Here is a 55741-nt window from a genome sequence, read left to right as displayed (position 1 = left end):
GAGACGACACCGACTCCGGCGATGGACATAGAATCGAGTCGGTGGGCCATGCCGCCGGGAAGCACGTCCGGTTTCACATCGCTCCTCGCGGATCTCATCGAGGGTCACCACAATAGTCCTGTGCACCGTCGCCAGAGGCCGAGATCGGGGGTATCGCAGTGGAAGAGGCACCGTCGGACGCCGCGAGCGCCGAGCAGCTCGCGCAGCGGTACCGCTCGCTGGTCGAACACACGCCCGACGCGCTGTGCGTGCACGAATCGGGCACCATCGTCTACGTCAATCCGGCCATGGTGCGCCTGCTCGGCGCCCGCTCGGCCGAGGATCTGCTCGGCCTGTCCATCACCGATTTCGTCCACCGGGACTCCATCCCGGCCATGCTGGACCGCATCGAGCAGCTGACCGCCGAGGGCTCGGCCTCCCCGCCGACCGAGATGGACCTGGTCCGCGTCGACGGCCGCACGGTCCCGGTGCAGACGGTGTCGGTGCTCACGGTGTGGCAGGACGAGCTGGCCTATCAGGTGGTCGTGCACGATCTGACCGCGCAGCGGGCGGCGGAGGCCTCGGCCCGGCGCGCCGAGGCGCACTTCACCACGGTGGTGTCCCAGCTCGAGGAGGGCGTGCTCGTCGTCGACCGGCGGGGCAGGCTCGAATCGATCAATCCGGCGGGCAAGCGGATCCTGGGCATCGACGACGCGGCCCCGGTGCTCGGCAGGCACATCGACGAACTGCCGGTGACCATGGTCGACCGCAACGGCAATCCGCTGCCCACCGCGCGGCATCCGATGGCGCACACCCTCGCGACCGGCGAGGCGGTCACCCAGTACATCTTCGGTGTCCAACACGCCGACGGCAGCCAGGTGTGGCTGTCGTGCAACTGCAGGCTGCTCAATCCCGACAGCCCGGATTCCTCCGGGGTGTCCTCCTTCGCCGACATCACCGAGTTCCGGGCCAGCAGGCGCCAGCTCGAATACCAGGCCACCCACGACGCGCTGACCGGGCTGGCCAACCGCTCGCTGATCCTGTCCCAGCTCGCCTCGGCGCTGGCCGACGAGGGCGGCAGCCTGGTCACCACGGTGCTGTTCATCGACCTCGACGGGTTCAAGGCGATCAACGACACCCTCGGCCACGCCATCGGCGACATCGTGCTGCAGATCGTCGCCCAGCGGTTGCAGCGCGCGCTGCGGTCCACCGATCTGGTCGGGCGCCTCGGTGGCGACGAGTTCCTGGTGCTGCTGGCCGGGCATCCGCAGCGCGCCGATCTGCCCGCGCTGATCGAGCGCCTGCGCACCACCATGGCCGAGCCGATCATCGCCCGCGGGCACCGGCTCGAGGTCACCGCCTCGATCGGCATCACCGAGCTCGGCCCGCACGAGCACCGCACGCCCGAGGCCGTCCTGCACGACGCCGACCTGGCCATGTACCGCGACAAGCCCTCGGCCCATCGTGATGTCGGTCTCGGCCCGAACCGGCGGTCCAACAGCACCCACGCGTCCTGATCGCCGCTCCGAAGCGCGATACCCGCGTCGGAGGCGCGCTCGGCGGTGTTCACCGATCCGCTCGACGCGGACCCCGACCCCGCGCGGGCAAGTAGACTCGACAACTCTGTTCTCAACGCGGTGACAAAGGAGTCCTGTTTTGCCCGACCGCCTCGCCGAGGAACGCACCGCGGAACCGGCTCACCGCCGCGAGCTAGACCAGGAGCAGCAGTACCTCTCGGTGCTCTACACCAAGCTCGACGGCATGCGCGCGTACGCCCAGAACCGCCTCAAGACCGTGCTGCTCGAGACCGGCGGCACCCCGCAGGCACGCAGCGAACGGGAGTCGTTCACCCAGCTCTACCACGAGGACCTGGCCAAATACGACGCCGCCGAGCACGGCCTGTGCTTCGGCCGGATCGACCTGGACGGCGAGTCCGCCGAGCCGCCGCGCTACATCGGCCGCCTGGGCATCCTCGACGAGGACAACGACTACGAGCCGCTGCTGCTGGACTGGCGCGCTCCCCTGGCCCGCCCGTTCTACCTGGCCACCACCGCCAACCCCGAAGACGTCATCCGCCGCCGTCACATCCGTTCGCGCAACCGCGCGGTCACCACCATCACCGACGAATACCTGGACCTGGGCGCCGCCGAACGCGACGGCGCGATCGGCACCGACGACGGCGTTGGCGGCGAGAGCGCGCTGCTCTCGGCGCTCAACGCGGCCCGCACCGGGCACATGAACGACATCGTCGAGACCATCCAGAGCGAGCAGGACGCGATCATCCGCTCCGAGCACAAGAGCGTGCTCGTGGTGCAGGGTGGCCCCGGCACCGGCAAGACCGCGGTGGCACTGCACCGCGCGGCCTACCTGCTCTACACCTACCGTCAGCAGCTGGCCAAGAGCGGCGTGCTGATCATCGGCCCCAACGCCACCTTCCTCGACTACATCGGCCAGGTGCTGCCCTCGCTCGGTGAGACCGGCGTGCTGCTCTCGACCATCGGCGACCTGTATCCCGGGGTGAAGGCGGTGCGCGAGGACTCGCTGCGCGCGGGCGAGATCAAAGGCTCGACGGCCATGATCGAGGTGCTCAAGCAGGCGGTGCGCGACCGGCAGGAGGTGCCCGCCGACCCGGTGCGGCTGTCCTTCGACGGCTATCCGGTGATCCTGGACCGCAAGATCGCCACCAAGGCGCGCGGCCGGGCCCGTTCCTCGCGCCGCCCGCACAACCTGGCCCGCCCGATCTTCGCGTCCTCGGTGATCGACGCGCTCACCGACCAGCTCGCCGCCACCATGGGCGCCGACCTGTCCGGCGGCGCGAGCCTGCTCAGCTCCGCCGACCTCAGCGAGATCGGCGACGAGATGCGCGCCGACCCGCAGGTGCAGGCCGCCATCACCGCGCTGTGGCCGATCCTGTCGCCCCAGGAGGTCCTGGCCGATCTGCTCGCCGACCCGGCCCGCATCGATCGCGCGGCCAAGACGCTGAGCCCGGACGACCGCGCCGAGCTGGTGCGTGCCGACGACGGCACCTTCGCCGCCGCCGACGCCCCGCTGCTCGACGAACTGGCCGAACTGCTCGGCGTCGACGACACCGAGGAGCGCGAACGCTCGCGGCGGCGCTGGCGGGCCCAGCTCGCCGAGGCCCAGGACGCGCTCGACATCCTCACCGGTTCGGCGCCGCAGGACATCGAGGACGAACTCGACCCCGAGATCCTGATGGCCTACGACCTGATCGACGCCTCCCAGCTGGCCCAGCGCCAGGAGTTCGGCAACCGGCAGACCACCGCCGAGCGCGCCGCGGGCGACCGCACCTGGACCTACGGCCACGTGATCGTCGACGAGGCGCAGGAACTCTCGGAGATGGCCTGGCGGATGGTCATGCGGCGCATCCCCAACCGCTGGATCACGGTCGTCGGCGATGTCGCCCAGACCGGCGATCCGGCAGGTGCGTCGTCGTGGCAGCGCGTGCTGGAACCGTATGTGGCCCAGCGCTGGAAGCTCACCGAGCTGTCGGTGAACTACCGCACCCCCGCCGAGATCATGGCGGTCGCCGGTGACGTGCTGGCCGCGATCGATCCCGACGGCCGGGTGCCGCGCTCGGTGCGCGAGACGGGCCACCCGCCGCGCGCGCACCGGGTGCGTCCCGAACAGGTCCGCGACGAGGTGGCCCGGCTGCTCGAACTCGGGCACGGGCCGGGCACCAGCGCGGTGCTCGCGCCCGCGGCGCTGATCGCCGAACTGTCCCCCCTCGCCGGGGAATCGGTGCAGGTGCTGACCGTGCACGACGCGAAGGGCCTGGAGTTCGACCGGGTGTATCTGGTGGAACCGCACCAGATCCTGACCGAGTCGCCGCGCGGGCTCAACGACCTGTACGTGGCGCTCACCCGCGCCACCCAGCGGCTGTCCGTGGTGCACACCGAGGACCTGCCCGAGGTCCTCTCGGCGCTCGAACCCGCCTGACACACACGAAAGCCCCGGACCGCGGACGGTCCGGGGCTTTCGTCCGTCCGGCTAGCGGACGGTGTGCACGATCAGGACGTCCGAGCGCGACTTGCGCGCCACGTCCGAGGGCACCGAGCCCAGCAGGCGGCCGGTGAGGGTGTTCAGACCCCGGTTACCGACGACGAGCAGGTCGGCCTTGGTCTCGCGGACCAGGTCGAGCAGCGAGTCGACCGGCTCGCCGACGATGGCGCGCTCGACGATGTTCTTGGCACCCGCGGCAGTCGCCTTCTCCCTGGCGACGTGCAGGATCTCGTTGGTCGGCGCGGAACCGCGGACCTGGTAGGCCTCGTCCTTGAGCACATCGGCCGCGGCGGCGACGTCGCGATCGTCGGTCGGGAAGTACGCGCAGGCGAGCACGAGAGTGGCCTCCGCAGCGCCGGCGAGTGCGGCGGCCTTCTCCACTGCGACGTACGACGAGTCCGAGCCATCAGTACCGACGACAATGGTCCGGTAGGCGGTCATCTCTCCTCCAACTTGGTCGGCGCCGGCACCGAACCACCCGGGAATCGAGCGTCGGCGCGGCAATTGGGTCGACCCTAACGCCAAAACAGGGCGATTTATCAGAAATCGCAACAGATCACACCGGGAGTGTCGATCGGTGTCCGCCCTGGTGCGGTGGCCTGCGCGACATCACTGAACAGCCACCTGCGGCTATTACAGACCGGACACGCGAAATTGTGGCCTATCACAAGGGAATCAATGCCGCTGCGCGGCTGGGACTTTCCTCACATCACCCGGAATTACCGGGCAGCCCACCGGCGGCACGGTCAGCGTGCCGCGGGCTGCCCCGACGCGGCCGCGCGCGCGTATTCCGACGGCGCCATCCCGATCTGCGCGGTGAACTCGCGCGTGAAATGCGCCTGGTCGAAATAGCCGAGATCGGCGGCCAGGTCGGCCAGGTCCAGCCCCTCGCCCCGGGCCAGCCGATCGGCGGCGTCCTGCAACCGGAAACGGCACAGCACCCATTTCGGCCCGGCCCCCACATAACGCCGGAACAATCGCTGCACGGTGCGGACCGGGACCCCGAACCGGTCGGTGACCTGATCGACCCTGGTGAGTTCCGGATCGTCGGCCATCGCCGCGACGACGCGCGCGACCAAGGCGAAATGCGGGTCGTCCGCGCGGCCACGGCCCGCGAAGAATTCCTCGATCACCACCCGCCTGCGCTCGTCGGACGGCTCGGCCAGCACCCGCTCGGCCAGCCCCGCCGCGGCCGGGAGCACCTCGGCCAGCGGAGCCGAATCATCGCGCAGCGCACCGACATCCATGCCGGTGAAGGCACCGAAACCGCCCGGGACGAAACGGATTCCGAACGTCTCGCCCTCCCCGCTGAGCTCGCGCACGTACTTGGTGGTGCACACCCCGTTGACGAAACCACCCGTGCGCAAATCGCTGCGTTCGAAGGTGACGTTCACGCACGGAAACGACAGCACCTCGGCCCGATAGGCCGGGCGCCCACGCAGATCCCAGCGCACCACCCAGTACCGGTCGGCGAATCCGGACAGCGCGGGCCCGACGGGCATCCGGTCCAGGCTGCGATGCCGGGCCTGCTCCCCCGGATGCAGGATGCCGCGCTGATCACCGGATTCCGGCCGTTCACCGGACACGACGAACCCCCGGTCCGGACTGTCGCGTTCTTACAAGACCCCCGCGCGCCGGCCGACCAAGATCGATGGCATGACCGAAACCGTTGCGCCCGTTCCCGAGGGCTACCACTCCATCACCTGTTTCCTTGCCGTGCCCGACGGCAACGCGGCCATCGACTTCTACACCACGGTGTTCGGCGCGAAGGTGCTCAGCCGCGCCGACCGCCCCGACGGGCAGCCCGCCCACGCCGAACTGCTCATCGGCGACTCCACCCTCCAGCTCGGCATGCCGATCCCGGAGAACGATGTCCTCGCGCCGCAGGACTGGGTGCACACCTCGATCGTGCACTACTGCCCCGACGTCGACACCGTCGTCGCCCGGGCGATCGACCACGGCGCCCGCAGCGCCGAAGAGCCGCAGACCTTCGTCAACGGCGAACGCTTCGGCGTGGTGATCGACCCCTTCGGCCACCGCTGGGCGGTGATCACCCGCGTCGAAGAGGTCTCCCGCGAGGAAGCCGACCGGCGCATCGCGGCTTGGATGGCACAGCAGTGACCTGACCGGCCGGCGCTGCGGGGTGGAGGCCGCGGGCATCTAGTTGATCCCCGCGGCGTCCATGCCGCGCAGCTCCTTTTTGAGGTCGGCGATCTCGTCGCGTAAGCGGCCGGCCAGCTCGAACTGGAGTTCGCGGGCCGCGTTCATCATCTGCGCGGTGAGCTCGGTGACCAGGTCGGCCAGTTCGGCGCGCGGCATCGATTTCACGTCGCGGTCGGCGTAGACCCCGGCGCTGACCGCGCGGCCGGGCTCGCCCTGGGCACGACGGCCCCGGCTGGCGTTGCGGCCCGAGCCGCCGACAGCGACCTCATCCTCGGCCTCCTGATACACCTGGTCGAGGATGTCGGCGATCTTCTTGCGCAGCGGCTGCGGGTCGATGCCGTTGGCCTCGTTGTAGGCGATCTGCTTGGCGCGGCGGCGGTCGGTCTCGTCGATGGCGTGCCGCATCGAGTCGGTGATCTTGTCGGCGTACATGTGCACTTCACCGGAGACGTTGCGCGCCGCGCGGCCGATGGTCTGGATGAGGCTGGTGCTCGACCGCAGGAAGCCTTCCTTGTCGGCGTCCAGGATCGCCACCAGCGACACCTCGGGCAGGTCGAGACCCTCGCGCAGCAGGTTGATGCCCACCAGCACGTCGTATTCGCCCAGCCGCAGCTGACGCAGCAGCTCCACGCGGCGCAGGGTGTCGATCTCGGAGTGCAGATAGCGCACCCGCACACCCAGTCCGAGGAGATAGTCGGTGAGGTCCTCGGCCATCTTCTTGGTCAGGGTGGTGACCAGCACCCGCTCGTTGCGCTCGGTGCGGCCGCGGATCTCGTGCACCAGGTCGTCGATCTGGCCCTTGGTCGGCTTCACCACCACCTGCGGGTCGACCAGGCCGGTCGGGCGGATCACCTGCTCGACCACCTCGCCACCGACCTGCCCCAGCTCGTAGGGGCCGGGAGTCGCCGAGAGGTAGACCGCCTGACCGATCCGGTCGGCGAACTCCTCCCAGGTCAACGGCCGGTTGTCGACCGCCGACGGCAGCCGGAAACCGAATTCGACGAGGTTGCGCTTGCGCGACATGTCACCTTCGAACATGCCGCCGATCTGCGGCACGGTGACATGCGATTCGTCGATCACCAGCAGGAAGTCGTCGGGGAAATAGTCCAGCAGGGTGGCCGGAGCCGAGCCCGCCGGACGCCCGTCGATGTGGCGCGAGTAGTTCTCGATACCGGAGCAGAAACCCACCTGGCGGATCATCTCCAGGTCGTACTCGGTGCGCATGCGCAGGCGCTGGGCCTCGAGCAGTTTGCCCTGCTTCTCCAGCTCGGCCAGCCGTTCGGCCAGCTCGGCCTCGATATCGGTGACCGCGCGGTTCATCCGCTCCGGACCGGCCACGTAGTGGGTTGCCGGGAAGATCCGCAGCGAGTCGACCTGGCGCACCACGTCGCCGGTGAGCGGGTGCAGGTAGTACAGCGCCTCGATCTCGTCACCGAAGAACTCGATGCGGACCGCGAGCTCCTCGTAGGAGGGGATGATCTCGACGGTGTCGCCGCGCACCCGGAAGGTGCCGCGGGTGAAGGCCATGTCGTTGCGGGTGTACTGCACGTCGACCAGCAGCCGCAGCAGCGCGTCGCGGTCGACCTCGCCGCCCACCTCCAGCTGCACCGACCGGTCCAGATACGACTGCGGCGTGCCCAGGCCGTAGATGCACGACACCGAGGCCACCACCACCACGTCGCGGCGCGAGAGCAGGCTCGAGGTGGCCGAGTGGCGCAGCCGCTCGACGTCGTCGTTGATCGAGCTGTCCTTCTCGATATAGGTATCGGTCTGCGCGATGTAGGCCTCGGGCTGGTAGTAGTCGTAGTACGAGACGAAGTACTCCACCGCGTTGTGCGGCAGCATCTCGCGCAACTCGTTGGCCAGCTGGGCCGCGAGGGTCTTGTTCGGCGCCATCACCAGGGTGGGCCGCTGGAGCTTCTCGATCAGCCACGCGGTGGTCGCCGACTTGCCGGTGCCGGTGGCGCCGAGCAGCACCACGTCCTTCTCGCCCGCGGTGACGCGCCGTTCCAGTTCGGCGATGGCCGCGGGCTGGTCACCAGCGGGTTTGTGCTCGCTGACCACCTCGAAGCGCCCCCCGGCGCGTTCGATCGTGCCGACGGGCCGGTGCTCGGAATGCGCGAGCGGGTGCCCCCGTTCCTCGTACCCTTCCGCCGGAATCTCGGTTGCGAATGCCATGCCCACCAGGTTAGGCCCGACCACCGACAAGTTTCACCGGCGGCGACCCGCACCACACACCGCACCGGGGACCGGCAAACTACCGGCAATCCATCGCCTGCCCGAAAAGTCCGATGTACCAACGTCATTCGGTCGCGCGGTCCGGCGACACGCCCGGCACGAGGCCCGATCCGGGCGTACCCTGAGCTGATCATCGGCACGTGGTGAAGGACAAGGCCATGAGCGCTCTGCTTCCCCTGCTCGTCGCGGCTCCGGCCGTCACCGGATTCGCGGGATACTTCGCGCGCGAGATCCGGGGTCCGCAACCCCCACCACCGACGACGGCGGGTTCACCACCCGCACGCCCGCGGGTCGAGTTCTTCGACCTGGCCGAGCTCACCGCCACCGACACCAGGGGCTACATCCGCCCGGTGGACCGGTACGAGACGCAGCCCTGGGGCATCTACCTGGCCCGCACCCTCGACCGGCCGCACGGCCGCTACGAGGAGTCCTGGCTGCTGCCGGGCCTGTCGATCCGCCTCACCATCGAGCACGACCGCCCCGGTCACCACCGCAGTCACGACTACGTCCTCGACATCGCCGAGATCGCCCAGGTCGCGCCGAAACGCTGGAAGGCCACCGACTACTTCCTGGACGTGGCCGTGCGGCGCGGGCGGTCGTCGAGCCTGCGCGGAGCGAGTGCTCTACTCGCCGCACATGCCGCAGGACACGTCACCACCGAGGACGCCGATCGCGCCTTCGAGCACGCGGCCGTGGTCCTCGACGGCCTCGCCGCGCAGGACCACGACGTCGAGCAGTGGTTGCGCACCCGGGGGATCACGCTGACCTGGATGTGAGTCCGCGCGCGGGCGCCCACACCAGGTCGGCGGTAGATTCTGCGATCATGACGCAGGCATCCACCGTGCACGTGCACCCACCCAAGGTCGAGTACTTCGACATCGCGGCGCAGACGAACACCGATCCCAAGGGGTTCGTCCGGCCGGTGGAGGTCTACCGGGAGGAGCCGTGGGGGCTCTACATGGCCCGCACGTCCGATCACCCGAATTTCCACTATCTCGAGTCCTGGATCGTGCCCGAGCTCGCGCTGCGCGCCACCGTGTTCGGCTACAACCCCGGCGTCGAGCAGTGGCAGGACATCTATGTCGACATCGGCGAGTTCACCCGGGAATCGCCGACCCTGTGGCGCTCGATCGACCACTACCTCGACGTCCTCGTCCGCACCGGCCGCGATGTGCGCCTGGTCGACATCGACGAGTTGCTCGCCGCCAACACGGGCGGTCAGCTCTCCCCAGCCGCGTGCCAGGCCGCCATCGAGCACGCCACCGCCGCCATCGACGGGATCGCCGCGCACGGCTACAGCCTGGAGAACTGGCTGGCCGAGCGCGGGATGACCATCACCTGGCGCTGAAACGACAGCACCGCCGGCGACCCTCGGTAGCGGGGTCGCCGGCGGTGCCGGGAAAACAGTGGTGGATCAGCCCGCCGACAGGCTGGGCAGCAGATCCGCCAGGCCGCCGCCGCAGCCCGCGCTGCCGGTCGCGGCCGCCTCGCTCACGGTGACCGTGATCGAGTCGCTGATCAGCAGCTGACGCGCCTCGAGCTTGTGCTGACCGGCCGTGGTCGGCTTCCAGGTGATGCTCACCGTGCCCGAGAGCACCGAGGGCGAGACCGGGCTGCCGGGGATGTCCACGCCGTTGTCGGTGAACTTCACCGAGGTCAGCCGATCGACCTCGACCGCGGCGGTCAGCTTGTAACTGCAGCCGACCTTGTGGTTCTCGCCCGCCACATTGAGGTTGCCGACCCAGGCCGAGGCCTGCGGGGCGGCCAGCACAACGCTGGCCGCGACGGCGCCGAGTGCGGTGATACCGAAGCCCGCCCGGCCGAACTGACGATGCTGTGTTGTCATACGCGCTACAACTTCCCTGTGAATCGAGTCACCCTGTAGTGACCCGGCACAATTTACACAGCACACGGCACGGCACGGCCAGTTTCCGAAACATTGGTGTTTAACAGATTGGCATCGGGGTCACGCGCGAGCGTGGGCCCACTCGGTGACCACCGGATAGACCTGGTCGAACCACGGTTCCTTCACCGCGTAGTAGGCCTGGCCCGCCGCCTCGCCCGCCTTGTCGACGGCGGCCTGCTCGGCCTCCCGCTTGACCGCCAGATAGTCCTCCCGCGCGTCCGGCTCGGCACGCAGCCAGTCGCGCAGATCTAGCGCGAAGCGCTGACCGGGCGAATCCTGCACGCGCAGATGGATGTTCGCCGGGCGAGCCGGGTCGGCATTGCCGTGCAGCCGTTTGCCCCACCGGTCCAGATCGGTGCCCGAGGGATCGCCCGGGGTCGGCTTCGGGTTGTCGTGGGTCACCGACGCAGCCAACGGGAATCCGGCCGCGGCCAGCGCGCCCGCCAGCGAGTCGGCCGTGGCCAGATCGGCCACCGTGACCTGGATGTCGATGACGTCCTTGGCGGGCAAGCCGGGCACCGCGGTGGACCCGACATGGTCGATCCGCACCGCCGAGGCCCCGCACAGCAGGTGCAGGCGGGCGATGATCCGCCGGGCCTGGGCCGCCCATTCGGGATCGGCGGGCAGCAGCCGGTACTCGGCCCGCGCGCGGACCCCGTCGCGCTGATTGCGTTCGAACGGCACCAGCCGCCGCTCCCACAGCGCGCGCACCTGCTCGGCGACCATCTCGGGGGCGCCGTTGTTGTCCAGCCACACATCGGCGACCGCGTGGCGCTGCTCGTCGGTGGCCTGCGCGGCGATGCGGGTCCGCGCGTCGGCCTCGGCCACGCCGCGATGCTCCACCAGGCGGCGCAGCCGGGTCTCGATATCGGCCCCGACCACCAGCACCAGCTGCATGAGCGGGGCGAGCCCGTTCTCCACCAGCAGCGGAATGTCCTGCACGACAATGGCGTCCGCGGGTGCGGCGCCGATCAGCTCGGCGGTGCGCGCGCCGACGAGCGGGTGGGTGATGGCGTTGAGCGTGGTCCGTGACTCGTCGTCGGCGAAGGCGACCGCGGCCAGCGCGGGCCGGTCCAGGCTGCCGTCGGCCGCCAGGATCTGCTCGCCGAACGCCTCGACCAGCGCCGCCAGCCCCGGCGTGCCGGGCGCGACGACCTCGCGGGCGATCGCGTCGGAGTCGACGAGTACCGCCCCCAGCTCGACCAGCGTGCGCGCCACTGTGGACTTTCCTGCTCCCATGCCTCCGGTGAGGCCGATCCGCAACATGGGCCCAGTCTCGCATCCGACACGCCCGAGCGCCACGACGCAAAATCCGCGGCCGGGCGCGTCGCGTCGACTACTGTTCGCGCAGGCGGAAGGCCGAATCAGCGAGACGAAGGATGATCATGAGCAGCAAAGACCAGCGGGGGGCTCGCCACCGTCTGGGTATGCCGGGGGGCGTGCACTGCGTCGAATTCCCCGCCGTCGCCGCGAGTCTGGCCGAATACCGGCGCTCGTGGTTCACCGCGCTGCTCTCCCCCGCCAGACACAGTTTCGCCGCGATGCGCCGACGGCCCAGTATGGCCGCCGCCTACTGGGTGCCCGCCGCCGCGAGCTGAGCTCACACCGTCACCGGACCACTCGGCGCGCGCCGCGTCCCCGGCTGCTGACCGGGCATGGCATTGGGCGGCACCGGATACGGCACTCCCTGACCGAGGGTGCCCGCCGCGATGTTCGGGCCGCACTGCGCGATCGCCGCGTCGGCCTTGGGCCGGGGGTCCGGCAGGATCGGGCGGGCGGCGTCGGGCGCGGTGGCGAAATCGAAGGTGGAGGTCATGTCCCCGGTGACGCCGCGCCGCCAGGCCGTGAGATTCGGGACGTCCACCCCGAAACGGGTCTCCAGCAGCCGCAGCTGCGAGGTGTGGTCGAAGGTCTCCGAGGCGACCAGGCCGCCCCGGCTGTAGGGCGAGATCACCAGGCACGGCACGCGATAGCCGAGCCCGATCGGTCCGGCGATCCCGCCCGCGGCGGGCACCCGCTCCAGCGGCACGGTCAGGAACTCCCCGGGTGTGCCCGGTGGCGGGGTGGGCGGGACGACGTGATCGAAGAATCCACCGTTCTCGTCGTAGCTGATGATCAGCGCGGTCTTCTCCCACACCGCCGGATTCGAGGTGAGGATGTCGAGCAGTCCCACGATGCCCAGGGCGCCGAACGCGGCGGGCAGCGCGGGGTGCTCGCAGTGCAGGACCGAGGGCACCACCCAGGACACGGCGGGCAGCGTCCCGGCGGCGACATCGGCCTGGAAGTCGTTGGGGTACACCGGCGCGATGCCGCGCCGGGCCAGTTCCGAGGCCGGATCGGCGGCCTGGGTGAAGCAGCCCATCATCCCGTCCAGGATCATCGACGACGCGGGCCCGACATCGCGATTGCTGTAGATCTTCCAGCTCACCCCGGCCTCGGACAGGTTCTCCGGATAGGTGCGCCAGCTGTAGACGTTCTTCGGGATCAGCAGCGGGGTCTCGACGAGCGGTCCGCCCGCCAGCCCGTCGGGGTCGAGGGTCGCGCTGATCCAGTAGAGCCGGTTGGGGTCGGTCGGGCCGAGCACCGAGCAGTGGTAGTTGTCGCAGAGCGTGAACGCCTGGGCGAGCTCGGTGTGGATCGGAATGTCCTCGGGCAGGTAGTAACCCATGGCGGCGGGGGCGTTGGCCGGGCCGACCGAGGCCACCGACATCGGCATCCAGCCGTCGTTGCGGCCGTCGGCGAAGGCCTGGTGCATCCCGGGCCAGGAGTGGTCGGGGTCGTTGATGCACTCGCCGTCGAGGGTGGCGCCCGCGGTGGTGTCGAGGCGGAACGGTTCCACGAAACCGTCGGCGGTGGGGCCGATTCCGGGTGACCAGCCGTACTGGCGCCAGGCGGTGGAGGCCTCGTCGAATCCGCGCACCCCGGCCAGCGTGCCGAAATAGTGGTCGAAGGAACGGTTCTCCTGCATGAGCAGCACGACATGCTCGATGTCACCGAGGCCGCCCATGCCCGCCGGGTCGGCGGCGAAGGCCCGGTCGATGATCGGATTCGCCCACGTGGCAAGGGTTCCCACCGCTCCGGCGGCCATCGCCTTGGCGAGGAACTGACGCCGGTTCAGACCGGCGAAGGGACCAGAACTCATCATCGACGCCAACGCCTTCGTCCGCAGGGATGTTGCGATCGGCGCGAACGATACTCCTGCCGGAAAAAGGCCGAAGGCCCCGGTCCGGATGGACCAGGGCCTTCGGTGTGGAGCTCTACCCGAATCAGGCGTTGCCGGAGAGCTTCTCCCGCAGAGCCGCGAGCTGGGCGTCGCTGGCCAGCGAACCGCCCGAGGACTCGGCCGGGCCGGAGGAGGCCTGCGAGCCGCTCTCGGAGGAGTAGTTGCCCGAGGTGGCACCGCCGTTGGCGGCCTCGGCGGCGGCGTCGGCCGCCATCTTCTCCATCTGAGCGGTGTGCATCTTGTGGCGACGCTCGGCCTCGGCGTAGCGGCCTTCCCACTCTTCGCGCTGCTTGTCGAAGCCCTCGAGCCACTCGTTGGTGTCGGGGTCGAAGCCTTCGGGGAAGATGTAGTTGCCCGCGTCGTCGTAGCTGTCGGCCATGCCGTACTTCGACGGGTCGAACTCGGCGTGGTAGTCCTCGTTCGCCTGCTTCAGCGACAGCGAGATCCGGCGACGCTCGAGGTCGATGTCGATGACCTTGACCATCGCGTCGTCGCCGACGGCCACGACCTGGTCCGGGACCTCCACGTGGCGCTCGGCCAGCTCGGAGATGTGCACCAGGCCCTCGATGCCCTCTTCGACGCGCACGAACGCACCGAACGGAACCAGCTTGGTGACCTTGCCCGGCACGATCTGACCGATCGCGTGGGTGCGGGCGAACTGACGCCACGGGTCTTCCTGGGTCGCCTTGAGCGACAGGGAGACGCGCTCGCGGTCCAGATCGACGTCGAGAACCTCGACGGTGACCTCGTTGCCGACCTCGACGACCTCGGACGGGTGGTCGATGTGCTTCCAGGACAGCTCGGAGACGTGCACCAGGCCGTCGACGCCACCCAGGTCCACGAAGGCACCGAAGTTGACGATCGAGGAGACCACACCCTTGCGGACCTGGCCCTTCTGCAGCTGGTGCAGGAACTCGGAGCGGACCTCGGACTGGGTCTGCTCGAGCCAGGCGCGACGCGACAGGACCACGTTGTTGCGGTTCTTGTCGAGCTCGATGATCTTGGCCTCGATCTCCTTGCCGACGTACGGCTGGAGGTCGCGGACACGACGCATCTCGACGAGCGAGGCGGGCAGGAAGCCACGGAGGCCGATGTCGAGGATCAGGCCGCCCTTGACGACCTCGATGACGGTGCCCTTGACGGCCTCGTCCTTCTCCTTGAGCTCCTCGATCGTGCCCCACGCGCGCTCGTACTGCGCCCGCTTCTTCGACAGGATCAGGCGGCCTTCCTTGTCCTCCTTGGTGAGAACCAGGGCCTCGACCTCATCGCCCACGGAAACGACCTCGTTCGGGTCGACATCGTGCTTGATGGAGAGTTCACGGGAGGGGATGACGCCTTCGGTCTTGTAACCGATGTCGAGCAGGACCTCGTCGCGATCGACCTTGACGATGGTGCCCTCGACGATGTCACCATCGTTGAAGTACTTGATCGTGGCGTCGATGGCGGCGAGGAAGTCCTCGGCGGAGCCGATGTCGTTGACGGCTACCTGCGGCGAGGTGACGGTGGTGGGCATATGTGGATTTGCTCCGGACGGATTGTGGTCGGTTGCGGACATTGGAACTTTCGGTACGCTGCGAGATCACCGCGACGAGGCGACGAAGGATACTGAAGAAGTATCGCACGGACCGCCACAGTTGCCGGTGATCGAACTCAGCACGGGCGGCTCCGTCATCGGATACTGTACCCACGCGACTCGCGCGCCTACAGGCCCCTCGAAAGACACTCGCGTGCCTCAGCGTACGCGACCCCCGCCGAGCCGGGCAAACCACCCCCCGCACCACGCCGATACCCTGTTCGGCGTGTCCGACGACGAACGCCACGCGCAGGCCAACGCGCTGCTGGGAACCACCGCGACCACCCGAACCAAGATCGGTTCCGCCGCCAGCGAACGCGCGAGCAGGCGCTGGTGGGACGCCGATGCCGACCAATATCACCAGACCCACGCCGAGTTCCTCGGCGTCGACTCCCCCGGCGGGGAGTTCGTCTGGTGTCCCGAGGGCCTGCACGAGGGCGATATGCGTTTCCTAGGCGAGGTGCGGGGCAAGTCGGTGCTCGAGATCGGCTGCGGGTCGGCACCGTGTTCGCGCTGGCTGGCGGGCCAGGGCGCGCATCCGGTCGGGCTGGACCTGTCGATGGGCATGCTCGAGCGCGGGCTGGCCGCGATGGCGGCCGGCGGTCCGCGGGTGCCGCTGGTGCAGGCGGGCGCCGAGGCGCTGCCCTTCGCCGACGCGTCCTTCGATCTGGCCTGCTCGGCGTTCGGCGGGGTGCCGTTCGTGGCCGATTCGGCGCTGGTGATGCGCGAGGTCGCCCGGGTGTTGCGGCCCGGTGGGCGCTGGGTGTTCTCGGTGAACCATCCGATGCGCTGGATCTTCCCCGACGATCCCGGCGAGGGAGGTCTGGTCGCGCGTATCCCCTACTTCGACCGCACGCCCTATGTAGAGGTCGACGGCGACGGCGAACCGACCTATGTGGAGCACCACCGCACCCTCGGCGACCGCGTGCGCGAGATCGTCGGCGCGGGGCTGATCCTGCTCGACATCGTCGAGCCGGACTGGCCCGAATGGCTCGACCGCGAGTGGGGTCAGTGGTCGCCGCTGCGCGGGGAGATCTTCCCCGGCACCGCCATCTTCGTCGCCGAGAAACCGGGCGCCTAGAACTCCGGCAGCGCCGCGAAGGACGGGTCGACCTGCACATTCGGCACGGTCTCGGCGATCCAGCGGCGGGCCCTGGTCAGCGCGTGGTCGGGGAAGACCGGGTCGAACCGGACGTCGTCGGACAGCAGATACGGCAGCTTGCCGCGCAGACCGGGCGCGTACGGATGCGGTGGGCACATCTCCGAGCGATGGACCTGCGCGCCGATCGCGGTCTCGCGCGCACCCGGCACCCCGGTTTCCGGGCAGATGATCTGGAACACCGCCGAGCACCGGTCCTTGGGCACCACGATCGACGCGGCGAACACGAGCGCGCCGCGCGGTCCCGGCAGCTGGGTCTTCTCCACGCGCAGCAGCGCGGGCAGTTGGTCCACCCACACCACGAACGCCTCGATCAGGCAGCCGGTGCGGGCATGGTGTTCGGCCAGCCGCTTGCGCAGCCGCCGCAGATCGTGCAGGCGCGCAGGCAGATCGGGCCTGCCGTTGACATAGGTCAACGCGACGACATCACGAGTGGCCGGATTCCCCCAGGTCGTGTTGTCCAACTGCTGCATTCCAGGAATGTCGAACGAGATGGGCACCGGAACAATTTACCGGCGCACGCGAGTTCGGTTGCCCCCGAATGCGCCCCGGCGGGTTGTTCAGGCACAAACACTCTCCTCGACCACCTCGGCGACCCAGGATTCGTGACCGATCACTATCGCGCGCCTGCCCGGAGTGCCCAGGACAGTGGCCAGATCGGCGCGAAAGCTCTCGGCACTCGCGCGGTCGTCGAACTCGAGGTCGACGAAGACCCGGACTCCTCACCCGCGCCCTCGGCTCCACCTGAACCACACGCTCGCCCCGCCTTGACATTTCCCCTGGGGACAGGGTTTACCGTCACCGGCATGAAGATCGGTCAACTCGCCCGGCAGACAGACCTGAGCCCGAAGGCGATCCGGCGCTACGAGGCGCTCGGGCTGGTGACACCGACACGGCTGCCCAACGGCTATCGGGAATACGACGAGGGCGCTGTGCGGCTGGTGCGTGAGATCCGGATGCTCAACCGGCTCGGCATCCCGGTAGCGGAGACCCGCGCGTTCCTCGACTGTCTGACATCGGGAAGCGCCCATGGCGACGACTGTCCGTCCGCGCTGGCCGAGTATCAGCGCGCCATCGATGAGCTGACGACGCGGATCGATGTCCTGACCGAGCGGCGGGACGGCTTGGTCCGCCGGTTGAGCGACGCCGCCTACCGGAACAGCAGTGCGGCGCCGGCCTCCGCGATGCCTCCGCTCCGGGTACCCGCGCCCTCCGCGGAGGCCGGGCCCGCGACACGGCTGCTCGGGCTGCCCACGCCCGCACTGACTTTCCCGGCGACCGACGGCTCCGAGATCGACCTGGCCGCACTCGGCGACGGACGCACCGTCGTCTACCTCTATCCGCTCACCGGCCGTCCCGACACCGACCTGCCGACAGGCTGGACATCGATCCCGGGAGCGCGTGGGTGCACCGCCCAGGCCTGCGGTTTCCGCGACCACCACGCGGAGCTGCTGGCCGCCGGTGCGCATGGGGTGTTCGGGTTGTCGAGCCAGGACTGCGACTATCAGCGCGAAGTGGTCGAACGTCTCGGTCTGCCGTTCGCCATGCTGGCCGATCCGGAATTGCTGCTGGCCGGGGCGCTCGGACTGCCCACCTTCGAGGTGGACGGCATGCGGCTCTACACACGCTCGACCCTGGTGATCCGGAATGGGGTGATCGAGCACGTCTTCGCGCCGGTCCGGGAGCCGGCGGAGCACGCGGGCGAGGTTGTGCGGTGGTTGGCGCGGGGGTGAGGGTCAGTCGCGTCTGGGTTTGCGGCCGGCCTGTTCGAGGGCCAGGCGCAGGGCGTATTCGATCTGGGAGTTGACGCTGCGCAGGTCGTCGGCCGCCCACTTGGCGAGTGCCTCGTGGACGGCCGGATCGAGCCGCAGCAGGACCTTCTTGGGTTCCTTCTTCTGCGCGGTCATGGAGCCCTCAGGCGTAGAGGGATCCGGTGTTGACGACCGGCTGGGTGGCGCGGTCACCGCAGAGCACGACCAGCAGGTTCGAGACCATGGCGGCCTTGCGTTCCTCGTCGAGTTCGACGGTGCCCGCTTCGGCGAGGCGGTCCAGGGCCAGGCCGACCATCCCGACCGCGCCCTCGACGATGTGGGTGCGGGCGGCGACGACCTGGGCGGCCTGCTGGCGCACCAGCATCGCCTGGGCGATCTCGGGCGCGTACGCCAGGTGGGTGATGCGCGCCTCGATGACCTCGATACCGGCGGTGAGCGTGCGTTCCCGCAGCTCGACGGTGAGTTCCTCGGCCACTTCGGCGCCGTCGCGCAGGCTGGTACGGCTGTCGTCGTGGGCGTCGTAGGGGTGGGTGGTGGCCAGGTGCCGCACCGCCGCCTCGGACTGGGTCTCCACGTACTCCTCGTAGTCGTCGACCGCGAAGGCGGCCTTGAAGCTGTCGACCACCTTGTAGACGACGACCGCCGCGATCTCCACCGGGTTGCCGTCGGCGTCGTTGACCTTCAGCTTCTGGGTCTCGAAGTTGCGCACCCGCAGCGAGATGGACTTGCGGTCGGCCAGTGGCACCACCGAGAAGAACCCGGGCTCGCTGACCGAGCCGATGTAGCGACCGAAGAACGTGATCACCTTGGCCTCGTTGGGGTTGACGATGATCAGCCCGGTGGCCAGCAGCAGCACGACCACCGCCGCGAACACCGCGATCCCCGCGCCCGCCCACGCCAGGGCACCACCGTCGTGCTGGGTGGCGGCGATGAAGGCGACGACGGCCGCCGCGCCGAAGGCCAGGGTGAACACCAGCCACCCCAGCAGCACGACGAACCCGTTGAGCCGGAATGCGGATCGCAGTTCCATGACATCCTCCCGATATCTGAGTGATATCACCAAGATAGTAGATACCGCCCGGATCGGCAAGATCGGACATTCCGGATGTCAGGCCGGGGCGATATTGCGGTTGAAGCGGAACATGTTGCGCGGGTCGTGGATTCGCTTGAGCTCGGCCAGCCGCCGCAGCGTGGCCGGGGCGAAACCGGCTCCGGTCTGGGCGGCGCCGGCGGCCGCGCCCGCGCCGTAGAGGAAGTTCAGGCTGTGCCCGATCGTCCACGGCGCCAGGGCTTCCCGGACGAGGGCCAGGTCGGCGGGTTCGGCGTCGCCGTCGGCGCCGGTGATCACCCGCACGACGTAGGCGGCGTCGCGATGGCCGATCGAGGCGCCGCCGTGACGCAGGGCGCCGCCGAGGTGGCGGATGTCGACGACGGCCTCCACCGGTCCCCCGGGTGCGGTGAGCGCGCGCAGGGCGGCCAGGCCCGCCGGGGTCAGTTCGGACAGCAGCGCGTTGGTGGCCGCGTAGGCGTGCGGGAAGTCGGGGTCGCTGTGGATCGTGTGCGATTCGGTGTAGGGCAGGACGCGCAGGTCGTCGCGCAGCCGGTCACCGATCGCGCGCAGCGGCGCGACCAGCTGCTCGCCCTCCTCGGCGGTGCCGTGGAAGGCGATCCGGATCGAGGCGAGGTGCTTGCCGCGCAATGGTTCCGGCAGCGCCTGGATGTCGGGGTAGGTCAGCACGGCGACGGTGGAGGTGAGGGTGTCCGGCAGCGTCTCGGTCCACTGGCGCCAGGTCTCGAGGGCGGTGTCGACGAGTTCGGTGGGGAAGATCAGCTGACCACCGTAGATCTCGGCGATCGGGACGAGATCGAGCTCCAGTCCGGTGACGACACCGAAGTTGCCGCCGGTGCCGAGGACGGCGTCGAACAGTTCGTCGCCGGGGGTGAGGGTGCGCATGCGGCCGTCGGCGGTCACCAGGTCTATCGCGCGCACGTGGTCGGCGGCATAACCGAATTCGCGCCCGAGCAGGCCCAGCCCGCCCCCGAGCACATATCCGGCCACCCCGACCGACAGCGACGACCCGTTCAGCGGTGCCAGCCCGTGCGCGGCGGCGGCCTCGACGAGCGCGCCCGCCCGCACTCCGGCCCCGATCCGCGCGGTGCGGGCGACGGGATCCACGGTGACGGCATCCATCCGCCTGGTGGTGATGAGCACTCCGGCGTCGGCGGCCACCGACAGGCCGTGCCCGGTGGCCTGCACGGCGACCGGAAGCCGTTGCCGCGCGGCGTATTCCACGGCGGCCCGGACGTCCTCGGCGGTGACCGCACCGACCACGAGAGCGGGGCGATGGGTATAGGCGGTCTGGAAGCCCGCGACCTCTTCGGCGTATCCGGTGTCGTCGGGACGGAACACCGGTCCGGTGGTGTGGGGTGCGTCGGCGGTCTGCGCTGCGTTCTCGGTCATGACTCCACCCTGCGCGCGGCCGATCGAGAAGTACAACAGATAGTTCTTCTCGTTCCTATAATCGACTGTTATGGAATTGCGGCAGCTGCGGTACTTCGTGACCGTCGTAGACGAGGGCGGCTTCACCCGGGCGGCCGAGCGCCTGCACCTCACCCAGCCCGGGCTCAGCGCGCAGATCCGGCAGCTCGAACGCGAACTCGGCCAGCGGCTGCTCGATCGCGGCGCGCGCACCGTCACCCCGACCGAGGTCGGCCTCGCGGTCCTCGAGCACGCACGGGAGGCGCTCGCCGCGGCGGACCGGATCACCGCGACCGTGCAGGAGTTCACCGGCCTGCTGCGCGGGCACGTCCGACTCGGCGTCATCTCGGGCGCCGCGACCGAGGAGTTCGACATCGCCCGCGTGCTCGCCGAGTTCCACGACGATCACCCGCAGGTCGGTATCAGCCTGACCGAGGACACCGCGGAGAACATGCTCGACGCCCTCGACCGCGACGAACTCGACATCGCCCTGGTCGGCCTGACCGGCGCCCCGCAGCGCCCCGGCATCGAAGTCGACGTGATCCTGGAGACCCCGCTGGTCGCCGCCGTCGCCCGGGACGCTCCCGGCCCCGCCGACACCATCACCCTCGCCGCACTCGCCGATCGGAAACTCAGCTGCCTCCCGCGCGGCACCGGCCTGCGCGGCATCTTCGAACGCACCTGCGCCGCAGCGGGTTTCACTCCGAATGTGACGTTCGAGGCCGCCGCTCCCGCCCTGCTGCTGCGCCTCGCCGCCAGCGGCCTGGGCACCGCCGTGGTCCCCGCGCTCGGCGACGCCGTCCCCGCCGACATCCGCGTCCTCACCATCGTCGAACCCCGGATCACCGGCCGCCTCGCCCTCGCCTGGCGCGCCGACCGATCGGGCCGCCCGGCCGCGAATGTCCTTCTCGGGCAACTTCGTATCGCACTCGGCGGCCACCCGCGGCGGTCCGCTACGCCATGACGTCGACGCGCGATCCGGTCCAAAAGCCTCGGCAGCTATGCGATTCACCCGGTCGACGCCGCGTCCGTCCCCGGCGCGCAGGGTACGGCCGCAGCCCCGGACCTCCACCGAGGGATCACCCGGCCCGCACCGCGTTCGTCGCCAGCGCGCAGGCCTGGACATAGCCCTGGACCAGCGGACGGTCGTCGTCGCGACGCCAGGCCAGCGCCAGGGCAGACGGACTGACGCCGGTGACCGGCCGGGTCACCACGCCGTCGTGGGCGACCAGCGGGGCATTGCCCGTGGCGAGCAGAACGACACCGTCCCCGTTGACCAGCGCCTCGTAGGTCTCCTCGGTGCTCGACACCTCCGCGCCGATGACCGGCGGGCGCCCGCCACGCTCGTCGACCGCCAGCCAGTAGTCGCGCAGCGCACCGGCCGACTCGGGCAGGGCGAGGAACGGCTCGTCGAGCAGATCGGCGAAATCGATCCGCGCGTGCCCGGCGAGCCGATGCTCCGCGGGCAGCGCGACCAGCCGCGGTTCGGTGGCCACCACCAGCAGGCCATAGCGCTCGGGGTCGGCCAGCGGGAGCCAAACGAAGGCCACATCGGTGGTGGCGTCGGCCAGCCCGGCGGTGGGGTCCTCCCAGCCGACCTGGCGCAGCACCGGTTTCGCCGCGGGAAAGGCGGCGGTGAACCGGGAGCGGACCGCGGGCAGGATCCCACGCCCAGGACTGGTGCTGATCCCGATCGCCAGGCTCGCCTGCTGCGCGGTCTTGGCCGCCGCCACCTCCGCCTCGGCCACGGACCACGCGTCGAGCATCCGGCGCGCGTGCGGCACCAGCGCCGCGCCGACCGGAGTGAGCGCCACCGACCGGGTGTCGCGAGTGAACAGCGCCGCGCCGAGCTGGTTCTCGAGCTTGCGGATCTGCTTGCTCAGCGCGGGCTGGGACACATAGAGACTCTCCGCCGCAGCGGTGAAGTTCAGCCGCTCGGCGACCGCGACGAAGTAGCGCAGGTCGCGCCCGTGTATATCCATAACTCTTGGTTATCACAGCGGGTCTTGGACAGCGCGTCGGCACCGCGGGCAGCATCAGTGGGGCACCGGAACAGCAACCGACAGAGGAGAATCCGATGAGCACACCGAAGATCTGGCTGATCACCGGCGCGAGCAGCGGCTTCGGCCGCGCCCTCACGCAGGCGGCGATCGACGCGGGCGACACGGTGGTCGCGGTCGCCCGGCGCACCGCCGCCCTCGAAGACCTGGTCGCCGCGCACCCCGACCGGATCGAGACCATCGCCCTCGATGTCACCGACACCACCCGCGTCGACGCCGTGGTCGGCGATGTCGTCGCCCGGCACGGCCGCATCGACGTGCTGGTCAACAATGCCGGACGCACCCATGTCGGTGCGGTCGAGGAGACCACTGATGCCGAGTTGCGCGCCCTGTTCGACCTGCACGTCTTCGGACCGGCCGCCCTCATCCGCGCCGTGCTGCCGCACATGAGGGCCAGGCGCGCCGGCGCGATCGTGCAGATGAGCAGTGTCGGCGGGCAGCTGTCCTTCGCCGGATTCGGGGCCTACAGCGCCACGAAGTTCGCGCTCGAGGGCATGTCGGAGGCGCTGGCCGCCGAGGTGGAGCCCTACGGCATCACGGTGCTGATCGTCGAGCCGGGCGCCTTCCGGACCGGCCTGTTCGGTCCCGGTGCGGCCGCCTTCAGCACCGATTCCGGCCGCTACACCGACACGGTCGGTGCGACCCGGACCATGGTGTCCGGCGGCGACGGCACCCAGGCGGGCGACCCGGCCAAGGCCGCCGCGGCGATCCGGGCAGCCCTGGCCGCGGAGAAGGCGCCGCTGCGCCTGCCGCTGGGCGCCGACGCGGTGGACGCGGTCCTCGGACATCTCGACGCGGTGCGTGGCGACGTCACCACGTGGGAGACGGTCTCGCGCGCCACCGCTGTCGACGAGCACTGACCGCGCGGGTGCCGCGACCCCACAACGCGGCAGCCGCTCATTCCACCGTCGCGACTTCCCGGTCCCCGGACCCGCGCCCGGCGACCTCCCGCAGCACCAGATAGGCCGGAAACACCAAGGGCGACAACAGAATCGTCCCCACCAGCACCGGACCCATCAGCCACGGCGAGATCTCCCGCTCCCGGCTGTCGAGGTAGATCCACCGGCCGAGGAACAGGTCCCATGCGAGGATCTGCGCCCACAGTGCCGTGAGGACGGCGGGGTCGGCGGCGGCGTCGGTGATGGCGGCCAGCGACGGTGACGTCACCAGCGCCCAGAGCGTGCCGAGGACCGGGACGGCGACGATCACCCAGATCACCAAGGGCGCCAGCACGATCCACGGTGAGCCGATGATCGTGCGGGTCCACCGCCAGGCCGGGGCGAAGATCATCAGCGCCCAGAACGGGACGGTGACATAGAACGACAGGTCGAACAGGGTGCTCATGCGATCGCCACCTTCCGGGCACCGATCGCGCTCGCGACCGACACGCCCACGCCTACGACAACTCCGAGACCGATGACGGCGGCCGCCCCCAGGGTGGCCTCATCGGGATGGATCAACGGCTGCCCCCGCAGTGCCTGCCAGGTGAGCAGCGCCAGCGTCGCGGCGTACGCGGCCGAGACGGTGAGCACCAATCCGAGCCGCACCCGCGGGGACCGCAGGATCGGCAGCCGCGCCGCGGCGACCACCAGCACCGCGGCGAACAGCGGCAACACCTGCAGGGCGTGCATGCCGAAGAAGTGCGGGATGCGCAGATCGCCGTCGGTGGTACTCCAGCCGGTCAGTGGCATGCCGGGGGTGCCGTCGGGGGCACCGACGGTGTGCGCGCCGACGATCCCGTCGACCCCGGATTCGCGGCCGGGCATGAGATTGCCCAGCGCCAGGCCGGCCAGCGTGACGGCGAGCCCGAGCCGGATCGACCAGGTGATCGCCGCGTCGCCGATCGGTGTCACCCAGAGCCGCACGGCGACCACCATGGTGGCCAGGAAGAGCACGAGAATGGTGACACCCATGGTGATCCACAGGACGCCGTCGAGGACGGTGGTCATGTTGTAGTGGCTGCGGGTGCCGCGCACGACCTGGCCGAAGATGATCAGCTGCTCGATCGTGCCCGCGACGACGATCACCGTCGCCATCGCCCCGACGAGCCGGGAAGCCTTGGGCCGCAGCGAGATCAGCCAGGCCAGCGCGAGGCTGTAGAGCACGAACGACAGCGCGAACTTGGCGGGTTTGAACCACGCGGCCGCGCCGGTGATCACCCGGTCGTCGGCCAGCACGCCGATCACCGCCACGACGGCGAGCACGGCATTGGCGGCGGCGAAATACAGCAGAGGACGGTGCAGCGGGGCCCGACGGCGGGGCAGTGCGTCCGGAATCATGACGATCTCCCAGTGATAGATAGTTCTACTATCCGTTATGGATAGTTAGACTATCCACATGCCGCGCTGACGGCAAGGGGGGCGAGCGAAAACGGAGGTAGCGGTGCGGATCTCGGAGTTGAGTGAGCGCAGCGGCATCGCGGTGCCGACGATCAAGTACTACCTGCGGGAGGGGCTGCTGCCCGCGGGCACGCGCACCGGCCCCAACCAGGCCAGTTACGGCGAGGAACACCTGCGCAGGCTGCGGCTGGTCCGCGCGCTGATCGAGGTCGGCGGGCTGCCGGTGTCCACGGTGGGCGAGGTGCTCGCCGCCGTCGACTCCCCCGACCTGCCACTGTTCAGTCTGCTCGGCGTGGTGCAGGGCAGCCTGTCCACGCCCGCGCCGAGCGCCCCCGACAGCGAATGGGAACGCGCCGCCGCGACCGTGCGGGCGGAGATGGACCGGCGCGGCTGGGACATGAAACCCAGCACGGAGGCGATCGACACGCTCACCTCGGTCCTGGTGCGCCTGGCCCAGCTCGGCTACGGGGACTGGGGTGCCACCGCCCTGCCCGCCTATTTCGACGGTGCGCGGGTGATCGCGGACAACGATGTCGCGACCGCGGTGGCCGCGGGCGGGCGCGACGACATCGTCGACGCGGTGGTGGTGCTCACGGTGCTCGGCGACACTGCGCTGGCCGCCATCCGCCGCATCGCCCAGGCCCAGGTGTCGCTGGAACTCCTGACGCCCGACGCGGGCTGACCCGTCAGAGCAGCCGCGACAGGAACGTCTTGGTGCGCTCCTGCTGGGGGTTCGCCAGCAGCTCGCGCGGCGGACCCGATTCCACGACCACCCCGCCGTCCATGAACACCAGCTCGTCGGCGACCTCGCGGGCGAAGCCCATCTCGTGGGTCACCACCAGCATGGTCATGCCGGAATCGGCCAGCTCGCGCATGACGGTGAGCACCTCACCGACCAGTTCCGGGTCCAGCGCCGAGGTCGGCTCGTCGAACAACATGAGCTTGGGGTCCATGGCCAGCGCCCGCGCGATCGCCACCCGCTGCTGCTGACCACCCGAGAGCTGCGCCGGATAGGCATTGCGCTTGGCGGCCAGGCCGACCCGGTCCAGCAGCTCCTCGGCCCGGGTGACGGCCTCGGCCTTGCGGATGCCGCGCACCTGGGTGGGCGCTTCGATCACGTTCTCCAGCGCCGTGCGGTGCGGGAACAGGTTGAAATGCTGGAACACCATGCCGATGTCGCGGCGCTGCCGGGCGGCCTCGCGCGGATGCATCTCGTAGAGCTTGCCGTTCTTCTCCCGGTAGCCGACGAGCTCGCCGTCGACGTAGAGCCTGCCCGCGTTCACCTGCTCGAGGTGGTTGATGCAGCGCAGGAACGTCGACTTGCCCGAGCCCGAGGGCCCGACCAGGCACAGCACCTTGCCGCGCCGCACCTCGAGCGAGACACCGCGCAGCACTTTCAGCGCGCCGAAGTTCTTGCAGACCCGGTCGGCCAGCACCATCGGCGGGGTCGTCACTGCTGATTCGGTCATTTCGCCTTCACCGCCGCCTGTGCCGTGGCCAGTTCGGCGAGCTGCTTGGCCGTCAGCTGCCGGGTGGCTCCCCGTGAGAAATGCCGTTCCAGGTAGTACTGCCCGACCATGAGGACGCTGGTGATCGCCAGGTACCAGGTGGCACAGACCAGCAGCAGCGGGATCGGCTGGAAGTTGACGCCGTAGATGTCGCGGGCGCGGCCGAACAGGTCGGTGCTCAGCGGAATCGCGGTGACCAGCGAGGTGGTCTTGAGCATGCCGATCAGTTCGTTGCCGGTGGGCGGGATGATCACCCGCATGGCCTGCGGCAGCACCGTGCGGCGCATGGTCTGCGTCCACGACATGCCCAGCGCCACCGAGGCCTCGCGCTGGCCCTCACCGACGGAATTGATGCCGGCGCGCACGATCTCGGCCATGTAGGCGGCCTCGTTGAGACCCAGGCCGATCACCGCGAACAGGAACGCCGCCTGCAACTGCTGCACGTCGAGGTGGAAGAACTGCGGCCCGAACGGCACACCGAGGTCGATCTGCCGGTAGAGCGAGGGCACCAGCCCCCAGAACACCAACTGCACGAACACCGGGGTGCCGCGGAAGATCCACAGATACACCCACGCCGTGGTGCGCAGCACCGGATTCGGCGACAGGCGCATCACCGCGAGCACGGTGCCGAGGGCCACCGCGATGGCCATGGCCAGCACCGTCAGCTCCAGGGTGACGATGGCGCCCTGGGTGATCCGGTAGTCGAACAGGTACCGGCCGTAGGTGTCCCAGCGGTAGGCGGGATTGGTGGCCGCGCCGTAGACGAACAGGCCGACCAGGATCAGGATGACGGCCGCGGCGATCCAGCGGCCGGGCCTGCGCAGCGGGACGGCCTTGATGACTTCGGGGGTGTCGTCGTCGCTCATGTCAGCTCACAGCCCCGTTGATCACCGAGGTGGTGATCCGTCCGTCCTGCACACCCCAGTTGGCGGTGATCTCGGCGTACTTCCCGGTGTCGATCAGGTGCTGGAGTGCCTTCTGCAAGGACACCGCCAGCGGCGAGGACTTCTGCACCGCCCAGCCGTAGGGCGCGGACTCGAAGATCGGGCCCGCCGCCTCGAGCTGGCCGTCGGTCTGCCTGATCGCGTACGCCGTCACCGGGGAGTCCGCGGACATGGCGTCGACCTGGCCGAGAACCAGCGCGTTGGTGGCCGCGCTCTGCTCGTCGAAGGCTTTCATATCGATCGGGTCCTTACCCTCGGCGACACATTTCGCGCTCTTGGCGGGTACTTCCTCGGTGTGTTCGACGGTGGTCGCCTGCACGGCGACTTTCTTGCCGCACGCGTTCTCGGGGTCGATGTCCTTACCTGTGCGCTGCGCCCATTGGACCCCGGCGGAGAAATAGGTCGTGAAATCGACCTGTTTCTCGCGTTCGCGCGAATCGGTGATCGACGACATGCCGACGTCATAGGTGCCTGCCTGAATCGCGGGAATGATCTTCTCGAACGCGGATTCGACATAATCGGCGCGCAGGCCGAGGGTGGCGGCCACCGCGTCGAACAAATCGACATCGAAGCCGACGATATCGCCGCTCGCGTCGCGATACTCGTTCGGCTGATACGGCACATTGACCCCGACGACGATCTTTCCGGCCTGCCGTATCCGCTCGGGCACGGTCGCGGCCAGCTCGTCGACCCGTTCGACCTGCACTTTGGCCACATCGGCGGTGTCGCCCTCGGTATTGTGCACGCACCCGGCCGATACCAGCACGATGCCCGCGACGACGCCGATCGTGCGCGCGGCGCGGCGAGCGAGAATCATTCGACCTGCCACAGGGCCTCCACCATTCGCCTTCGGCGCCGCCGGACGTGTCAGCGCCTGATTGGCAATGTAGGCGAACCGGACACAGCGTGGTGCGACAGTAACCGAAGATTCATCAGCGAATGTGGAAGACGCCTTTTCACCTCCGGTGCACGCGCGCGGCGACCTGCTCGGTGAATTCGCTCGTCGAGGCCAGACCACCGAGATCGGCGGTCGCCACTCCCGCCGCCAGAGTCGCCGCCACCGCGTGACCGATCCGGTCGGCCGCGTCGTGCAGCAGACCGTTGTCGTCGCGAACTGCCAACCAGCGCAACAACATCGCCGCCGACAATTGCAGCGCCGCCGGATTCGCGCGATTGTGCCCGGCCAGACCGGGGGCCGCGCCGTGTACCGCCTGGGCCATCGCCTTGGTGTCGGAGCAATTGAGCGAGGGGGCCATGCCGAGTGAGCCGCTGAGTTCACCCGCGAGGTCGGAGAGGATGTCGCCGAAGAGGTTCTCGGTGACGATCACGTCGTAGTCGCCGGGCGAACGGACCAGATGCGCGGCCATCGCGTCGACGTGCGCGTCGTCGACCCGCACGTCCGGGTACTGCGCGGCCACCTCGAAGCACACATCGCGGAACAGGCCGGTCGTCATCGGCAGCACATTCGCCTTGTGCACCACCGTCACCCGCCCGCGCCTGCCCTGGGCCAGCCGCAGCGCCTGGTGCGCGATCCGCTCGCACGCCTGCCGGGTGATCACCGCGACGGCCATGGCCACGTCCTCGGTCGGGCGGAACTCCCCCGACCCGGCGAACATGTTGCGGTCGGCGTAGAAGCCCTCGCTGTTCTCCCGCACGATCACCAGGTCGATGCCGGGCGCGGTGGCCCGCACGCCGGCGAAGGCCATCGCTGGCCGGATATTGGCGTAGAGGCCCAGGCGCTTGCGGATCGCCCCGCCGGGCGCCACCCGCATCTCGGCCGGGTAGGAGGCGTTGTCGTGCGGACCGAGGATCCAGGCGTCGAGCCCGGCCAGGGCGTCGAGGGTCTGTTCGGGCAGCGGATCGCCGTGGGCGGCGATGGCGGCGTGACCGATCAGCAGGGGTACCCAGGTCACCGGGTCCAGGCCCGCCGCGGCGACGGCCTCGTCGACCACCGTCCGCGTCGCGGCCACCACCTCGGGGCCGATGCCGTCACCGTCGATCACACCGAGCCGCGGACTCGTCTTCGCACCGTTCACCCCCTCATCCTCGCGCGTGCGCGTCGCGGTGCGCGCGAGCGCCCCACCCGGACACGCCGCGGCGACTAGGTTGGCGGGCATGGTGCAGTCGGTGGAGTTGCTGCTGGACGAGCGGGGCGAGGCGGAGATCCGCAGGCAGTGGGCGGTGCTGGCCGAGGCGGGCATCGGCAGTCCGCGCGGCGCCACCCATCGCCCGCACATCACCGTCGCGGTGGCCCGCGAGATCTGGCCACGCATCGACCACGCGCTCGAGCGCACGGACTTCGCCCCGCTGCCGGTCCGGCTGGGCGGGGTACTGGTGTTCGGGGCGCGCAGGCCGATCCTGGTGCGGGCGGTGGTCGTCACCGAGGAGCTGCTGGCCCTGCAGCGCCGGGTCGCCGAACTGGTCGCGCCGTGCCCCGGCATTCCGCCGAACGTGGCACCCGATGCCTGGACCCCGCACGTGACCCTGGCTCGCCGGGTACCGCCGGAGCGGCTCGGCGACGCCGTGCGCGCGGTGGCGGCCGACCACGATTTTTCCGCCGTTGTGGTGGGGATTCGCCGCTGGGACGGAGACACGCGGCAGGAGCGGCTCGTGGCCGGGGGAAGATAGTGAAAGACCCCGGCGTTACAGCCGGGGACACCGACAAGGAGAGGACGTCATGGCCACCCAGACGCTGACCCAGCAGAACTTCGACGAAGTGATCACCGGAAACGACGTGGTACTCGTCGATTTCTGGGCTTCCTGGTGCGGTCCGTGCCGCAGCTTCGCCCCCACCTTCGAGTCCTCCTCGGACAAGCACCCCGACGTGGTGCACGGCAAGGTCGACACCGAGGCCGAGCAGGGGCTCGCCGCGGCCGCCAACATCCAGTCGATCCCGACCATCATGGCCTTCCGCGAGGGTGTGCTGGTGTTCGCCCAGCCGGGCGCGCTGCCGCCCGCCGCGCTGGAGGACCTGGTGACCCAGGTCAAGGGCCTGGACATGGACGAGGTGCGCAAGCAGATCGCCGAGCAGTCCTCCCCCGCCGAATAGGCGCGAAACGTCAAGGGCCCGTTCACCTCCGGTGAGGTGAACGGGCCCTTTCGGCGTGTGCCGGGGCGGATCAGCCCGCGAGCTTGCCGACGCAGGCGATCATGGCGCGCACGGTCGACTCGGCGCCACCGGCGGCCATGGCCGCGGCCCAGCCGCGCCTGCCGTCGAGATCGCACCGCACGAACGTGGCGATACCCTCGGCGGTGGGCCGCTGGTGGAACTGCAGGATCTCGAGGGGGTAGCCCTCGTCGTAGAGCGCGGAGGTCATGGCCGCGACCGGGCTACCGGTGGCCAGGACGGTCCGCAGGTGGTCGGCGAATTCCAGGGTGGCGGTGAAATCCGTTCCGGAACAAGTCCATTCGCCGAGCGTGATCGGACCCTCGAACCGGGTGTACCGGTCGAGGAACTCGGCGGGGGTGAGGTCGGTGAGTTCGGCACGCAGCCCGCGGGGGGCGGCGTCGAACAGGGCATGGTCCAGTGTCAGCAGTGTCATTGCAGGTGAGGTCTTCCCGAAGATGGTCTTCGTTGGCAGGTGGGACCAGCAGAACAATGAAAATCAGCCCGCAGCGAGGGGGCTGGTCCGAATCAGACCCCGCTACGGCGGGTTACTACGAGAAGAATCTGCCGGGTGGCTGCCTGCGCGGTCTGCGCAGCAGCGGCCGCGCGGTCGCGGTCAGCGACAAGCAGCGCGGCAAAGCGGTCGGCGGGATTCGGCACGTTGTCGAGAATAGGGCGATCGTCGTGAAACCGCAACCTACTTACGACCCCGCCGTGTCTACCGGTGAGTACCGTCACCGCAGCTCAGATCGGTGGTTCCGGTCACCGCCGGGAGTGCGCGACCCCCGAACGCACGGATCAGTGCGCCGGTCCCCCGGCCAGCGGTTCCACCGAGGCCAGTGCCCGCGCGGAACCGTCCACCTCGAGCTGGATGCGCAGGGCGCCGGGCCGCGCGCTGGTGCGCAGCACCACCTTGTCGCCGATCATCACCGGTCCGGCGTGTTCGACGATCGCCCGGTAGGGCAGCCGGTGGCGGTCCGGGTGCGCGGCGAGGGCCTCCTCGACCGCCTCCCAGTACACCGCGTTGTTGACGTGCCCGAGCCGGTCCACGTCGGCGACCCGCAGCGGGAACGGCGCGGCCTCCGCCTCGGGCTCGTCGAGCTCGGTGAGCGCCGCCCGCCAGCGCAGCCGGTGCTCGGTGGTGCTCGCCAGCATCGGCGCCATGAAGGCGTCGCTCATCCGCGCTGGCCTGCCCGCCACCGGATCGATGTGGATCAGGAAGGCCGCGGCCTCGATGTGTCCGCCGCGCTCGCCGCGCAGCTGGATGCGCATATCGCACCACCGGTTCGACAGCGCGTCGGCCCAGCGGCGCAGCCGCACGCGGTCGCCGAACACGATCGGTTCGTAGACGTCGATGATGGTGCGCCGCACGATCCACGCCTGATGGGTGTCACCGTCCTCGACGGCGTCGAGGTGATCGAACCCGATGTCCTGCAGATAGCGCGCCACCGCGTCGAGGCGCAGCCGGTCGTCGCCGTCGGTGTCGCCCAGGCGCACCGGCCACGCGGCCGCGAAAGCCTGGTCGATATCCGGGCAGGCGGGCAGCGGGGTCGCGATGACATCGGCGGGCACCCTCCGATGCTGCCACACCCCGGGCACGACGGCGCGGCGGTGCGATCAGGCGCGTTCGGCGGCGGCCTTGATCCCGGCCACGTGGGACTCCCACATCCCCTGCGCGTGCGCGGCCTCTTCCTCGGAGGCGTTGTTGTCCTGACTCAGCGTCAGATGCGTCGACGTGTCGTCGCCGCTGAGCAGGTAGCCGAGCGTGTGGTAGTTCTCCGGCACGTCCGGCTGCCCACCGAGCGGGCTGTAGTGCGTCATCGTGAGCACCCGCCCCGGCTCCACCGCGAGGATCTCGCCCCGATCGGTGTACGGCTTGCCCTCGTACTCGCCCTGCCAGACGATCGGGCTCCCGGGCCGCCAGTCGGTCTCCACCTCGGCCCCGAACATGAACTCCCGAATCGCCACCGGGTCGGTCAGTACCTCCCAGACCCGCTGCGGCGAAGCATCGATCTCGACCTCGGCGGTCGCCACGAACCCGGCCATCATCGGCTCCTTCCGGTCACCCCTCGTCCACGGTACGACCGCGCCGCCCGGCCGGCTTGGACAAAGGCGCCACGGCGTTCAGTGGGCCGCCGCGTCCCAGCTGTGGCCGGTGCCGACCGAGACGGTGAGGGGGACCGAGAGTTCGATGGCCGAGGACATCTGGTCGCGGGCCAGGGCCTCGAGGGCGTCGCGTTCGCCGTCGGCGACCTCGAAGACGAGTTCGTCGTGGATCTGCAGGAGCATGCGCGACTTCAGGCCCGCGTCGGTGATCGCGTTCTGCACATTGATCATCGCGACCTTGATGATGTCGGCGGCGGTGCCCTGGATGGGGGCGTTGAGGGCCATGCGTTCGGCGGCCTCGCGGCGCTGGCGGTTGCTGGAGTCCAGGTCGGGCAGGTAGCGGCGGCGGCCGAACAGGGTCTGGGTGTAGCCGACCTTGCGGGCCTCGTCGACGACGTCGGACAGGTAGTCGCGGATGCCACCGAAGCGGTCGAAGTAGACGTCCATCTGCTCCTTGGCCTCGGCGGTGCTGATCTTGAGCTGCGCGGACAGGCCGTAGGAGCTCAGACCGTAGGCCAGGCCGTAGGACATGGCCTTGATCCGGCGGCGCAGCTCCGGGCTCACCTCGTGCAGCGGGATGTCGAAGGCCTTGGAGGCGACGAAGGTGTGCAGGTCCTCGCCGGAGTTGAACGCCTCGATCAGGCCCGCGTCGCCGGACAGGTGGGCCATGATCCGCATCTCGATCTGGCTGTAGTCCGCGGTCATCAGCTCGGCGAAGCCGGGGCCGACGACGAAGGTGTCGCGGATCTGGCGGCCGGTGTCGGTGCGGATGGGGATGTTCTGCAGGTTCGGCTCGGTGGAGGAGAGCCTGCCGGTGGCGGCGATGGTCTGGTTGAAGGTGGTGTGGATGCGGCCGTCGTCGGCGACCGACTTGAGCAGGCCGTCGACGGTGACCTTGAGCCGGGTCGCGTCGCGGTGGGCCAGCAGGTGTTCGAGGAAGGCGTGGCCGGTCTTCTCGAACAGCGACTCCAGCGCGTCGGCGTCGGTGGTGTAGCCGGTCTTGGTGCGCTTGGTCTTGGGCATGTCGAGCTCGTCGAACAGCACCACCTGCAGCTGCTTGGGCGAGCCGAGGTTGATCTGCTTGCCGATCACCTCGTAGGCGGCGTTGGCGGCCTCGGTGACCCGGTCGGCGAACTGGCGCTGCAACGATTCCAGCTGCGCCACGTCGACGGCGATGCCCGCGTCCTCCAGCGTGCCCAGCACGCCGAGCAGCGGCAGTTCCATCTCGTGCAGCAGCGCGGTCGACTCGATCTGCTCCAGTTCGGTGTCGAGCGCGTCGGCCAGGTCGGCGACGGCGCGGGCGCGCAGCATCTCGTCGCGGGCGAGGTCGGCGGCGACGGTGTCCTCGTCGTCGAGCAGCGAGAGCTGGCCGTCGTCGCCGGTCTCGGCGCGCAGTTCACGCTTGAGGTAGCGCAGCGAGAGGTCGTCGAGGTTGAAGCTGCGCTGGCCGGGGCGCACCAGGTAGGCCGACAGGGCGGTGTCGCTGGTGAGCCCGGCCAGGGTGAAGCCGCGCCCGCGCAGGGCGTGCTCGGCGGCCTTGGCCTCGTGCAGGGCCTTGGGCACCTCCGGGTCGCCCAGCCAGATGCCAAGGGCGGCCTCGTCCTCGGGCGTCAGGGTGGTGAGATCGAGGTAGCCGCCCTCGCCGTCGGCGGCGGCCAGGGCGAGCGCGCGGGCGTCACCGTGTACCGGCGTGCCGGTGCCGACCACCGAGAGTCCGTGGCGCACACCGGGTTTCGCGTGTTCGGCCAGCCAGTCGCCGACCGTGCCCGGCTCCACGATGGCGCCGCTGATCTCGAAACCGGACTCGGCTTCGGGTTCGGCCGAACCGAGGGTGTCGAAGAGGCGATCACGCAGGACGCGGAATTCCAGGTCGTCGAAGAGCTGGTGGATCTTCTCGCGGTCCCACGGCGCCTGCGCGAGCTGGTCGGGGGTGTAGGGCAGCGGGACCTCGCGGACCATCTCGGTGAGCTGGCGGTTGAGCACCACGCTGGACAGATTGGCGCGTAAGGCGTCGCCGACCTTGCCCTTCACCTGGTCGACGCGGTCGACCAGGGTGGCCAGGTCGCCGTATTCGCGGATCCACTTGGCGGCGGTCTTCTCGCCGACGCCGGGGATGCCGGGCAGGTTGTCGCTCGGGTCGCCGCGCAGGGCCGCGTAGTCGGGGTACTGGGCCGGGGTGAGACCGTATTTGGTCTCGACCTCGGCGGGGGTGAAGCGGGTGAGGTCGGAGACGCCCTTGCGCGGGTAGAGCACGGTGACGTCGTCGTTGACCAGCTGGATGGCGTCGCGGTCGCCGGTGACGATGAACACCCGGTACCCCTGGGCGGTGGCCTGGGTGGTGAGGGTGGCGATCACGTCGTCGGCCTCGTAGCCGTCGATCGCCATGACCGGGATGCCGAGCGCGCCGAGCACGTCCTTGGTGAGTTCGACCTGGCCACGGAACTCGTCCGGGGTGGCGCTGCGGTTGGCCTTGTACTCGGGGTACGCCTCGGTGCGGAAGGTCTTGCGCGACACATCGAAGGCCGCGGCCACGTGCGTGGGCTTCTCGTCGCGCAGCAGGTTGATCAGCATCGAGGTGAACCCGTACACCGCGTTGGTGGTCTGCCCGGTGACGGTCTTGAAGTTCTCCGCCGGTAGCGCGAAGAACGCGCGATAGGCGATCGAATGCCCGTCCAGGAGCAGCAGCGTCGGCCGCTCACCCCCGTCGGCGGTGGTCGTTGTCGATGCCTGAGCAGTCGTCGGTGAACTCACCCGCATGAGTGTAGGGACACGGTGTGACATCGACGCCCTCGCCGCGGGTGTTGCCCCGGAAAACCGGACCGGCCCCGCGCTCACACGGAGCACGGGGCCGGGTGACAGGCAGCCGGTCAGTCGGCGCCGAGATAGGCGGACATGACCGCGGGGTCGGTGAGCAGGTCCGCACCCGCGCCGGACTTGGTGACCTCGCCGGTTTCCAGGATGTAGGCGCGGTCGCTGCGGGTCAGCGCCTGCTGGGCGTTCTGTTCGACGAGCAGGACCGTGGTGCCCTGGCGGTTGATCTCGCTGATGATCCGGAAGATCTGCTGGATCACCATCGGCGCCAGACCCATCGACGGCTCGTCGAGCAGCAGCAGTTTCGGGCGGGCCATCAGGGCCCGGCCGATGGCCAGCATCTGCTGTTCACCGCCGGAGAGCGTGCCGCCGACCTGTTTGCGCCGTTCGGCCAGGCGCGGGAACAGCTCGAAGATCCAGTCCAGGGTCTGCTGGTATTCGGTCTTCTGCGCGAAGGGCCTGCCGTAGCAGCCCATGTCGAGGTTCTCCAGCACCGTCATGCCGGGGAACACCCCGCGCCCTTCCGGCGACTGGATGAGCCCTTCGACCACCCGGTCATGGGCCTTCATCGCGGTGATGTCCTTGCCCTGGAACAAGATCCGGCCCGAGGTCAGCGGCAGCAGCCCGGACAGCGCCCGCATGGTGGTGGTCTTGCCCGCGCCGTTGGCGCCGAGCAGGGTGACCAGCTCCCCCGGCGACACCGACAGCGAGATCCCGTGCAGCGCTTCGATCCTGCCGTAGTTGACGACCATGTCCCGCACCTCGAGCAGCGGCTCGGGACCGGCGACGGCGACCTCGTCGACCTGCTCGTCGGCCTTCTCCACCACCACCGTGGCGGGCGAGGCCCCGGCCGCGGCGGCGTCGGCGGCCTCCTCACGGACCTCGGCCACGGTGTCGGCGTCGGGAACACCCAGGTAGGCCGCGATCACCGCCGGGTCCTCGCGGACCTCGGCGGGCAGCCCGTCGGCGATCTTGCGGCCGAACTCGAGCACCACGATCCGGTCGGTGACGCCCATGACCAGGCGCATGTCGTGCTCGATCAGCAGCACGGTGTAGCCGTCGTCGCGGATCTTGCGGATCAGCTCCATGAGCGCGGACTTCTCACTCGGGTTGAAGCCGGCGGCCGGTTCGTCCAGGCACAGCAGTTTGGGCTCGGTGGCCAGCGCGCGGGCGATCTCGAGCCGCCGCTGGTCACCGTAGGAGAGGTTGCGGGCCTTCTCCACCGCGCGCGGGGCGATGCCGACGAATTCCAGCAGCGCCATGCCGCGTTCGATGGCGTCGCGCTCCTCCCTGCGATGCTTCGGGGTGCGCAGGATGGCACCGGGCACCGAGGTGGTGTGCCGGGCGTCGGTGCCGACCACCACGTTCTCCAGCGCGGTCATCTCGCCGAACAGACGCACGTTCTGGAAGGTGCGCGCGATGCCCAGGCGGGTGATCTCGTTGCGCTTGGTCTTGGCCAGCGGCCTGCCGTCGAAGTGCACGCTGCCCGCGGCGGGCTTGTAGACGCCGGTGATGGCGTTGAAGCAGGTGGTCTTGCCCGCGCCGTTGGGGCCGATCAGGCCGAGGATCTCGCCGCGGCGGATCTCGAAACTCACCCCGTCCAGGGCGGTCAGGCCGCCGAACTTCACCGTCAGCCCGTCGGTGCGCAGCAGCGGCTCACCGACGGCGGTCTCGATGTCGCGGTGCGGGGCGACCACATCGGCGACGGTCTCGGCGTCGGCGAGTTCGGGCAGGACCGCGGTGAGGTCGACCTCACCGGCCGGTTCGACCTCCGGCGCGGGCTTGTACCCGGCCTTCATGTCCTCGTTGTCGTACAGCGCGTCCCCTGCGCCCGGCCCCGTCATCGCCCTGCTCCGATCGGTTCGGCCGCCGGCTTGCGCACGACCGCCTGGTATACCTGCCTGCCGTAGGTGAGCAGTTTCTGGCGCACCGGGAACAGACCCTGTGGCCGCAGAATCATCATCACCACCAGGGCGATGCCGAAGTAGAAGTACTTCAGGTCGCCGAGGGTCTGCGCGCCGCCCTTGCGGAACAGCAGCACGCTGCCTGCCAGCAGCAGCCCGAAGACCACCGCGACGATCGACACCGTGATCACGCCCCGCCTGACCCACACACCGAGGGTGTCGCCGCGCCACCGCCACAGCAGCCACAGCCCGATCAGCACCGCGACGTCGAGGGCCAGCAGCAGATAGCCCGTCGACTCGCTGGACACCAGCTGCACCGACTGCAACCGCATCGGCAGATACGCGATGAGGAAGGCACCGACGATGACGCCGAGTTTGTTGCCCGAGCCGCCGAGCACGACCGCGCACAGGAACAGCATCGACAGGATGATGTCGAACTGCTTGGGGTTCACATAGGTGACCTGACCGGCGTACATGGCGCCGGACAGGCCGCCGACGGAGGCGCCGATCACGAAGGCCCACAGCTTGAACTTGAAGGTCGGCACGCCCATGATCTCGGCGGCGTCCTCGTCCTCGCGGATCGCGACCCAGGAGCGGCCGACCCGGCTGCGCTCGAGATTGCCGATGATCAGCAGCACCACCACGACCAGCACCATGCCCAGCCAGAACCACCAGGTGCCGCTGTTGGCGTGCTCGAGCGGGTTCTTGCTGTCGGGGTCGCCGAGATTACCCGGGGAGAACACCCCACCGGGATGGGTCTCGGACTCGCCGACCTCCGGGTAGGCGACCTTGGACAGGCCCAGGCTGCCGTTGGTCAGCTCGTCGAGATTGTCGGCCATCAGGCGCACGATCTCACCGAAGCCCAGCGTCACGATCGCCAGGTAGTCGCCGCGGACCCGCAGCGTGGGCGCGCCGAGGATCAACCCGGCGACGGCGGTCAGCGCCACCGCGATGGGCAGGCAGGCCAGCCAGGCCCAGCTGGGTTCGAGCCAGCCGCCGTCGGTCTGGTTCCACGGGCTGTTCGGGCTGGTCAGCAGGGCGACGGTGTAGGCGCCGACGGCGTAGAAGCCGACGTAGCCGAGGTCGAGCAGACCGGCCTGGCCGACCACGACATTGAGGCCGATGGCGATCAGCGCGTACATCGCGAACTGCGCCATCACGCCGCCGAAGCTCACCCCGGGGGTGTCGATCAGCGGCGGGGTGTAGATGGGCAGCAGCGCCAGCGCGAGCAGGATCGGCACGCCGACCGCCCACTGACCGGGGCGCGAGAGTCCGTCCCACCAGGTGCGGATCGCGTCGCCGAGGCCGCGCCTCGGCGGCGTCGTCGTCGCCGTGTTCTTCGTCAGGTCGGTCATGCGCGGGCCCTCCCCAGGCTCTCGCCGAGGATGCCGGTCGGCCGGAACATCAGCACGGTCACCAGCAGCACGAAGGCGACCACGTCACGCCATTCGTTGCCGAACAGGATCTGGCCGTACTGCTCGGCCACGCCCAGGAGCATGCCGCCCAGCAACGCGCCGCGCAGGTTGCCGATACCGCCGAGCACCGCGGCGCTGAAGGCCTTGATACCGAGGATGAAGCCACCGGAGAAGATGATGCCGGTGGGGATGTAGAGCGTGTAGAGCATCGCGGCGGCACCGGCCAGCAGGCCGCCGATGAGGAAGGTCAGCACGATCACCCGTTCCCGCGAGACACCCATCAGGGTGGCGGTGTCGGGGTCCTGGGCCACCGCGCGGATGGCCCGGCCGAATTTCGTGCGGTTGATGAGGATCTCGGTGGTGATCGCGAGCACGATGGCCGCGGCGAAGATCACCAGCGCCACATTGGTGACCGGCGCGCCGAGAAAGGTGAACTGCACCTTGGGTTCCACCAGCCGGATACCGGTCTGCGCGTTGGAACCACCGAGCCCGGGCTTGATCTTGGGCAGGATGTAGTGCACGAACTCCTGGATCACGAACGACATGCCGATCGCGGTGATCAGGAAGGCCAGCGGTTTGGCGCCGCGCCTGCGCAGCGGCCGGTAGGCGACCCGTTCCAGGCCGATCGCGGCGATGCCCGAGACCAGCATGCCGAACAGCATCGCCACGCCCAGATACATCACCGTCAGCAGCACGCCCTGGGAGTAGGCGTTACCGCTGGGGGCGAAGCCGAGCAGCTCGAGGCCCACATAGGTGCCGAACATGCCGAGCATGAAGATCTCGGAATGGGCGAAGTTGATCAGCCGCAGCACACCGTAGACCAGGGTGTAGCCGACGGCGACCAGGGCGTAGATCGAGCCGTAGGTCAGACCGTCCACGGTCAGTTTCCAGAACTGGTCGATCACGCCGGAAACGTTGAAATCGATGGACCCCTCGGCCAACAGGGTCACACCGAGCGATGCCGCTGATGTCATGGTTTCTCTCGCGTCGGGCGAACGGTGCGCGTGGCCTCACCACGCGCACCGCTCCACACTCTCGAAGGGACTACTTGACCTCGTACATCCAGATCTGGATGTTGGCCAGCTCGCCGGTCTCGCCCCACTTGTACTCACGGGCGACACCGGTGCCGGTGTAGTTGCGGACGTAGTCGACCAGCTCGGCGCGGGTCACCTTGCCCGAGTCGATCCCCTTGAGCAGGATCGTGGTCAGGTCGTAGCCCTCGACGGAGTAGACGCCGGGCGCCTGGCCGTTGAGTGCCTTGTACTCCGAGGCGAACTCGTCGGGCGCCGGGCTGCACGGGCACGACAGCAGCGCGCCCTTGGACGAGGCACCGGCCTGGCGGACGAACTCGGGATCGTTGCTGCCGTCGGCGGAGACGAAGGTGGCGTTCACGCCGCCGGAGCGCAGCTGCTGCACGAACGGCGCGGCCTCGGCGTAGTACCCGGCGTAGAAGATGGCGTCGGGCGCGGCGGCCGAGAGCTTGGACACCGCGGCGGAGAAGTCCTTGTCACCTTCCTTGACGCTGACCGCGCAGGACGCGTCGGCGGCCGGACCGGCGGCGGTGAGGAACGCCTGCGCCAGACCGGCACCGTAGTCGGTGTTGTCCTGCACGACGCAGATCTTCTTGAAGCCCTTCTCACCGGTCAGGTAGTTGGCCACGGCCGGGCCCTGCGAGTTGTCGTTGCCCAGGCCGCGGAAGAAGGTCTTCCAGCCGTTCTGGGTCAGCGTGGGGTTGGTGGCCGAGGCGGTCAGCGTGGGCATGCCCGCCTCGCTGAGGATCTGGCCGGTGGCCTTGGTCTCCCCGGAGAAGGTGGGGCCGATCAGGCCGATGATGCTGGGATCGCTGACGATGGTGGGGATCACCTGCGTCGCGATCTGCGGCTTGCCCTCGGTGTCGAACTGCTTGACCTGGACCTGACAATCCGGGTTGGCCTTGTTGTGCTGGTCGAGTGCGAGCTTGACGCCGTTGATGATGTTGATGCCGAGCGCGGCGTTGCCACCGGTCAGCGGGCCCGCCATCGCGATGGTCTGCGGCGCGCACTTGGCCTTGCCGTCACCGGCCGGGTCGGCGGCGGCTCCCGCGTCGGTCTGGGCCACGGCCTTGCCCTCGGTGTCGAGCTGGACCACCGACTGGATCGAGAGATCGGTGTTGCCGCCACCGCCGCCGTCGGACGACTTGTCGCTGCATCCGGACAACACCAACGACGCGGCAGCTCCGATAACCAGAACTCCCCGCGTCGAACGACTGCGCCATGTCGAACTGAGCACGTCTCACCTCTATGTCCTGTGCTCCTCGGGTCCACCGAGGGGGCCGACCACGTTCAGCCCGGACAGAACATATCGCCGGATTGTTAGATCCGCATCACATTCGCATCATGTCGGATGCTTCGTGTCCAGTCGTAGTTCCCTTTATTGTTTCGCTTACGTAAAGTTTTCCGGCTTTCGCGCACGCGGGCCGGATTGCTCACGTTCCGAGCGTCACTGGGGGGTGAGGTTCTCCAGCACGACTTCGGCGACCGCCTTCATGGTGGTGCGCCGATCCATCGCGGTGCGCTGAATCCATTTGAACGCCTGCGGTTCCGAGAGACCCTGCGTCTGCATCAGCACACCCTTGGCGCGCTCGACGAGCTTGCGCGTCTCCAGGCGATCCGACAGATTCGCGACTTCGGTTTCCAGCGCGGCGATTTCGTGGAAGCGGCTGGCCGCCAGTTCGATCGCGGGGACCAGATCGGATTTGGTGAACGGCTTCACCAGGTAGGCCATGGCCCCGGCGTCGCGCGCCCGCTCGACCAGGTCGCGCTGACTGAACGCGGTCAGGATCACCACGGGCGCAACACGTTTCGTCGCGATCTCGGCGGCGGCGTCGATCCCGTCGCGGCGCGGCATCTTGACGTCCATGATCACCAGATCCGGACGCAGCTCCTCGGCCAGTTCCACGGCCTGCTGCCCGTCGCCCGCTTCCCCGACGACGTCGTAGCCCTCTTCCTTGAGCATCTCCACCAGGTCCATGCGGATCAGGGCTTCGTCCTCGGCGACGACGACGCGCTTGGCGACTGCCTCACGCGCTGTGCCCGCGCCCCCTGCATTCGTGCTCATAGGTACGACCCCTCTGGATTTCCGATGCCGATGTAAAGAGTACCTTTCGTTTCCGCGCACAATGCCGCGAGCTGCGCAGAAACCGCGGGTGAACGCGAGTGCGAGGACATCGCGCGGGCCCCGCGACAGATACTCCCCCGCGGAGCGCGGCCGATGCCGCGCTTCCGCCGTGGTGCCGAGTGTGGGACTCGAACCCACACGTCCTTTCGGACAACGGTTTTTGAGACCGTCGCGTCTGCCAGTTCCGCCAACCCGGCGCACCGCGGTCACTATAGCGTCTCGGCGCGCCGTGGCGCGAACCGCCGTCGAACCGGAACGGCCGCCGCACCGTAGTACCAGGAAAGCCTCCCGGCGGAAGGGCACGAACATGCGCGTGAGCAGGACCACGGTCGACCTCGACGCCTACCCCGACCTGGTGATGATCCTGCTGGGTATGCGGGTGCGCACCCCGCGTGGCGTGCTGCGCCTGCTCGGCGTGGGACCCAAGCTCTACCGCTCGCACGCCGACCGCCCCGACGGCCTGCTGCTGCACGAGGACGTGGTCTGGTCGATGCTGCCGCCGCACTGGGGCGCGCGGCAGTACTGGCGCGATCTGGACTCGCTCGAGCGCTGGACCCGCTCGGACCCGCACCGGCAGTGGTGGCGGCAGTTCCTGCGCGATTCCGGGGGCACCGGCTTCTGGCACGAGGCCTATTTCCGCCGCGGCGGCATCGACGCGGTCTACGACGACATGAGCGCCCCGGCCGGGCTGGCCCGCTTCGCCCCGGTGGTGCCCGCGCGCGGGGCGATGTTCTCCACCCGCGGCCGCGTGCACGGCACCGAGCCCGCGGTGGCACCGGTGGTCCCGGAATCGGATTATTACCCGACCGCCGAGTGACGATCGACACAGAAACTCCACGCGGTTTCCGATCACTATCTCGTGGGTATCACGGTCACACACAACATATTTCCGCGTCGTGATTCGTGTACGGAATTCAACCGAAAGGTGAATAGACAGTTCCGCGTCTGTGATGGTTGCACCGTAGGTCTACTCACCGACAATCGAGCCGTTTACGGTGTCGGTATGCACGTGCTGTTCGTCTGCAACTCCAATGTCTGCCGGTCGGTGATCGCCGAACGGCTCACGTGGGCGTTCGCGGCGGACAACGGCCTGTCCGGGCTCACCGCGGAGAGCGCGGGCACCCGCGCGCTGGTGGGATTTCCGGCCGAACCGCTGGCCGCGGAAACCATCGTGGGATTGGGTGGCGAACTCGGCGGATTCACCGCCCGCAAACTGCGCCCGGAGATGGTCGATCGCGCCGATCTGGTACTCACCATGACCGAATCGCTGCGCGAACAGGTCACCGCATTGTCCTTCGGTGTGGCCGCGCGGACTTTCACCCTGCCCGAGGCCCATCGCATCGCCAAGGTCACCGGCGCGAAATCCATTGCCGCGCTGCACCGGGCGCGCAACGACCTGGCCTATGTCGGCCGGGAGAACATCGCCGACCCGATCGGGCTGTCCCCGCAGGCCTTCGTCGAGGTCGGTGACCGGATCGCCGAATCGCTGTTCCCGCTGCTGGCCGCGCTGGCACCGCACCACCGCGCCGAGGACACCGCGCAGGCGCCCCCGGGACTGGTGATCACCCCCGACCACGCTCCCCCGCTGTCCACCTTTCTGGCCGCCCAGCGCAGGCACTGACGCGAAGGGCTGTTCGCCGGGGCCGCACAGGGATTAGACTGCGGCGCGGACGTGCTGTTCTCCCTGCTGGTTCGACACACGACAGGACTCAGACATGCCGAAACGCATTTCGGATGTTTCGCTCCATGTGTATGTGACACCGGACGTGCTCGACCGCATCGTCGCCGGCATCCGCACGGTCGTCGACGACCACATCCAGGACCGTGAAGTCTTCGCCTGGCGGTTCACGCTGCCCGTCGACGCCACCGATCCCGTACACGGCGAGCTCGAATCACAGTGGCGCGGAACGCATCCCGGCCGCCCGTCGGCCGGCGAGGCCACCTACGAGATCGCCCTGAGCCTGGTCGGTGAACCCGGCGAGCTCACCGACGCCGACACCGCCCACCTCGAACACGGCCTGACCGGGACGGTGGACGACGTGGCACCGGGCCACGCCGTCCCCTTCCGGTTGCGCGCGCACCAGCGCACCGACCGCGCGCTGGAATTGAACTACGGCCGCCGCTGAGCGGGCTCAGCGCGCCGGGAAGTGCCGGATGACACCTTCCTGCACCGTGGTGGCGATCAGTTCGCCGCCGCGCGAATAGAACCGGCCCGTCGCCAGGCCGCGCGAGCCCGCCGCCACCGGTGATTCGGTGGCGTAGAGCGTCCAGTCGTCGAAGCGGAACGGGCGGTGGAACCAGATCGAGTGGTTGACCGTGGCCGCGAGGATGCGGTCCAGGCCCCACGAGAGCCCGTGGGTGGTGATGATCGAGTCGAGCACCGTGGTGTCGGAGGAATAGCCCAGCGCCGCCACGTGCAGCAGCGGATCGTCGGGCAGCGCGCCGTCGGTGCGCATCCAGACCCGGTTGTGGTTGAGCTTCTCGCCGGTGCCCTTGAGGATCCACGCCGGATCGTTGGTGTAGCGCATGTCGATCGGGTGCGGGGCGTTGATGAACATCTCCAGCTTGTCCTCGAAGCCGGCGAAGCTCTCCTCGATCCGGGGCAGCGTCTCCGGATCGGGCACCTCGGGGCCCTCGTGGGCGTGCTCGAGGCCCTTGCCCCAGTCCTGGAACGCGGCCAGCATGACGAACAGTTCCTGCCCGTCCTGGCTGGCGGTGACCGTGCGGTTGGCCAGCGCGCGGCCGTCGCGGTGACGCTGCACGTGGTATTCGATCGGCTTCTTCACATCGCCGCCACGGACGAAGTGCGCGTTGATCGCGTGCAGCGGCCGCTCGCCCGCGGTGCGTCCGGCAGCGACGATGGCCTGCGACACCAGCTGACCGCCGAAGGTGCGGCTCCACACCTTCTCGGGATGGTTGCCGAGGAACACGTCCTCGCCGATCGACTCCAGGTCGAGCAGGTCGAGCAGGACCCGCAGATCGGGCGACTGCTCACCGGGCCCTGTCTCGACCTCGACCGATCCGCCTGCCGAACTACTCACGACTAGTGGTCCTCCTCGCCGATGCGATGAACGTGGATCAGGTTGGTGGACCCGACGGTACCCGGCGGGGACCCGGCCACGATGACGACCAGGTCGCCCTTGCGGTACCGGTCCATCGACAGCAGGGCCTGGTCGACCTGGTGGATCATCGCGTCGGTGGAGTCCACCATCGGCACGATGAAGGTCTCGGTGCCCCAGGTCAGCGTCAGCTGGCTGCGCACCTCCGGCAGCGGCGTGAACGCCAGCAGCGGCAGCGGGGTGTGCAGGCGGGCCAGGCGGCGCACGGTGTCACCGGACTGGGTGAAGGCCACCAGCGCCTTGGCGTTGAGGCGCTCGCCGATGTCGCGGGCGGCGTAGGAGATCACGCCGCGCTTGGTGCGCGGCACGTGGGTCAGCGGGGGCACCCGGTGGGTCTCGGACTCCACCGCGGTGACGATGCGGCTCATCGTGCGCACCGCGTCGATCGGCCAGGCACCGACCGAGGTCTCCCCCGAGAGCATCACCGCGTCGGCACCGTCGAGCACCGCGTTGGCCACATCGGAGGCCTCGGCGCGGGTCGGGCGGGAGTTCTCGATCATCGACTCGAGCATCTGGGTGGCCACGATGACCGGCTTGGCGTTCTCGCGCGCCATCTGGATCGCGCGCTTCTGCACCAGCGGCACCTGCTCGAGCGGCAGCTCGACACCGAGATCACCGCGGGCGACCATCACCGCGTCGAAGGCCAGCACGATCGCCTCGAGGTTGTCGATGGCCTCGGGCTTCTCCAGCTTGGCGATCACCGGCACGCGGCGCCCGACCCGGTCCATCACGTCGTGGACCAGCTCGATGTCGGACGGCGAACGCACGAACGACAGGGCGATGAAGTCCACGCCCAGCTTCAGCGCGAACTCGAGGTCCTCGATGTCCTTGCCCGACAGCGCGGGCACCGACACGTTCATGCCGGGCAGCGACAGGCCCTTGTTGTTGCTGACCGGGCCCCCCTCGGTGACCCGGCACACCACGTCGTTGCCCTCGATGGCCTCGACGGTGAGGCCGACCTTGCCGTCGTCGACGAGCAGCCGGTCACCGGCCTTGGCGTCGGTGGCGAGTTCCTTGTAGGTGGTCGAGACCCGGTCGTGGGTGCCCTCGACGTCGTCGACGGTGATCCGCACCTGCTGGCCGTTGGCCCATTCGGTGCGGCCCTCGGCGAAGCGCCCGAGCCGGATCTTGGGGCCCTGCAGGTCGGCCAGGATGCCGACCGCGCGGCCGGTCTCGTCCGAGGCCGCGCGGACCATCTTGTAGTTGTCGGCGTGGTCGGCGTGGTCGCCATGGCTGAAGTTGAGCCGGGCTACATCCATGCCGCTTTCGACGAGCTCACGAATACGGTCCTGGGAGGCCGTGGCCGGTCCGAGGGTGCACACAATCTTCGTCCGTCGCATCACGCACTAGAGCCTAGCTGTTCCGCCTCTCCGCGGATTTTCACCGGTCGGTGGGCGGTGGCCTGCTTGCGCGCCGGACCGGCGGAAATCGAAGTGACCAGGGCCGGGCGTTCCCGGTGAGTTACCCATGTGTTCACGAAATCGGTTGTCACCGAACAGCTACGTGCCGGGACAGTCTCGTCTCCAGGCGGGTCTGGCCGAAGCCGAGGATCAGGCAGATGACCCAGTAGTAGAGGGCGGCGACGCCGTAGAGGGCGAAGAAGTCGAAGGTGGGGGCGGCGGCGAGCTGGGCGGTGCGCAGCAGTTCGGTGACCAGGATGGTCGAGGCCAGCGAGGTGTCCTTGACCAGGGAGATCAGCGTGTTCGACAGCGGCGGCACCGCGATCCGGGCGGCCTGCGGGAACACCACGTAGCCCAGTGTCTGCGGGTGGGTCATGCCCAGCGATTCCGCCGCCTCCCACTGACCGTGCGCCACGCTCAGGATCGCCGAGCGCACCACCTCCGCGGCGTAGCCGCCGACATTGAGGCTGAAGGCGATGACCGCCGCCGGGAACGGCTCGATGACGATCCCGAACTGCGGCAGCGCGTAGAACACGATGAACAGCTGCACCAGCAGCGGGGTGCCACGGATGATCGAGATGTAGAACCGGGCGGGCAGTTCGAGCACCCGCCGCGGCGACATCCTGGCCAGCGCGACACCCACCGCGATGGCCAGGCCGAGCACGAAACTGATCGCGGTGAGCGGCAGCGTCATGGTCACCGTGGCCTTCAGCATCGGCCACAGGTTGTGCCAGATCAGCTCCCTGGTCGCGGAATCCATCCGCTACTTGCTGACGTCGGTGCCGAAGTACTTCTCCGACAGGCGGGCCAGCGTGCCGTCGGCGCGCAACTGCTCGAGCGCCTTGTCGATCTCGGCGATGAGCGCGGTGTCGTCCTTGCGGGCGGCGAAGGCCTGCTTGCTGGTCTCGCCGGTCTTGCCCGCGATCTTGATGCCGGTGTCGCCGGTCTTCTTGGTGTACTCACCCACCGCGAGGGTGTCGTTGACGGTGGCGTCGACCCGGCCCGCCTTCAGCAGCTGCACCGCCTGCACGAAGCCCTCGACCGCCTCGACTTTCGCGCCCGCGTCCTTGGCGACCTGGCTCCAGTTGCTGGTGGCCGACTGCGCGGTGGTCTTGCCGGACAGATCCGCCAGCGAGGTGATGCCGGTGTTGTCGGCCTTGGTGACGATCACGCCCTCGGAGGTCGTGTAGGGCTGCGACAGCGCGTACTTCGCGGTGCGCTCGGGGCTGACGGTCACCTGGTTGGCGACCAGATCGAAACGCTTGGACTCGAGTCCGGCGAAGATCGAGTCCCACGGGGTCTGCACGAATTCCACACGCTTGCCGAGCTTCTCGCCGACCGCGCGGGCGACCTCCACGTCGTAGCCGGTGAGCTGGCCGTTGTCCTGGTAGCTGAACGGCGCGTAGGTGCCCTCGGTGCCGACGGTGAGCACGTTCGGGTCGGCGGCCGAGGAGCAGGCCGACAGGCCGGTCGCGGCGACGACGGCGAGCACGGCGGCGGCGAGAAGTTTGCGCACGAGAATCCCTTTCTCCACTGCGCGTGGGGCACGCGCAGGCCCAGCGACGCTACGGCGTCGGCACACACCGACACAGAGTATTGCTCACCGTGCGCGGAATCCGCCGGGGAGAAACGCGAAACGGGTACCCCGCGTGAGCGGAGCACCCGTCGCGGTGGTGCGGGGATCAGTCGCGCAGCGGGCGGCCCTGCACGTCGGGCACCTTGCCGGTGAGCATCATGATGCCGTCGATCAGCGTCCAGATCGCGCCGAGACCGCAGGTGCAGATGGTGACCGCGATCTGGGCGATGCCCAGGCCGGTGTAGCCGAGGTAGAACCGGCCGATGCCGAGGCCACCGACGAAGATCTGCAGCAGACCGGCGATCAGCTTCTGCTTGTCGGAGTACGGGACGCCGTACATGTCCCGGCCGAAGGGCGCCTCCGGGTCGGCGGGGTTGTAGCCGGGCGGCATGCCGTAGGCGGGCGCGTACCCGGGCTGCGGCTGGGCGTACGGGTCGGCGGGCTGCCCGTACTGCGGCTGCCCGTACTGCGGCTGGCCGTAGCCGGGCTGCTGCGCGTAGGGGTCCGAGGGCTGGCCGTATCCCGGCTGCTGCGCGTACGGGTCCGAGGGCTGGCCGTACTGCGGCTGACCGGGCTGCTTACCCAGGTCGGGCCCGTACTGCGGATTGGGGTTGTAGGGGTCGGTCACTCATGCCTCCATCATTCGTGCGGGTACCCGTCTCGGCCCCGTCCCTCGGCTCGCGACACTCCAGCGACATATCGCGGCGGGTGCCCGGAATGTTGCCGCACCACCGCCGTTTTGGCGAACCGGCCGCTGATCAGGACTTCTTCGCGGTCGCTTCGGTCGCGTCGGCGTCGGTCTCGGCGGTCTCGGTCTCTTCGTCGTCCGGTGCGCCGGGTGCGTCGGTCTTCTTCGTGACGTCCACCGGAGTGGTCGCGGTGTCGCCGCCGGAGGCACCGGCGGCGCGCAGGGCCGCGATCTGCCACGGCCACGGCCGCGGTTCGGCGCCCGGCTGCAGCTGTTCGGGGGTCTCGCGGCCCTTGGTCGCCAGCGCGAAGTAGGCCATCGCGCCGAGGAAGACCAGCGCGGAGGTGAAGGAGTTGATCCGGATACCGAGGACGTGGGTGGCCTCGTCGTTGCGCATCAGCTCGACGAAGAACCGGCCGAAGCTGTACCCGGCGACGTAGAGCGCGAACAGCCTGCCGTGCCCGATCTTGAAGCGCTTGTCCAGCTGCACCAGCAACACCACGACCAGGATGTTCCACACCATCTCGTAGAGGAAGGTGGGATGCACGACCTCCTGGGCCTGGCCGGTGGACACGCCGTTCATCATGTCGCGCGCGCCGGTCTCGGGGTCGAAGCGGTTGTAGATCTCGAGGCCCCACGGCACCTCGGTGGTGCGGCCGTAGAGCTCCTGGTTGAAGTAGTTGCCGAGCCGGCCGATGGCCTGGGCCAGCAGCACCGCGGGCGCGATGGCGTCACCGAGCGCGGGCAGCGGGATCTTGTACACCCGGCAGCCGATCCAGGCGCCGACGCCGCCGAAGAACACCGCGCCCCAGATGCCGAGCCCGCCCTGCCAGATGTAGAGCGCCTCGACCGGGTTCTTGCCCTCGCCGAAGTACTTCTGCCAGTCGGTGGCGACGTGGTAGATCCGGCCACCGATCAGGCCGAACGGCACCGCGAACATGGCGACGTCGAGCACCGCGCCCGGTTGACCACCACGCTCGCGCCACCGCCGCTCACCCCACCAGATGGCGACGACGATGCCGAGAATGATGCACAGCGCGTACGCGCGCAGCGGAAAGGGTCCGAGCTGCCAGACGCCCTGGGGCGGACTCGGTATGTAGGCCAGGACTGGATTCACGCGACCCACGTTAGTGCAGCCCGGGACAGACCTCGGGCCCGGCAGCACCTCGGCGGCCGGGCCCGGCAACGACGATCAGGAACGCACGGTCGCCGCGCGCACACCCTCGGCGAGTTCGGAGGTCAGCGCGCGCACCGCGTCCAGGCTCTCGCCCGCGGCCGAGACCAGCGCCGATCCGACGATCACGCCGTCGGCGTAGGCGGCGATCTCGGCGGCCTGGGCCCCCGAGCGCACGCCCAGACCCACGCCGATCGGGATGTCGGAGTGCGCGCGGATGCGGGCGCACAGCGCGGGCGCGGCCGAGGAGACCGCGTCGCGGGCACCGGTGACACCCATGGTCGAGGCCGCGTAGATGAAGCCGCGCGAGGCCTCGAGGGTCTTGACCAGGCGCTCCTCGGTGGAGGACGGCGCGACCAGGAAGATCCGGTCCAGGTTGTGCGTGGACGAGGCGACGAACCAGTCGTCGGCCTCGTCGGGGATCAGGTTCGGGGTGATGATGCCCGCCCCGCCCGCCGAGGCCAGGTCGCGGGCGAAGGTGTCGACGCCGTAGCGCAGCACTGGGTTCCAGTAGCTCATCACCACGGCCTGGCCACCGGCGGAGGTGATGGCCTCGACCACGGAGAACACGTCGCGCACCCGCACCCCACCGCGCAGGGCCTGCTCGGCGGCGACCTGGATGGTCGGGCCGTCCATCACCGGATCGGAGTAGGCGACGCCGACTTCGACGATGTCGCAACCGGATTCGACCATCGCCCGGCACACCTCGATGGACCCGGCCAGATCGGGATAGCCCGCGGGCAGGTAACCGATCAGGGCGGCCCGGCCCTCCGCGCGCGCGGCGGCGAAGGTGTTGGCCAGACGGGACTGCTGACTCACTGCTGGTTCTCCTCGGCGGCGTCGTCGTCGAACAGACCGAACCAGCGGCCCGCGGTGTCCATGTCCTTGTCGCCGCGACCGGACAGGTTGCACAGGATGATCGCGCCGGGGCCGAGCTGCTCGCCCAGCTTCAGCGCACCCGCGACGGCGTGCGCGGACTCGATGGCCGGGATGATGCCCTCGGTGCGCGAGAGCAGCAGCAGCGCGTCCATCGCCTCGGTGTCGGTGATCGGCTCGTACTCGGCGCGGCCGATGTCCTTGAGGTAGGCGTGCTCGGGGCCGACACCCGGGTAGTCCAGACCGGCCGAGATCGAATGCGACTCGATGGTCTGGCCGTCCTCGTCCTGCAACAGGTACGAGTAGGCGCCCTGGAAAGCACCCGGGGTGCCGCCGGTGAAGGTGGCCGCGTGGCGTCCGGTCTCCACGCCGTCACCGGCCGCCTCGTAGCCGATCAGCCGGACCCCGGCGTCGGGGATGAAGGCGTGGAAGATGCCGATGGCGTTGGAGCCACCGCCGACGCAGGCCACGACCGCGTCGGGCAGCCGGTCGACGCGCTCGAGGATCTGCTCGCGGGCCTCGAGCCCGACCACGCGCTGGAAATCACGCACCAGCAGCGGGAACGGGTGCGGACCCGCGGCGGTGCCGAAGCAGTAGTAGGTGTCGTCGGCGTTGGACACCCAGTCGCGCAGGGCCTCGTTGATGGCGTCCTTGAGCGTCTGCGAGCCGGTGGTCACCGAGACCACGCGCGCGCCGAGCAGGCGCATGCGGGCGACGTTGAGGGCCTGGCGGGCGGTGTCGACCGCGCCCATGTAGATCACGCAGTCCAGGCCGAGCAGCGCGCAGGCGGTCGCGGTGGCGACGCCGTGCTGGCCCGCGCCGGTCTCGGCGATGACGCGCGTCTTGCCCATCCGCTTGGCCAGCAGGGCCTGGCCGAGCACATTGTTGATCTTGTGCGAGCCGGTGTGGTTGAGGTCCTCGCGCTTGAGGAAGATCCGCGCGCCGCCCGCGTGCTCGGCGAGGCGGGTGCATTCGAACACCGGCGACGGACGGCCGGTGTAGTCGCGCTGGAGCCGGTCGAGCTCGTCGAGGAAGGTGTGGTCGGTACGCACCTTGTCGTATTCGGCGGTGACCTCCTCGATCACCGCCATCAGCGCCTCGGGCACGTGCCTGCCGCCGTAGACGCCGAAGTGACCGCCCGCGTCGGGCTCGTAGTCGCTGGGCTGGGCGACGCCCGCGCTGGCCTGGGGCAGCGCGGTCACCGGATGCTCCGCCGGGCCGGCTTCGGGCAGGACGGGTGGGTGCCCGCGGTCACCAGCTCGGAGACGGCGGCGCGCGGGTTACCGCTGGTCACCAGTCCTTCGCCGACCAGGACCGCGTCGGCACCGGCCCCGGCGTAGGCCAGCAGGTCGGCGGTGCCGCGGATGCCGGACTCGGCCACCCGGATGACCTCCGAGGGCAGGCCGGGCGCGATCCGCGCGAAGACGTCACGGTCGACATCGAGGGTCTTGAGGTTGCGGGCGTTGACGCCGATCACCGAGGCACCGGCCTCGAGCGCGCGGTCGGCCTCCTCCTCGGTGTGCACCTCCACCAGGGCGGTCATGCCGAGGGATTCGGTGCGGTCGATCAGCGCGGAGAGCACGTCCTGTTCGAGCGCGGCCACGATCAGCAGGATCACGTCGGCGCCGTGCGCGCGAGCCTCGTGGATCTGGTACGGACCGACGACGAAGTCCTTGCGCAGGACCGGGATGTTCACCGCGGCGCGCACGGCGTCGAGGTCGTCGAGCGACCCGCCGAAGCGCCTGCTCTCGGTGAGCACGCTGATGATGCGCGCGCCGCCGTCCTCGTAGGCCTTGGCCAGCACGGCCGGGTCCGGGATGTCGGCCAGCGCGCCCTTGGAGGGGCTGGCACGCTTCACCTCGGCGATGACACCGATCCCGTCCTCGTGCAGGGCGGCGCGGGCGTCCAGCGGCGCCTTGGCGGCGGCCGCTGCGGCTTTGATCGCCTGAAAATCGAGGAGGGCTTCACGAGCGGCAACATCCGCCCGAACCCCGTCGAGAATCGAGTCGAGTACCGTCATCTGGCTCGAATCCTTTCTGGGGAGACGAACTTCTCACCCGAGAGTCCCCTCAGGCGCTGTCTCACCGATGCTGGTCAAGAATAGTGGTTGCCGCGGATGTCAAGTGCGGCGGGGGTCACGGTTTCCGGTCGCCGGGTGCGGTGTCGTCGTCCGGGTCCTCGGTGGGGTCGGTGCCCGCGTCCAGCGCGTCCCAGAGCACCCGATCCGACAGCGGCGCCGCGGCACCGTCGTCCTCGCGCTGCTTGCTCACCTGGGCGCTGGCGTCGGCGCGGCGGAAGACCGGGTTGTCGTACTTGCCCGACAGCTCGGTGCTCGCAGCGGCGCGGCGGGTCAGCAGGACCCCGGCGGTGAGCGCGCACAGCGCGGCCACGATCGACAGGATCGCGGGCGCGAGATGCGTCTGGGCGCTCTCGACGACCGCGCGCACCGGCAGTTCGGCCAGCGTGCCCGCCCGCTCGGCGGTGCGGCCAGCCCCCACGGTCAGCGCGAAGCCGGGCACCGCGGCGACGGCGGCGACCACCGCGATCACCACACCCAGCAGCTGGCGCAGCCCGCCCTTGACCGCGAACACCGCCGCGATCGAGGCGACCAGCACCAGTGCCAGCGGGGTGAGCGCGCCGAACCAGGTGGCGCCGTCGAGGTCGTCGGTGCGCGGTTCGGTGAGCCCGTCGGCGGAGTGCACCGTCACCCAGGTCATCCGCGAGGACGCCCACAGCCCGGCCGCGGCCAGCGCCAGCAGCGCGACCGGGACGACCGGCTTGGCCTGCGCGGGAGCGGGGGCGGCTGCGGTCATGCCGGTCCGCCCTCGTAGGTGCGCAGGGTCTGGGCGGCGGCGATCGCGCGCAGCACGGCCATGGCCTTGTTGCGGGCCTCGGTGTCCTCGGCGACCGGATCGGAGTCGGCCACCACGCCCGCGCCCGCCTGCACGTAGGCGGTGCCGTCCTTGAGCAGCGCGGTGCGGATGGCGATGGCGGTGTCGGCGTCACCGGCGAAGTCGAGATAGCCGACCACACCGCCGTAGATCCCGCGCCGGGTGGGCTCGAGCTCCTCGATCAGTTCCATCGCGCGCACCTTGGGCGCGCCGGAGAGCGTGCCCGCCGGGAAGCAGGCCCGCACCGCGTCCAGGGCCACCTTGCCCTCGGCCAGCTGCCCGGACACCGTGGAGACCAGGTGCATGACGTGGCTGTAGCGCTCCACGTGGCGGTACTGGGTGACGCGCACCGTGCCCGGTCGGCAGACCCGGCCCAGGTCGTTGCGGCCCAGGTCGACGAGCATCAGGTGCTCGGCGTTCTCCTTCTCGTCGGCGAGCAGGTCCTTCTCCAGCAGGATGTCGTCCTCGGCGCTCTCGCCGCGCCAGCGGGTACCCGCGATCGGATGCGTGGTGGCCACCCCGTCCTTCACGGTGACCAGCGATTCCGGGCTCGACCCGACGATGGAGAACGCGGTGCCGCCCGCACCGTCGGGGATGTGCATCAGATACATGTACGGGCTCGGGTTGGACGCGCGCAGCATCCGGTAGACCGCCAGCGGGTCGCCGGTGTAGTCCATCTCGAAGCGCTGCGAGAGCACCACCTGGAACGCCTCGCCCGCCTCGATCTCCTTGATCAGGCGGCGCACGCCGGTGCCGAACTCCTCGGTGGTGCGCCTGCGCAGGAACTGCGGGTCGGGCTGGTCGAACACCGAGACCGTGGAGGGCGCGGGGGTGGCCAGCGCGGCGGTCATCCGGTCGAGGCGGGCCACCGCGTCGTCGTAGGCGGCGTCGGCGTTCTCGTCGGTGCCGTTCCAGTTCACCGCGTTGGCGATGAGGGTGATCGCGCCCTCGTGGTGGTCGAAGGCGGCCAGGTCGGTGGCCAGCATGAGCACCAGCTCGGGCAGGCGCAGATCGTCGGTGGCCAGTTCGGGCAGCCGTTCGATCCGGCGCACCGCGTCGTAGCCGAGGTAGCCGACCATGCCGCCGGTCAGCGGGGGCAGGCCGGGCAGGCGCTCGGTGCGCAGCAGTTCGAGCGTGCGGTGCAGCACGAGCAGCGGGTCACCGCCGGAGGGAGCGTCGGCCGGGACGGTGCCCAGCCAGGCGGCCTCACCGTCGACGACGGTCAGCGCCGAGGGGCTGCCCGCGCCGATGAACGACCAGCGCGACCACGACCGGCCGTTCTCGGCGGACTCGAACAGGAAGGTGCCCGGCCGGTCGCCGGCGAGCTTGCGGTAGGCCGAGAGCGGAGTCTCGGAGTCCGCCAGCACCTTTCGGGTCACCGGGACCACCCGGTGCTCGGCGGCGAGCAGCCGGAACTGGTCGCGGGTCGTGGTGGTCGATGTCGGCGCGCCCTGCATGCGGCCCATCATCCCAGGCGTGCCGGGACCGCCGCGCGCTGACCCGACCCCGCGCCGGAACCGGCGGTGACCGGCATCACTACACTCGCGCGCGTTCCATGTCGCATGCGGTAACCCCTTTTTCCGAGAGGAGCAATGTTGTACCCCTCGCACCAGGGCGCACAGGACGGCCGGCTGGCCGCCCCGTCGCAGCAGCACTACGGTCCGGGCCAGAAGGCCGCCACCACGAGCGCGCTGAACTCGTTCGTCACCTACGCCAAGGCCATGCAGGATCTGGACAAGGCCAAGTTCCCGGACGAGTACGCCGGGCACAGTGAACTCATCCGCGGCCTCGAGCCGCTGCTGCGCGCGCACGGCATCCTCGACGTGATGCAGGTCAAGAGCCCGGAGATCGCCGCGCTGCTCGAGCGATAGGCCGCCACGGCGGGTGCGGTCCGTCGGGGGCGGCGCCGGCCGGGATCGATCCCCGTTCGCCCGCGCGGACGGGGATCTTCCGTTCCCGGCCCCGCGCTGGCTAGGGTCGACGGATGCAGCCAGGCCAGACCGCGCCCCAGTTCGAACTCCCCGACCAGACCGGCACCGCCCGCTCGCTCGACGGCCTGCTCGCCGACGGCCCGCTGGTGCTGTTCTTCTACCCCGCCGCCAACACCCCGGTGTGCACGGCCGAGGCCTGCCACTTCCGCGATCTGAGCGCGGAGT

General features: G+C 69.5%; 57 protein-coding genes, 1 tRNA gene and 1 pseudogene (2 of these 59 cut by a window edge). 18 read left to right on the top strand and 41 right to left on the bottom strand.

Annotated features, from left to right (window positions below; genetic code table 11):
* Window positions 1–29 carry the 5' portion of a beta-ketoacyl synthase N-terminal-like domain-containing protein gene (locus tag ACFC06_RS28310; RefSeq protein WP_375938275.1) on the bottom strand. 1117 nt of this gene lie to the left of the window's left edge, so 29 of the gene's 1146 nt are visible here — the first part of the coding sequence; it begins with the start codon at window positions 27–29; the stop codon falls past the left edge of the window.
* A gap of 129 nt (window positions 30–158) precedes the next feature.
* Here ACFC06_RS28310 and ACFC06_RS28305 point away from each other — a divergent pair, with 129 nt between their 5' ends.
* Together ACFC06_RS28305 and ACFC06_RS28300 are read left to right on the top strand one after the other, a co-directional pair.
* A complete protein-coding gene (locus ACFC06_RS28305) occupies window positions 159–1496 on the top strand; it encodes a diguanylate cyclase domain-containing protein (protein WP_375938272.1) in 1338 nt (445 codons plus the stop codon).
* A 139-nt stretch (window positions 1497–1635) separates the two neighbouring features.
* A complete protein-coding gene (locus tag ACFC06_RS28300) occupies window positions 1636–3936 on the top strand; it encodes a HelD family protein (RefSeq protein WP_375938269.1) in 2301 nt (766 codons plus the stop codon).
* A 51-nt stretch (window positions 3937–3987) separates the two neighbouring features.
* Here ACFC06_RS28300 and ACFC06_RS28295 read toward each other — a convergent pair whose 3' ends face one another.
* Both ACFC06_RS28295 and ACFC06_RS28290 read right to left on the bottom strand, forming a co-directional pair.
* Window positions 3988–4440 carry a universal stress protein gene (locus ACFC06_RS28295; protein WP_278265907.1) on the bottom strand — a complete coding sequence of 151 codons (453 nt, stop codon included), beginning with the start codon at window positions 4438–4440 and terminating at the stop codon, window positions 3988–3990.
* A gap of 305 nt (window positions 4441–4745) precedes the next feature.
* Window positions 4746–5585, bottom strand: a complete 840-nt coding sequence (locus ACFC06_RS28290; protein WP_375938264.1) for a helix-turn-helix domain-containing protein — start codon at window positions 5583–5585, stop codon at window positions 4746–4748.
* Window positions 5586–5655: 70 nt separating this feature from the next.
* Between ACFC06_RS28290 and ACFC06_RS28285 the strand changes: the two genes are divergently transcribed.
* Window positions 5656–6120 carry a VOC family protein gene (locus ACFC06_RS28285; RefSeq protein WP_375938262.1) on the top strand — a complete coding sequence of 155 codons (465 nt, stop codon included), beginning with the start codon at window positions 5656–5658 and terminating at the stop codon, window positions 6118–6120.
* A gap of 39 nt (window positions 6121–6159) precedes the next feature.
* Here ACFC06_RS28285 and uvrB read toward each other — a convergent pair whose 3' ends face one another.
* On the bottom strand, window positions 6160–8340 hold the full coding sequence (uvrB, locus tag ACFC06_RS28280; RefSeq protein ID WP_375938259.1) for an excinuclease ABC subunit UvrB: 2181 nt from the start codon (window positions 8338–8340) through the stop codon (window positions 6160–6162).
* Window positions 8341–8558: 218 nt separating this feature from the next.
* Here uvrB and ACFC06_RS28275 point away from each other — a divergent pair, with 218 nt between their 5' ends.
* Window positions 8559–9176: a DUF402 domain-containing protein gene (locus ACFC06_RS28275; RefSeq protein WP_375938256.1), complete on the top strand. Its 618-nt coding sequence runs from the start codon at window positions 8559–8561 to the stop codon at window positions 9174–9176.
* Between the two features lie 47 nt (window positions 9177–9223).
* On the top strand, window positions 9224–9748 hold the full coding sequence (locus tag ACFC06_RS28270; protein WP_375938253.1) for a DUF402 domain-containing protein: 525 nt from the start codon (window positions 9224–9226) through the stop codon (window positions 9746–9748).
* A gap of 66 nt (window positions 9749–9814) precedes the next feature.
* On the opposite strand, the gene ACFC06_RS28265 is transcribed toward ACFC06_RS28270, so the two are convergent.
* Together ACFC06_RS28265 and coaE are read right to left on the bottom strand one after the other, a co-directional pair.
* Window positions 9815–10246: a hypothetical protein gene (locus ACFC06_RS28265; RefSeq protein WP_278265914.1), complete on the bottom strand. Its 432-nt coding sequence runs from the start codon at window positions 10244–10246 to the stop codon at window positions 9815–9817.
* A 120-nt stretch (window positions 10247–10366) separates the two neighbouring features.
* A complete protein-coding gene (coaE, locus tag ACFC06_RS28260; protein ID WP_375938250.1) occupies window positions 10367–11572 on the bottom strand; it encodes a dephospho-CoA kinase in 1206 nt (401 codons plus the stop codon).
* A gap of 119 nt (window positions 11573–11691) precedes the next feature.
* Between coaE and ACFC06_RS28255 the strand changes: the two genes are divergently transcribed.
* On the top strand, window positions 11692–11904 hold the full coding sequence (locus ACFC06_RS28255) for a hypothetical protein (protein ID WP_375938247.1): 213 nt from the start codon (window positions 11692–11694) through the stop codon (window positions 11902–11904).
* A gap of 2 nt (window positions 11905–11906) precedes the next feature.
* On the opposite strand, the gene ACFC06_RS28250 is transcribed toward ACFC06_RS28255, so the two are convergent.
* Window positions 11907–13448: a phospholipase C gene (locus tag ACFC06_RS28250; RefSeq protein ID WP_375938244.1), complete on the bottom strand. Its 1542-nt coding sequence runs from the start codon at window positions 13446–13448 to the stop codon at window positions 11907–11909.
* Window positions 13449–13572: 124 nt separating this feature from the next.
* Complete coding sequence (gene rpsA / locus ACFC06_RS28245; RefSeq protein ID WP_375938241.1) at window positions 13573–15042, bottom strand: 30S ribosomal protein S1; 1470 nt, start codon at window positions 15040–15042, stop codon at window positions 13573–13575.
* A 286-nt stretch (window positions 15043–15328) separates the two neighbouring features.
* Between rpsA and ACFC06_RS28240 the strand changes: the two genes are divergently transcribed.
* Window positions 15329–16183 (top strand): class I SAM-dependent methyltransferase, encoded by an 855-nt coding sequence (locus ACFC06_RS28240; RefSeq protein ID WP_375938238.1) that lies wholly within the window; start codon window positions 15329–15331, stop codon window positions 16181–16183.
* Here the strand turns inward: ACFC06_RS28240 and ACFC06_RS28235 are convergent.
* Entirely contained in the window at window positions 16180–16734 is a 555-nt protein-coding gene (locus ACFC06_RS28235) for a hypothetical protein (protein ID WP_375938235.1), read from the bottom strand. The two genes, ACFC06_RS28240 and ACFC06_RS28235, sit on opposite strands and share 4 nt — an antisense overlap.
* A gap of 333 nt (window positions 16735–17067) precedes the next feature.
* Here ACFC06_RS28235 and ACFC06_RS28230 point away from each other — a divergent pair, with 333 nt between their 5' ends.
* Entirely contained in the window at window positions 17068–17994 is a 927-nt protein-coding gene (locus ACFC06_RS28230) for a redoxin family protein (RefSeq protein WP_375938232.1), read from the top strand.
* Window positions 17995–17997: 3 nt separating this feature from the next.
* On the opposite strand, the gene ACFC06_RS28225 is transcribed toward ACFC06_RS28230, so the two are convergent.
* From ACFC06_RS28225 to ACFC06_RS28215, 3 genes are all read right to left on the bottom strand, one after another.
* The gene (locus tag ACFC06_RS28225; RefSeq protein ID WP_375938229.1) at window positions 17998–18168 is read right to left on the bottom strand and encodes a toxin-antitoxin system HicB family antitoxin; all 171 of its coding nucleotides are present in this window, start codon (window positions 18166–18168) and stop codon (window positions 17998–18000) included.
* Between the two features lie 7 nt (window positions 18169–18175).
* On the bottom strand, window positions 18176–19063 hold the full coding sequence (locus ACFC06_RS28220) for an SPFH domain-containing protein (protein ID WP_375938226.1): 888 nt from the start codon (window positions 19061–19063) through the stop codon (window positions 18176–18178).
* A gap of 78 nt (window positions 19064–19141) precedes the next feature.
* The gene (locus ACFC06_RS28215) at window positions 19142–20494 is read right to left on the bottom strand and encodes an FAD-binding oxidoreductase (protein ID WP_375938223.1); all 1353 of its coding nucleotides are present in this window, start codon (window positions 20492–20494) and stop codon (window positions 19142–19144) included.
* A gap of 70 nt (window positions 20495–20564) precedes the next feature.
* Here ACFC06_RS28215 and ACFC06_RS28210 point away from each other — a divergent pair, with 70 nt between their 5' ends.
* The gene (locus tag ACFC06_RS28210; RefSeq protein ID WP_375938220.1) at window positions 20565–21476 is read left to right on the top strand and encodes a LysR family transcriptional regulator; all 912 of its coding nucleotides are present in this window, start codon (window positions 20565–20567) and stop codon (window positions 21474–21476) included.
* A gap of 115 nt (window positions 21477–21591) precedes the next feature.
* Here the strand turns inward: ACFC06_RS28210 and ACFC06_RS28205 are convergent, their stop codons facing one another.
* Window positions 21592–22494, bottom strand: coding sequence for a LysR family transcriptional regulator (locus ACFC06_RS28205; protein ID WP_375938217.1), 903 nt, complete (start codon window positions 22492–22494; stop codon window positions 21592–21594).
* A 95-nt stretch (window positions 22495–22589) separates the two neighbouring features.
* Between ACFC06_RS28205 and ACFC06_RS28200 the strand changes: the two genes are divergently transcribed.
* A complete protein-coding gene (locus ACFC06_RS28200; protein ID WP_375938214.1) occupies window positions 22590–23432 on the top strand; it encodes an oxidoreductase in 843 nt (280 codons plus the stop codon).
* A 37-nt stretch (window positions 23433–23469) separates the two neighbouring features.
* Here the strand turns inward: ACFC06_RS28200 and ACFC06_RS28195 are convergent, their stop codons facing one another.
* On the bottom strand, window positions 23470–23916 hold the full coding sequence (locus tag ACFC06_RS28195) for an ABA4-like family protein (RefSeq protein WP_375938211.1): 447 nt from the start codon (window positions 23914–23916) through the stop codon (window positions 23470–23472).
* Window positions 23913–24851 (bottom strand): hypothetical protein, encoded by a 939-nt coding sequence (locus ACFC06_RS28190; protein ID WP_375938208.1) that lies wholly within the window; start codon window positions 24849–24851, stop codon window positions 23913–23915. The genes ACFC06_RS28195 and ACFC06_RS28190 overlap by 4 nt, the downstream gene beginning before the upstream one ends.
* A gap of 103 nt (window positions 24852–24954) precedes the next feature.
* Between ACFC06_RS28190 and ACFC06_RS28185 the strand changes: the two genes are divergently transcribed.
* Window positions 24955–25593 (top strand): MerR family transcriptional regulator, encoded by a 639-nt coding sequence (locus ACFC06_RS28185; protein WP_375938205.1) that lies wholly within the window; start codon window positions 24955–24957, stop codon window positions 25591–25593.
* A gap of 4 nt (window positions 25594–25597) precedes the next feature.
* On the opposite strand, the gene ACFC06_RS28180 is transcribed toward ACFC06_RS28185, so the two are convergent.
* The 4 genes from ACFC06_RS28180 to ACFC06_RS28165 all read right to left on the bottom strand — a co-directional run bounded on the left by ACFC06_RS28180 (window position 25598) and on the right by ACFC06_RS28165 (window position 29399).
* Window positions 25598–26350: an amino acid ABC transporter ATP-binding protein gene (locus ACFC06_RS28180; protein ID WP_375938498.1), complete on the bottom strand. Its 753-nt coding sequence runs from the start codon at window positions 26348–26350 to the stop codon at window positions 25598–25600.
* Window positions 26351–26376: 26 nt separating this feature from the next.
* Window positions 26377–27285, bottom strand: a complete 909-nt coding sequence (locus tag ACFC06_RS28175) for an amino acid ABC transporter permease (RefSeq protein WP_375938202.1) — start codon at window positions 27283–27285, stop codon at window positions 26377–26379.
* Between the two features lies 1 nt (window position 27286).
* Window positions 27287–28180, bottom strand: coding sequence for an ABC transporter substrate-binding protein (locus tag ACFC06_RS28170; RefSeq protein WP_375938495.1), 894 nt, complete (start codon window positions 28178–28180; stop codon window positions 27287–27289).
* 139 nt (window positions 28181–28319) lie between these two features.
* Entirely contained in the window at window positions 28320–29399 is a 1080-nt protein-coding gene (locus ACFC06_RS28165) for an isocitrate/isopropylmalate dehydrogenase family protein (RefSeq protein ID WP_375938199.1), read from the bottom strand.
* Between the two features lie 79 nt (window positions 29400–29478).
* On the opposite strand from ACFC06_RS28165, the gene ACFC06_RS28160 reads away from it, so the two are divergent.
* Window positions 29479–29991 (top strand): 2'-5' RNA ligase family protein, encoded by a 513-nt coding sequence (locus ACFC06_RS28160; RefSeq protein WP_375938196.1) that lies wholly within the window; start codon window positions 29479–29481, stop codon window positions 29989–29991.
* A gap of 49 nt (window positions 29992–30040) precedes the next feature.
* Window positions 30041–30412 (top strand): thioredoxin, encoded by a 372-nt coding sequence (gene trxA / locus ACFC06_RS28155; protein WP_375938193.1) that lies wholly within the window; start codon window positions 30041–30043, stop codon window positions 30410–30412.
* A gap of 70 nt (window positions 30413–30482) precedes the next feature.
* Here the strand turns inward: trxA and ACFC06_RS28150 are convergent, their stop codons facing one another.
* The 11 genes and pseudogenes from ACFC06_RS28150 to ACFC06_RS28100 all read right to left on the bottom strand — a co-directional run bounded on the left by ACFC06_RS28150 (window position 30483) and on the right by ACFC06_RS28100 (window position 42058).
* A complete protein-coding gene (locus ACFC06_RS28150; RefSeq protein ID WP_375938190.1) occupies window positions 30483–30905 on the bottom strand; it encodes a 2-keto-3-deoxygluconate kinase in 423 nt (140 codons plus the stop codon).
* 362 nt (window positions 30906–31267) lie between these two features.
* The gene (locus ACFC06_RS28145) at window positions 31268–32041 is read right to left on the bottom strand and encodes an acyl-[acyl-carrier-protein] thioesterase (RefSeq protein ID WP_375938187.1); all 774 of its coding nucleotides are present in this window, start codon (window positions 32039–32041) and stop codon (window positions 31268–31270) included.
* Window positions 32042–32086: 45 nt separating this feature from the next.
* Entirely contained in the window at window positions 32087–32515 is a 429-nt protein-coding gene (locus ACFC06_RS28140; RefSeq protein WP_375938184.1) for an SRPBCC domain-containing protein, read from the bottom strand.
* Window positions 32516–32593: 78 nt separating this feature from the next.
* A complete protein-coding gene (polA, locus tag ACFC06_RS28135; protein ID WP_375938181.1) occupies window positions 32594–35332 on the bottom strand; it encodes a DNA polymerase I in 2739 nt (912 codons plus the stop codon).
* A 110-nt stretch (window positions 35333–35442) separates the two neighbouring features.
* Window positions 35443–36138 (bottom strand): ABC transporter ATP-binding protein, encoded by a 696-nt coding sequence (locus ACFC06_RS28130; protein WP_375938492.1) that lies wholly within the window; start codon window positions 36136–36138, stop codon window positions 35443–35445.
* 183 nt (window positions 36139–36321) lie between these two features.
* Window positions 36322–37185: pseudogene (locus ACFC06_RS28125) on the bottom strand (ABC transporter ATP-binding protein); the annotation flags it as partial.
* A gap of 41 nt (window positions 37186–37226) precedes the next feature.
* Entirely contained in the window at window positions 37227–38645 is a 1419-nt protein-coding gene (locus ACFC06_RS28120) for a branched-chain amino acid ABC transporter permease (protein ID WP_375938178.1), read from the bottom strand.
* Complete coding sequence (locus ACFC06_RS28115; RefSeq protein WP_375938175.1) at window positions 38642–39679, bottom strand: branched-chain amino acid ABC transporter permease; 1038 nt, start codon at window positions 39677–39679, stop codon at window positions 38642–38644. Before ACFC06_RS28115 ends, ACFC06_RS28120 begins: the two co-directional genes overlap by 4 nt.
* Window positions 39680–39749: 70 nt before the next feature.
* Window positions 39750–40907, bottom strand: a complete 1158-nt coding sequence (locus ACFC06_RS28110; protein ID WP_375938172.1) for a branched-chain amino acid ABC transporter substrate-binding protein — start codon at window positions 40905–40907, stop codon at window positions 39750–39752.
* A gap of 276 nt (window positions 40908–41183) precedes the next feature.
* Entirely contained in the window at window positions 41184–41801 is a 618-nt protein-coding gene (locus ACFC06_RS28105; protein WP_375938170.1) for an ANTAR domain-containing response regulator, read from the bottom strand.
* 170 nt (window positions 41802–41971) lie between these two features.
* Window positions 41972–42058, bottom strand: a tRNA-Leu gene (locus ACFC06_RS28100).
* A gap of 116 nt (window positions 42059–42174) precedes the next feature.
* Between ACFC06_RS28100 and ACFC06_RS28095 the strand changes: the two genes are divergently transcribed.
* The 3 genes from ACFC06_RS28095 (at window position 42175) to ACFC06_RS28085 (ending at window position 43987) form a co-directional block, all read left to right on the top strand.
* On the top strand, window positions 42175–42678 hold the full coding sequence (locus tag ACFC06_RS28095) for a phenylacetaldoxime dehydratase family protein (RefSeq protein WP_375938167.1): 504 nt from the start codon (window positions 42175–42177) through the stop codon (window positions 42676–42678).
* A gap of 186 nt (window positions 42679–42864) precedes the next feature.
* Window positions 42865–43482: a low molecular weight phosphatase family protein gene (locus ACFC06_RS28090; protein WP_375938164.1), complete on the top strand. Its 618-nt coding sequence runs from the start codon at window positions 42865–42867 to the stop codon at window positions 43480–43482.
* 133 nt (window positions 43483–43615) lie between these two features.
* Entirely contained in the window at window positions 43616–43987 is a 372-nt protein-coding gene (locus ACFC06_RS28085; RefSeq protein ID WP_375938161.1) for a hypothetical protein, read from the top strand.
* A gap of 6 nt (window positions 43988–43993) precedes the next feature.
* On the opposite strand, the gene ACFC06_RS28080 is transcribed toward ACFC06_RS28085, so the two are convergent.
* From ACFC06_RS28080 to ACFC06_RS28030, 11 genes are all read right to left on the bottom strand, one after another.
* Entirely contained in the window at window positions 43994–44902 is a 909-nt protein-coding gene (locus ACFC06_RS28080) for an acyl-CoA thioesterase (RefSeq protein ID WP_375938158.1), read from the bottom strand.
* Window positions 44903–44904: 2 nt separating this feature from the next.
* A complete protein-coding gene (gene pyk, locus ACFC06_RS28075) occupies window positions 44905–46323 on the bottom strand; it encodes a pyruvate kinase (RefSeq protein ID WP_375938155.1) in 1419 nt (472 codons plus the stop codon).
* A 145-nt stretch (window positions 46324–46468) separates the two neighbouring features.
* On the bottom strand, window positions 46469–47140 hold the full coding sequence (locus ACFC06_RS28070; protein ID WP_375938152.1) for an amino acid ABC transporter permease: 672 nt from the start codon (window positions 47138–47140) through the stop codon (window positions 46469–46471).
* A 3-nt stretch (window positions 47141–47143) separates the two neighbouring features.
* Window positions 47144–47872, bottom strand: a complete 729-nt coding sequence (locus tag ACFC06_RS28065) for an amino acid ABC transporter substrate-binding protein (RefSeq protein WP_375938489.1) — start codon at window positions 47870–47872, stop codon at window positions 47144–47146.
* A gap of 190 nt (window positions 47873–48062) precedes the next feature.
* Entirely contained in the window at window positions 48063–48584 is a 522-nt protein-coding gene (locus ACFC06_RS28060; RefSeq protein ID WP_375938149.1) for an NINE protein, read from the bottom strand.
* A 130-nt stretch (window positions 48585–48714) separates the two neighbouring features.
* Window positions 48715–49761 (bottom strand): prolipoprotein diacylglyceryl transferase, encoded by a 1047-nt coding sequence (lgt, locus tag ACFC06_RS28055; RefSeq protein WP_375938146.1) that lies wholly within the window; start codon window positions 49759–49761, stop codon window positions 48715–48717.
* Between the two features lie 75 nt (window positions 49762–49836).
* Entirely contained in the window at window positions 49837–50637 is an 801-nt protein-coding gene (gene trpA, locus ACFC06_RS28050) for a tryptophan synthase subunit alpha (protein ID WP_375938143.1), read from the bottom strand.
* The gene (gene trpB / locus ACFC06_RS28045; RefSeq protein ID WP_375938140.1) at window positions 50634–51896 is read right to left on the bottom strand and encodes a tryptophan synthase subunit beta; all 1263 of its coding nucleotides are present in this window, start codon (window positions 51894–51896) and stop codon (window positions 50634–50636) included. The genes trpA and trpB overlap by 4 nt, the downstream gene beginning before the upstream one ends.
* Entirely contained in the window at window positions 51893–52714 is an 822-nt protein-coding gene (trpC, locus tag ACFC06_RS28040) for an indole-3-glycerol phosphate synthase TrpC (RefSeq protein WP_278265958.1), read from the bottom strand. The genes trpB and trpC overlap by 4 nt, the downstream gene beginning before the upstream one ends.
* Before the next feature lie 115 nt (window positions 52715–52829).
* On the bottom strand, window positions 52830–53507 hold the full coding sequence (locus ACFC06_RS28035; protein WP_375938137.1) for a TIGR02234 family membrane protein: 678 nt from the start codon (window positions 53505–53507) through the stop codon (window positions 52830–52832).
* Entirely contained in the window at window positions 53504–55042 is a 1539-nt protein-coding gene (locus ACFC06_RS28030; protein ID WP_375938134.1) for an anthranilate synthase component I, read from the bottom strand. The genes ACFC06_RS28035 and ACFC06_RS28030 overlap by 4 nt, the downstream gene beginning before the upstream one ends.
* A gap of 135 nt (window positions 55043–55177) precedes the next feature.
* Here ACFC06_RS28030 and ACFC06_RS28025 point away from each other — a divergent pair, with 135 nt between their 5' ends.
* Window positions 55178–55456, top strand: a complete 279-nt coding sequence (locus tag ACFC06_RS28025; RefSeq protein WP_375938131.1) for a hypothetical protein — start codon at window positions 55178–55180, stop codon at window positions 55454–55456.
* Between the two features lie 113 nt (window positions 55457–55569).
* A protein-coding gene (locus tag ACFC06_RS28020) for a peroxiredoxin (protein ID WP_375938128.1) crosses the window boundary here: on the top strand, window positions 55570–55741 show its beginning. The gene runs 299 nt beyond the window's last position; 172 of the gene's 471 nt are visible here — the first part of the coding sequence; the start codon lies at window positions 55570–55572; its stop codon lies off the right edge, out of view.

The organism is Nocardia sp. NPDC056064, from assembly GCF_042266925.1.
GTDB lineage: Bacteria > Actinomycetota > Actinomycetes > Mycobacteriales > Mycobacteriaceae > Nocardia.
Note: the sequence above shows the minus strand (reverse complement) of the source record. Positions and strands in the feature narration are given on the sequence as shown.

Excerpts from the sequence above, each read along its gene's own strand:
- ACFC06_RS28295 (WP_278265907.1), bottom strand. The coding sequence starts at position 4,440 with ATGACCGCCTACCGGACCATTGTCGTCGGTACTGATGGCTCGGACTCG.
- ACFC06_RS28285 (WP_375938262.1), top strand. The coding sequence starts at position 5,656 with ATGACCGAAACCGTTGCGCCCGTTCCCGAGGGCTACCACTCCATCACC.
- uvrB (WP_375938259.1), bottom strand. The coding sequence starts at position 8,340 with ATGGCATTCGCAACCGAGATTCCGGCGGAAGGGTACGAGGAACGGGGG.
- ACFC06_RS28275 (WP_375938256.1), top strand. The coding sequence starts at position 8,559 with ATGAGCGCTCTGCTTCCCCTGCTCGTCGCGGCTCCGGCCGTCACCGGA.
- ACFC06_RS28270 (WP_375938253.1), top strand. The coding sequence starts at position 9,224 with ATGACGCAGGCATCCACCGTGCACGTGCACCCACCCAAGGTCGAGTAC.
- ACFC06_RS28265 (WP_278265914.1), bottom strand. The coding sequence starts at position 10,246 with ATGACAACACAGCATCGTCAGTTCGGCCGGGCGGGCTTCGGTATCACC.
- coaE (WP_375938250.1), bottom strand. The coding sequence starts at position 11,572 with ATGTTGCGGATCGGCCTCACCGGAGGCATGGGAGCAGGAAAGTCCACA.
- ACFC06_RS28255 (WP_375938247.1), top strand. The coding sequence starts at position 11,692 with ATGAGCAGCAAAGACCAGCGGGGGGCTCGCCACCGTCTGGGTATGCCG.
- ACFC06_RS28250 (WP_375938244.1), bottom strand. The coding sequence starts at position 13,448 with ATGAGTTCTGGTCCCTTCGCCGGTCTGAACCGGCGTCAGTTCCTCGCC.
- rpsA (WP_375938241.1), bottom strand. The coding sequence starts at position 15,042 with ATGCCCACCACCGTCACCTCGCCGCAGGTAGCCGTCAACGACATCGGC.
- ACFC06_RS28235 (WP_375938235.1), bottom strand. The coding sequence starts at position 16,734 with ATGCAGCAGTTGGACAACACGACCTGGGGGAATCCGGCCACTCGTGAT.
- ACFC06_RS28230 (WP_375938232.1), top strand. The coding sequence starts at position 17,068 with ATGAAGATCGGTCAACTCGCCCGGCAGACAGACCTGAGCCCGAAGGCG.
- ACFC06_RS28225 (WP_375938229.1), bottom strand. The coding sequence starts at position 18,168 with ATGACCGCGCAGAAGAAGGAACCCAAGAAGGTCCTGCTGCGGCTCGAT.
- ACFC06_RS28220 (WP_375938226.1), bottom strand. The coding sequence starts at position 19,063 with ATGGAACTGCGATCCGCATTCCGGCTCAACGGGTTCGTCGTGCTGCTG.
- ACFC06_RS28215 (WP_375938223.1), bottom strand. The coding sequence starts at position 20,494 with ATGACCGAGAACGCAGCGCAGACCGCCGACGCACCCCACACCACCGGA.
- ACFC06_RS28210 (WP_375938220.1), top strand. The coding sequence starts at position 20,565 with ATGGAATTGCGGCAGCTGCGGTACTTCGTGACCGTCGTAGACGAGGGC.
- ACFC06_RS28205 (WP_375938217.1), bottom strand. The coding sequence starts at position 22,494 with ATGGATATACACGGGCGCGACCTGCGCTACTTCGTCGCGGTCGCCGAG.
- ACFC06_RS28200 (WP_375938214.1), top strand. The coding sequence starts at position 22,590 with ATGAGCACACCGAAGATCTGGCTGATCACCGGCGCGAGCAGCGGCTTC.
- ACFC06_RS28195 (WP_375938211.1), bottom strand. The coding sequence starts at position 23,916 with ATGAGCACCCTGTTCGACCTGTCGTTCTATGTCACCGTCCCGTTCTGG.
- ACFC06_RS28190 (WP_375938208.1), bottom strand. The coding sequence starts at position 24,851 with ATGATTCCGGACGCACTGCCCCGCCGTCGGGCCCCGCTGCACCGTCCT.
- ACFC06_RS28180 (WP_375938498.1), bottom strand. The coding sequence starts at position 26,350 with ATGGTGCTGGCCGACCGGGTCTGCAAGAACTTCGGCGCGCTGAAAGTG.
- ACFC06_RS28175 (WP_375938202.1), bottom strand. The coding sequence starts at position 27,285 with ATGAGCGACGACGACACCCCCGAAGTCATCAAGGCCGTCCCGCTGCGC.
- ACFC06_RS28170 (WP_375938495.1), bottom strand. The coding sequence starts at position 28,180 with ATGATTCTCGCTCGCCGCGCCGCGCGCACGATCGGCGTCGTCGCGGGC.
- ACFC06_RS28160 (WP_375938196.1), top strand. The coding sequence starts at position 29,479 with ATGGTGCAGTCGGTGGAGTTGCTGCTGGACGAGCGGGGCGAGGCGGAG.
- trxA (WP_375938193.1), top strand. The coding sequence starts at position 30,041 with ATGGCCACCCAGACGCTGACCCAGCAGAACTTCGACGAAGTGATCACC.
- ACFC06_RS28150 (WP_375938190.1), bottom strand. The coding sequence starts at position 30,905 with ATGACACTGCTGACACTGGACCATGCCCTGTTCGACGCCGCCCCCCGC.
- ACFC06_RS28140 (WP_375938184.1), bottom strand. The coding sequence starts at position 32,515 with ATGGCCGGGTTCGTGGCGACCGCCGAGGTCGAGATCGATGCTTCGCCG.
- polA (WP_375938181.1), bottom strand. The coding sequence starts at position 35,332 with ATGCGGGTGAGTTCACCGACGACTGCTCAGGCATCGACAACGACCACC.
- ACFC06_RS28130 (WP_375938492.1), bottom strand. The coding sequence starts at position 36,138 with ATGGTCGTCAACTACGGCAGGATCGAAGCGCTGCACGGGATCTCGCTG.
- ACFC06_RS28120 (WP_375938178.1), bottom strand. The coding sequence starts at position 38,645 with ATGACCGACCTGACGAAGAACACGGCGACGACGACGCCGCCGAGGCGC.
- ACFC06_RS28115 (WP_375938175.1), bottom strand. The coding sequence starts at position 39,679 with ATGACATCAGCGGCATCGCTCGGTGTGACCCTGTTGGCCGAGGGGTCC.
- ACFC06_RS28105 (WP_375938170.1), bottom strand. The coding sequence starts at position 41,801 with ATGAGCACGAATGCAGGGGGCGCGGGCACAGCGCGTGAGGCAGTCGCC.
- ACFC06_RS28090 (WP_375938164.1), top strand. The coding sequence starts at position 42,865 with ATGCACGTGCTGTTCGTCTGCAACTCCAATGTCTGCCGGTCGGTGATC.
- ACFC06_RS28070 (WP_375938152.1), bottom strand. The coding sequence starts at position 47,140 with ATGGATTCCGCGACCAGGGAGCTGATCTGGCACAACCTGTGGCCGATG.
- trpC (WP_278265958.1), bottom strand. The coding sequence starts at position 52,714 with ATGACGGTACTCGACTCGATTCTCGACGGGGTTCGGGCGGATGTTGCC.
- ACFC06_RS28035 (WP_375938137.1), bottom strand. The coding sequence starts at position 53,507 with ATGACCGCAGCCGCCCCCGCTCCCGCGCAGGCCAAGCCGGTCGTCCCG.
- ACFC06_RS28030 (WP_375938134.1), bottom strand. The coding sequence starts at position 55,042 with ATGCAGGGCGCGCCGACATCGACCACCACGACCCGCGACCAGTTCCGG.
- ACFC06_RS28025 (WP_375938131.1), top strand. The coding sequence starts at position 55,178 with ATGTTGTACCCCTCGCACCAGGGCGCACAGGACGGCCGGCTGGCCGCC.